The following is a 57,671-nucleotide window of genomic DNA, read 5'->3' as shown; positions in this document are numbered from 1 at the left end:
GAGATTGTTGTGGCACAGGAAGACGATGGGCAGGTCCCACAGCGACGCCAGGTTCATCGCCTCGTGCACCGCGCCGATGCTCGTCGCGCCGTCGCCGAACGAAGCGACTACGACGCGACCGTCGTCGGCGAGCTGCGCTGCGAGTGCCAGCCCGTTGCCGATGGGCGCGCCCGAGCCCACGATACCCGTCGTCGCCATGAGGCCGACGTCCGGCGCACTGATCCCCATCGCCCCGCCCCGGCCTCCCGAGGTTCCAATGGACCGACCGAGGAGCTCACCCGCGAGCTCGTCCATCCGGACACCCTTGGCGATCGCATCCGCCGCGCAGCGATACGTGATCACCATCTGATCCTCAGGCTCGAGCGCCGCAACGACCCCCGCCGAGATGCCCTCCTGCCCTTCGACCGGCCAGTAGCTGCAGAGGAACTCGCCCTTCGCGATACCGCCGCGCATTCTGTCGTCGAAACAGCGAATGCGTCGCACTGTCCGGTACAGCCCGCGCTCGAGTGATGTATCGCTCATGACTTCTCCCCGTCACCGAAGACAAATTCATCCGCGGCGACGTGTGCATTCAGGATGCCGGACTCCTGTTTCGGATTGAGGCGAAGGCCGCGAAACGCCCTCGAGTGCATTCCCGCGGTCACGTCCGGAAAGTTCTCAAAGTCCTGCGGCAAGAGGAGACCCCAATCGTCGTGATCCTGCCAATGCTCGAACCGCTCGTGCGAACAGGGCGGCGCAGCATCGTCCGGACACAGCTCCATCGACCACGCCTCGAAGACGCTCGAATTCGGGTCCTTGCCGTTTGGACGAACCCGGTAACCTAGCGCGCCGCCGGGCTCGACCAGGAGCACCATCGTAGGAAACAGGTGCCAGTTCCCCTGCCCGGCTACGAATTGCTCTGCGCTGATCGTCGGCCACGAAATCCCGTCGGCCTCAGCCTCTTCACGTCGCAGCCGCGCGAAGACCTCGAAGGCCGTCTGGCCCTCGGGGAGCTCCACGTCCTGCAACCGGCGAGCCGCACGCACGTCGCTCTCGCTGGCGAGGGCGCGCAGATGGGAGGCGTTGTACTCGGTCAAGAGAAGCACGCGCTTGCGATCGTTCGCGTCTACGGCGCGCGGCATCGGGCGATCATCCGAGGCGGGACGCGCCCCGTAGGTAAAGTGGGAGTGGCGGCCGACGGACTCGCTGGGCGTATAAGGCGACCCTGCCAGCTCCTCGACCGTGGCCGGCCCGTGGTCCATCCGAGCCGCCCGGATCATCTGCGGATGCCGGCCGCCCGTGTGGTACCCCTCGATGAACGCGTCGATCACGCTCTTCCAGTTCGCCGGCATCACCGCCGTCTTGTGCCAGCGAAAGCGCATGCGCTCGAGCGCGAACGGTCCGAGCGCATCCGGGAGCGGCGCGAGCCAGTCCGCAAGCGACTCGGCCTCCGGATCCATGTGCACGAACGCCCAACCACCCCACGTGTCGACGCGGCACTCGGCGAGGCCCACGGTCTCCAGCCGGAACTCCGGCCCAAAGTCGGCGACATCGTGTACGTAGGTACAACGACCGTCGAGATCGAAGCGCCACGCGTGAAACGGGCAAGTGAACTCCTCGAGCTGGCCCTCACCACGCGCCAGGCGTGTTCCCCGATGCGGGCACGAATTGAAGTACGCCTTCAGCTGCCCCGAGCCGCGATTCACGACGAGAATGGACTCGGCGCCAATCTCGTACTCGTAAAAGTCTCCGGCATTCGGAATCTCCTCGAGTCGGCACGCCATCTGCCAGACGCGAGGGAAGAGCCTCTCGTACTCAAGGGCAAGGAATTCCGGATCGATGTAGCGTCCCTTGGGGACGACTCCGTCCCGAATACGCCAACGCTCGGGGGCCCGCGCCGAGGTGTCTTTCATGACCGCGTCCTATGCCGTTTCTGCCATTTCGTCAAGTGTCTTGACTTGAATCGTCAAGACACTTGTCTTATTGACTTCAATCTGATAGCGCTGGAAGCGTGACCTCGGTGCCCGCAGACGACGCCATCTTTCGGCGGAGCGGAGGCCGCTTCGAACCGACGCTCCTGGCCCAGGGCCCTTGGAGTCCGGATCACGCGCACGGGGGTGCGGTCGCCGGGCTGATCGCCCATGTCGCCGGCGCAGAACCGTCCCCGGTACCCATGCGAGTCGCCCGGCTGACGCTCGACCTCCTCCACCCCGTTCCCCTGCGCCCCCTCTCCGTCACGACGCAGGTTCAGAGGGAAGGACGGCGCGTACAGTTGCTCCACGTGTCGCTCACCGACGGCGATCGTCAACTCGTACACGCTTCGGTGCAGCGGATACGCGTCGAGCCCGGCATCACGTCGGCGGTCGCGGCCGAGGCCGAGCCCACCGAGTCCCGTCCCGATCCGAGCCACGGCATCCCAGCGGAACGGATGAGCGAAGTGCCGGGCTTCATCCGCGCGATCGACTACGCTCGTGCGCCCCAGAGATCGAACAGCAGTCCTGTCCTGGTGTGGCTCCGCCTCCGCTGTTCGCTGGTCGAAGGCGAGGCCGTCACACCTCTCGTTCGGGCCGCGGTCGCGGGCGATTTCACGAGCGGCACCGCAAGTGGCCTCGACTGGCAGCACTGGCGCTACATCAACCCCGACCTGTCGGTGCATCTCGAGCGCGAGCCCATCGGTGAATGGGTCGCGGTCGAGGCAAGTGCTAGGCTGTCCAACGACGGCACGGGCCAATCGTATTCCCGAATCCTCGATTTCCAGGGCGTCGTCGGTCGCGGTCAGGCATCGATGTTCGTCGAACGGCAAGCCTGAGGACGAAATGGATCTGCGGCTCGACGCGACACACCTCGAACTTCGGGACTCCGTGCGCGCGTTCCTGCGGGAGCAGTGGCGAGAGGGGTCGAGTCCCGAGAAGACGACGGCGTTCCGGGCCGCCGCCGTCGACCGCGGCTACGTCTACCGCAGCATCCCCCGCGAGTTCGGTGGCGCCGGCCGCGAGCCGGATCCGGTCGCCGAGGACGTGATCCAAACCGAGTTCGCTGCCGCAGGCGCGCCCCTCGGCCTCGTCGGCGAAGGCCCCGACATGCTCGCGCCCACCCTGCTCCACCACGGCACCGACGAACAGCGCCGCGAATTCATCGCGGCCACGCTCTCCGGGGACATCACGTGGTGCCAGGGGTACAGCGAGCCCGGTGCCGGCAGCGATCTCGCGTCCCTCACCAGTCGCGCCGAACTCGACGGGGACGAATGGGTCATCACCGGACAGAAGATCTGGACGAGCAGCGCCCACATCGCCGACTGGATGTTCGCCCTGATCCGCACCGAGCCGGACCAGCCGCGGCACCGCGGCATTTCGTACCTGCTGATCCCGATGGACCAACCGGGCGTCGAGGTCCGCCCGCTGAAGCAGATCACCGGCGGCGACGAGTTCAATCAGGTCTTCCTCGACGAAGCGCGCACGCACGTGCGGTACACCGTGGGCGAACGGGGAGCAGGATGGGGCATCAGCCGCACGACGCTCGCGCACGAGCGGGCGCTGATCGGCAACCCCCGGAAGGCCCTGCAGCAGTTCCAAGACCTGCTGGAACTCGCGCGTCGCGTCGACCGCGGCGGACGACCGGCGATCGAGAGTGCCGACGTGCGGCAACGGCTCCTCGACATCGAGGGGTATCTCCTGTCGCAGAAGTACACGCGCTACCGGATCCTCTCCGCGGCCAACACGAACGACGAACAAAGCGTCGAAGTGCCGATGCTGGTGAGCAAGCTGCACACGACCGAGATCGGCAAGAAGATCGTTCGGCTCGCCTACGACCTGCTCGGAGCCGACGAGAGCCTCCGAACACCGGACCCCCAGTTCGCCCTGTTCGGCGGAGCCGACCGGCCCGGAGGATGGTCTGCGAAATACCTTTTCTCACACGGCTCCGCGCTCGGTGGCGGGGCACCCAACATTCAGAGAAACGTCATCGGCGAGCGTGCACTCGGCCTACCGCGCGACATTCGCGGCAGCCGCAAGCCCTGATCGCCACGGCGCCAAAGCCATCCACCCGAGCGATTCGAAGAATGAGGTTCACATGAAAACAGGAGACGACTACCGCGCCTCGATCCGCGACGACCGCCGGATCTTCTTCGACGGCGAGCGCGTCGACGACGTCACGACCCATCCGCGGATGAAGCGCTCCGTCGACATCATCGCCGCAGGCTACGACCAGCAACACGCACTCGGCCCGGATGCGACGGCCCCCGCGTACGAGCCGCCTCGGTCGAGCGACGACCTGCGGAACCGGCTGGAGCTGATGATCCAGTGGGACGTCTCACTGATCACCACGCTCGAGAGCTTCAACGCGCTGCGCACCGCGGCGAGTCGCATGCGCGAGAAGCATCCGCACTACGCCGAGCGCATCGAGCGATACGTCGAGTACTGCCAAGCCGAAGACATCCGGTGCGTCCAAACCATCTCCGATGCCAAGGGCCACCGCAATCTGCCCCCAGCGCAACAGGATGACCCCGACGTTTACTTGCGCGTCGTCGAGGAGCGTTCCGACGGCGTGGTGCTGAACGGCGCGAAACTCCACATCTCGGGTGCCGCGATCACACACGAGATGGTCGTGATGCCCACCAAGCGGATGAAGCCGGGCGAGGAGCCCTGGGCGATCGCCTGCGGAGTGCCAATCGATGCCAAGGGCATCACCATCATGAACACCACCGTGGCCTCATCGGGAGACCCCAGGTACCACCCCTACAGCCAGACTCGGGAGCAGCCAGAGGGCTTCGTCGTGTTCGATCACGTCTTCGTGCCCAACGAGCGCATCTTCCTCTGCGGAGAGGTCGAGTTCTCGGCCACGTTCGCGCACGCCCTCGGCCTCTGGCAGCGCGTCGGCGGGGCCGCGCACATGGCGAAGAACGCCGACCTCCTCGTCGGCCTTGCCAAGCTCCTCGCCGAAGCGAACGGCCTCGATCGCGTCGCGCACATTCGAGACAAGATCCAGGAGATGGTGATCTACGCCACGCTCGTACGCGCGGGACTCGAAGCGGCCATCACCAACGTCTCCACCACCCCCGAGGGCTGGGTCAGCCCGAGCGAACTCTACACGAACGCCGCGAAGTACCACGGTGCCGCCGAGTTCAGCAAAATGATCCGCCATATTCACGACATCGGCGGCGGATCGATCGTCACCGCGCCGATGCCCGGCGATCTCGACAATCCCGAGACGCGTCCCTACGTCGAGAAGTACATGCGCACGATGGACGGGATCGACGGCGAGTATCGCACCCGCCTCTTCCACGCCATCCGAGACATCACCGCCGACACGTTCGGAGGTTGGTGGCAGGTCACCACGATGCTGTCGGGCGGCGGGCTCTTCGCGCAGAAGATGGTCGCGACCAACCACTACCCGATGGAGAAGGCCAAGGCCCTGGCACGCAAGGCCGGCAACCTCGAAGTGCGGGAGCCCGTGAAGAAAAGGAAGAAGCAGCCGGAGGCCCCGCCGGTGCTCAAGCGTGGCTCGGGCGCCGGCTGAGATCGACGCGAGCGTGACCACGCAGTCCGCCACCATCGCCTCGCTGCTTCTAGACCGCCGCGAGGACGACCATACCGGTCTTCGGTTCGAAGACCGGGCCTGGACCTACCGTGAGGTGGTGCGCGAGTGCCTGGTGCGCGCGCGCCTGCTGCAGGACCTCCGCCCGGACGGACCGTTTCATGTCGGCGTCCTGCTGCAGAACGTGCCCGAGTACGTGTTCCTGCTGGGCGGTGCTGCGCTGGCGGGAGCCGTGGTCGTCGGCATCAATCCCACCCGGCGCGGCCCCGAGCTCGACCGCGACATTCGCCACACGGATTGCGGCATTCTCATCACCGACGCTGAGCAAGCCACCCTTCTCCGCGGGCTCGACATCAGCGTTCCACAAGAACGCTCGTTCGATATCGACTCGAAACGGTGGAAGGAGCGTCTGGCGAACACGGCCCCTGCCGACGTCGCGGCGAACGAGATCGACGGCACCGCGCCGTACCTGCTGATCTTCACGTCCGGCACGACCGGCGACCCCAAGGCCTCGATCTGTTCGCAGCGTCGGCTCTGCGGGAGCGCGGCGGGACTCGTATCACGGCGCAGCGTCACTGCGTCCGACGTCATCTATCAGACAATGCCCATGTTCCACTCGAACGCACAGAACGCATGGGTCGCATCCGTGACCGGCGGCGCGACCCTCGCGCTCCGCCAGCGGTTCTCCGCTTCGGGCTTTCTGCCGGACGTGCGCCGGTTCGGCGCGACGATCTTCAACTACGTCGGCAAACCGCTCAACTACATCCTCGCAACGCCCGAGCAGCCCGACGACACGGAGAACCCACTCCGCCTGGCCTACGGGAACGAGGGCACGCTCCACGACGTCCAGCGCTTCGCCCAGCGTTTCGGATGCCACGTCACGGACTCGTACGGCTCGACGGAGGGCGGCATCACGATCGTACGATCCCCCGACACTCCTGCGGGTGCCCTGGGTGCGGGCCAACCCGGAACCGTGGTCCTGAACCCGGGGACCGGGCGGGAGTGTGCGCCCGCCCGTTTCGACGGGAGAGGGAAACTGGCGAACCCCGAGGAGGCGATTGGGGAACTGGCCAACCGCCAGACCGCCGGGGGGTTCGAAGGCTATTGGAAGAACGACGAGGCGAACAGCGAACGCGTGCGCGACGGCATCTACTGGAGCGGCGATCTCGCCTACCGCGACGACGATGGGTTCCTGTACTTTGCGGGCCGCGGGTACGACTGGATGCGGGTGGACGGCGAGAACATCGCAGCGGCTCCGATCGAGCGCATTCTGACGCGCCACGGCTGCATCGAACTCGCCTCCGTCTACGCGGTCCCGGACGTGCACGCAGGCGACGCCGTCATGGCGGCCGTCGCGCTCTCCCCCGACACCTCGTTCGACGGAACCGAGTTCTGCTCGTTCCTGGCAGAGCAAGCCGACCTCGGCACGAAGTGGGCGCCGCAGTACGTGCGAGTCGCTGCTTCGCTCCCCACAACACAAACCCACAAGATCTTGAAGCGAGTTCTGCGCGACGAGCGATGGCACTGCGATGACCCGGTGTGGGTCCGCGACGGCGACACGTATCGACGCCTCGCCCAGACAGACATCGCGGCGATCGAGCACGCCGTGAGCCGCCAGGCCGACAGCCACGGAGGTCCCGCATGAACTTCGCCCCATCCGAAGAGCAGGCGCTCCTCCAAGAGACGGTCCGCAGCTACGCCGCTCGGGAGTGCAGCCCGGAGCAGGTCCGACGGATCTTCGACGACGACGTCGGCGCGGCCCCCGAGGTCTGGAACGCACTCGGTGGGTTGGGCCTGCACGGCCTGCTCGTGCCGGAGGAGTACGGCGGTCTGCAGCTCGAGCTCATCGATGCCGCGCTCGCCTTCGAAGCCCTAGCGGAGGGCGCCATCCCAGGGCCCTTTCTCGGCCACACTCTCGCCTGCCTCGCTCTCGCCATCGCGGGAACGCCGGAACAGAAGCACGCATGGCTCCCCCAGCTCGCGACAGGCGCAGCGACGGCGACGTTCGCCGCGGCAGAAGATGGCCTTCGGTGGCAGCCCGACGACTGGCAGATGCGGCTCGAGAGCGGACGGTTGACGGGTACCAAGATGCTGGTCCCCTCGCCTTCGAGCGCCGACGTCTGGATCATCGGGACGGCCGGCGGCGGCCTTGCCCTGGTCGAGGCGGGAGCAGCCGGCGCACGCACCGAGCCCTTCGACGGCGTCGACCGAACGCGTCGCCTCGAGAACATTTCACTGAAAGACACCCCCGCGCAGCCCCTGGCCATCGAGGCCGGAGGACGCGTCCGCGACGCCGCCCTCGTCCTCCTCGCCGCCGATGCCTTCGGCTGTGCGACCCGCCTGCTGCGCGAGACCGTCGAGTACGTGTCGACGCGCGAGCAGTTCGACACGCCGCTCGCGCAGTTCCAGGGGATCAAGCACCAACTCGCCGACCTGCTTACGGCGCTAGAGCCAGCACGGGCGCTCTACTGGTACGCGGCCCACGCCTTCGACCACCTGCCCGACGAATCCGAACGCGCGGCCGCGATCGGGAAGGCCCACGTCGTGGACCGGGCGACCGATGTCGCAAGAGAATCCATCGAGCTGCACGGCGGGATCGCGTTTACCTGGGAGTGCTTCGTGCACCTCTGGTACAAGCGAATCATGGCCGACCGCGCGCTCTTCGGCGGACCGGACGTACACCGGGAGCGGGCCGCCCGGCTCGCAGGCTGGTAGCCCAGCGACGATTCCCTGATGGCGCCACCAGAGAAAGCGGACCGCTACCCCAACTATGTCCTGGGCGTCCTGACGGCGGCCTACGTCTTCAACTACCTCGACCGCCAGATCTTGGCGGTGCTCCTCGAGCCAATCAAGAAGGACCTGGCGGTGTCGGACACGGCCATGGGCTTTCTCACGGGCACGGCGTTCGCGATCTTCTACGCCACCGCCGGAATTCCAGTGGCGCGGCTCGCGGACCGCTGGGTCCGGCGCAACGTATTGGCCATGGGGCTCACGGTCTGGAGCGCGATGACCGTCGCATGCGGGGCCGTTGGGGCGTATTGGCAGCTCGCCCTGTGCCGCATCGGGGTAGGCGTCGGCGAGGCCGGCGGGGTGCCACCATCCCACTCGATCTTGTCGGACTATTTCCCACCCGAGCGACGCGCGACCGTGTTCGGTTTGTACGCCGTCGCCCCTCTGATCGGCAGCGCCCTCGGAAACGGCATCGGCGGCTGGCTGGCTGGCGAAATCGGCTGGCGGGGCACCTTCGTCGCCGTCGGCGTACCGGGCATCGTTCTCGCTGCGCTGGTGATGCTCACCGTGCGCGAGCCCGAGCGGGGCCGGTTCGACCCCCCGAAACTCCGGGCCGAGCCCGATCCCGACACGCGCGAGGTCTTTCGGTTCCTGTGGTCGCGCCGCACGTTTCGCTTGATTGCACCCGCGCTCGGCTTCGCCACCTTTGCGGGCCTCGGCATGGGGATGTGGTCCCCCACCTTCCTGATGCGCGTGCACGGCATGTCGGTAGCCGAGACCGGGCTCTTTCTCGCCACCGTATCGGCACCCGCCGGAGCGATCGGAACGGTGGTCGGCGGCTGGGCGGCCGACCGACTCGGCCGCCGAGACGTGCGATGGTACGCGTGGCTCCCGGCCATCACGCTGCTGGCCGCCCTACCCTTTCAAGCCGCCCAACTCCTCATCGACGACCGATGGCTCGCACTCGCCGCGTTCGTACCCGCGGGGCTGATTGGCGGCGTGTTTGCGTCACCGAGCTACGCGGTCGTCCAGAACATCGCCCGGCCGCAGATGCGCGCGATGGCCTCGGCCATCCTGCTCCTCTTCCTGAACCTGATCGGACTCGGCGGCGGCCCGCAGGCGGTCGGGATCCTGAACGACGTGCTCCGGCCGTCGTTCGGAGACGAGTCGATCCGCTACTCACTCCTTCTGATCAAGGTCGCGACACTCCTTGCCGCGTTCCTCTTCTGGCGAGCGAGCAAGAGCATCACCGCGGACCTTGCAGACACACCTCAGTCCTCGTAGGTCCCGCGCGTCTGCTCGACGCCGAAACTATCGCTCGGCCGAAGCCGCGGCGTCACGTGCTTTCCGGACCTCGTGCGCCCCGCAGCGAGTCGAAGGGTAAGCCCTTCAACGCTTGGCCGCTCTGGGCCGCGCGGGCGCCAAGACGACGTGCGAGTTCCGACCCGCCGCCGAGAAAGGCGTCGAGCGTCATGATCCGACGGGCGTACCGGTGATGGAGGTGCTCTTCAGTGAAGCCGATCGCGCCGAAAGCCTGCAGGCAACGCTGCGCGATCGTTCGGCCCGCTCGACCACCACGGAGCTTCGCCAGCGCCGCCGCCTCGGGTTCAGGACCGTTCTCGGAGTCCGGCGCCAAGAGCGCGTGGCAAAGCTCTCGCAACGCGGCCAACTCCACGTGCGCCTCCGCGAGGAGGTGCTGCACGGCCTGAAAGTCGGCCAGCGGCTTCCCGAACTGGCGCCGCGTGCGCGTGTGCTCGGTGGCCGCATCGAGAAGGATAGTGCTTGCACCCAGAATCTCGAAACAGATGGCCGTACGCCCGAGCGCGAGACAGCGCTCCTCCAGTGCCTGGACATCCCCGCGAACATCGAGCGGGTCGATTGCTTCCGGATCGAGGCTCCCGACCTGCAGGGCGCCCTTGTCCAAAGCACTCGAGCTCCAACGAATCGCATCGGCCGACACCCGCCCCCAGCCACTCGGAAGCTTCACGACGAGGTCACGCGCAGGTCCGCCGGGCGCCAAGATGTCGAGCCGGGCGTTCGATTCCCCCACCACGACGGCATACGTGGAGTCGAGATTCGGCCTGCCGCCGCTCGCCTCCAAGATGGGAGCGCTGAGAACCGCGCCGAGAGCCGGTCCTACGGCGAGCTCGCGTCCAAGCACCTCGAATAGGGCGCCGAAGCCGATGCGACCATCGCCATCGGCGCACGCTCCGGAAACGTCCCACCAGCCCAGTCCGTCCAGGGCATCGCGCACGGTCGGGCTCTCTCGGACGGCCTGCGTGATCGAATCGACCCAGTCCGACCAACCCGGCTCCGTCTCGGAGCCGGCGCCGTGCCCGATCAGGTGGCGCGCCACCACAGTGAGCTGGATCTGTCGCGAGCCGCCGTAAATCGACGTCGCTCGGGAGAAGAGGAAGTCCTCCTGCCAGCGCCACGCCTCCGGCACGAGGCCGGTCTGGATCCCGTGGCCGAGGATCTCGCTCGCTGCGTCGTACAGCGTCTGCTCGGTCTCGGTGATGAGAATCTTGTTTACCGCGGCCTCGGGGCCCGGAACCTCGCCGCGCGCGAGTGCACACTGCGTCGACCACGCGCGCGTGCGCACGGCAAACAGATCGCTGTAGGCGTGCCCGAGCCGTTCGTGATCCGCGTCACGCTGCGCATTGCTGGAGAGCGTCGCGAGACGCGCCCGCAGGAACTCGTGCCGCTGCCAGGGATAGCTCCCACGCTCGCACGACAGGAGATACATCGCGATGGCCCAGCCACCATCGACCTCGCCGACCACCTGGCTGGCGGCGACCGGCACATCGTCGAAGAACACTTCCGCGAGCTCCGGCGTACCGTTGGACTGGACGATCGGCCGCACCGTCAGTCCGGGCGTATCGATGTCCACGACCATCATGGTGAGCGCACGGTGGCGGTCGTCCTGCGCCCCGGTCCGAGCCAGGACCATGCAGCGGCGCGCCCACTTCGCCCAGCTCGTCCAGATCTTGTGCCCTCGTAAAACGAAGCCGTCTCCGTCGCGATCGGCGCGCGTGCGCAGCGCAGCTAGGTCCGAGCCGGCCTCGGGTTCCGAGAAGCCCTGACACCAGAGCTCGTCCCCACGCATCATGCGCGGAACGAGGTCGACCGCGAGCTCCGGCGCGAACCGCGCCAGTGTCGGGATGATGATGTCCAGATGCTCAAAGACCGAACGCGGAGGATAGCCCGCGTCCGCCAGTGCTTCGTAAACCGCAGCACGATGCAGCTCGTTGCCGCCCAGGCCGGCCAACTCCGTAGGCCACCCGTAACGTACCCAGCCGGCGTCGAAGAGCTCGCGTTGCAGCTTCTTCAGCTGGTCGACCCGAGCGTCAAAGCTCTCGAGGGGCAGCCGATACGGCGCAAGCGCTTCGTCGTGCTCGTCCAGCCAGGCGCTCACACGAACAGAGAGATCCGCGGGGGACGGAACGGGCTCGCTCACGCGGCCTTCTCGCTCGGCCTCAGGATCTTGATCTTTCGCGTTCGGAAGCGCCAGCCCTCCGGCGTCCGACCCAGCTCGTCGATGTACAGCCCCAGGCTCCCGACCTGCTTGTCGTGGGTCACGAAGACGAAGTTGACCGTGCACTCCGCTCGATCACCGTCGAGAGAAATCCGCGGCAGGCCGCAGAGATGAATGCCTTCGGGCGCCGCCGAGATGAAGGACACCAACTCGTCAAAGCCCTTCCAGACGCGCCGAAAGGCATGCATCTCACCATCCGTGCCGAACAAGCGCGCGAAGTCGTCGAAGCGACACTCGTCACAGGCGAGGCAATACTCGGCGAGAAGGTTGTTGATCTCGAGGATGTCACGATCGGTCTGCTGCATCAGGTTTTCTCCCAGTCAGAGCCCGAGCCGCCTTCGCTTCCGGCTCGTGACGCGCACGATCCGTGCTGGAGGGGGCTCGGGAGGAATGAAATGTCGACGTCATTCGGCGGCGGGCGCCGCCGGATCGCTGTAGAACCGGCGACACCACTGCCGGTACTTTCCGATCGGCCCGTCGCCGTCGCACAAGAGGGGACGCTCTTGGTAGACCTTGTTCTCCCAGATCGGAACGTCCTCGCCGAGCTGCTTTACGACGTTGCGGATGAACGCACCGGGCGCCCGGGACGGCTTCTCCCCCTCCGTCGGACGCGGCTGCCGAAACGACTTTCGGTGCACGACGGTACGCTCATCGATGGGCGTCGTGGAGAGCACTTGAACCGTCTCGAAGATCCCGCTGTAGCGAACGATCGACAGCCCGATCCCGAACGAGCGCGCCTCGATCGTGCCGTCCACCTCCCCACGCGGCGTATTCATGCGGATGTGATTCACCGCGTGGCGGAAATCACCATCGAACTCCACCTCGCCCTCCGGCACAGTCACGGTTCCGTGCACGAATCGGAAGTGCGCCGTATCGACTCCGTTCTCGGCGATCTCCTGCACTTGGGTCTGGATCGTCCAGTCGTAGCGATCCGGATCGGTCCAGGCGGGATTCGTCGCCTCCTCGACCTCGGGCACCTCCCAGCTTGGCGCCGCGCCGCCACCGTGATGCCAGACGAGTACCAGTCCGTTGCGCTCGCGCGTCTCCCAGGACCGCATGCGCGCCTTGGCCGGGATCTTCTTGGCGTACGGAATCGCCACGCACTCGCCCGTCTCGCCGTCCCACTCCCAGGCATGAAACGGGCAACGCACCGAGCGTCCGCAGACCGTCCCGCCGTGGCCGAGGTGCGCACCCATGTGCCGACAGTGGGCGTCCAACACTCGCGCCTGCCCGTCTGCGTCTCGAAAAACGACCAGGTGGCGCCCGAACCAGCGCATCGGCTTCACCTCCCCCGCCGAGAGCTCGTCACCGTACGCCACGGCGAACCATCCATCGGGGACCGGCATAGGAAAATTCTCGGCCACGCTCTTCTATTCTCCGTTCTCACCTCAGATCACAGGCGAGCCGAAACGTCAATCTACTTGATCAATTTAGTCAAAGAGCTTGCCTAGATCCCCCCTTTCGGGCTAGGCAGGTTCATGGCGTTTCCGAAGGACATCGGCGTGATCGATCTTCTGCTCGGGGTTCCTTCGGGTCCGGAAGCGTACTCCGGCGCCGGCCCCCGACGCGCCACCGAACGATGGCGTCGCCTCCTGCGGGACGAGGAGAGCCTTGCCAAGCTCGACATGCCCGCGGGGTACATGTTCAAGGATCTCCCGCGCGCCGGGGAACAAACCGACTACATCGCGTGGACCATCTCGGAGATGGACCGGTTCGGAGTCGAGCGGGCGATGATCCGCATCGACGACGACGACGAGCTCGCCAAGGAGGCGAGCCGCCGCTTCCCGAATCGCTTCTTCCACTGGTACGAGGCCGACGCCCACCGCGGCATGGACGAGGTCCGCAAGATCGTCCGCCTGCACGAAGAGTACGACCTGCGAGCGATCGGAGGCCTGCCGGCCGCGCACGACCCGCAGCTGCCGATCAACGACGCGCGCTGGTATCCGATCTACGCGAAGTGCGTGGAGCTCGATCTGCCGTTCTGCTGCAACGTGGGCATCCCGGGACCACGGGTGCCGTTCGCAAGCCAAAAGGTCGAGCTCGTCGACGAAGTCTGTTGGTTCTTCCCCGAACTGCGCTTCGTCATGCGCCACGGCGCCGAGCCGTGGACAGCGCTCGCCGTGAAGCTAATGCTGAAGTGGCCAAACCTGTTTTACATGACCAGCGCGTTCGCCCCGAAGCACTACCCAAAGGACATCGTCGACTACGCCAACACGCGGGGCAGCGACAAGATCATGTACGCAGGCTATTTCCCCTTCGGGCTGACACTCGATCGAATCTTCGAAGAGCTGCCCAAGGTTCCCTTCCGCGACCATGTGTGGCCCAAGTTTCTGCGCGAGAACGCCCTCAGGGTCTTTCAACTGCCCAACTGAAACAAGGAGACGGCGCCCATGGAATACCGGAAGCTTGGAAGCTCCGGACTCGAAGTGTCGGCGATCGGCATCGGCGGGACGAACTTCGGCAAACGTTGCGACGAGGCGGAGACGGCGCGGATCCTCCACGCGTCTCTGGACCGGGGTGTGAACCTCGTCGACACGGCCAATTTCTACAGCGGCGGCAAGTCCGAGGAGTTCATCGGTAAGGCTCTCCAAGGGAAGCGCGACCAAGTCGTGCTGACGTCGAAGTTCGGCCAGCCCCTCGGACACGGCCCGATGGAAGGCGGAGGCTCACGACGGCACGTCATGGAGGCGGTGGAAGCGAGCCTCTCCCGCCTCCGGACCGACGTGATCGACCTCTACCAGATGCACATCCCCGACCCGACGGTTCCGATCGAGGAGACCCTGCGGGCGCTCGACGACCTCGTACGCCAAGGGAAAGTCCGGTACCTCGGTTGCTCAAACTTCGACGGGTTTCAACTCGCCGAGGCGCACTGGACGGCGCGTACCTGCGGTCTGGAACGATTCGTCTCCGCGCAGGCGCACTACAGCCTTCTCACGCGCGACGTAGAGCACGCGCTGGTGCCGGCGTGTCTGCAGTACGGGGTGGGCCTGCTTCCCTTCTTCGCGCTCGAATCCGGTGTCCTGACCGGGAAATACCGTGCGGGGAAGCCGCCGCCGGAAGGTTCGCGCGCAGCCAAGTACCCGCAGTTCTTCTTCGGCGACCTCGGAGAACAAGCCATCGCGGCCGTCGAGGGGTTGCTCGCGTTCGCAGAGGAGCGCAACCACACGCTCACCGAGCTCGCGCTGGCCGCGCTGCTCGCCCAGCCGTCGGTGAGCTCGATCGTGGTCGGCGCGATGTCGCCCGAACAGCTCGACGGAAGCCTCGCGGCCCTTACGTGGAATCTCTCGGCCGAAGACCTCGCGGAGGTGAATCGCCTCGCGCCGTCGTCGCCTCCGCCCTGGCTCCGCTTCCTGCACGAAGCGCCGTCGACGATCCCGACCCCACAGAGCTGAGCGTGCTGGACGCCGATACCATCCCGAAGCTCTTGCTGCGCGCGGCCGAGCGCTTCGGCGAGCAGACCGCGCTGGAGAATGGCGACCAACACTGGAACTTCACCGAGCTCGCCGACGCGGGACTCGAAGCCGCGGCAGCGTTCATCGCCGCCGGCATCGAGCCGGGCGACCGGGTCGCCATCTGGGCGCCGAACAGTGCGCGCTGGATGCTCGCCGCCCTCGGCCTGCAAGCGGCAGGAGGGGTCCTCGTCCCCCTGAACACACGATTCAAAGGCTCGGAGGCCGGCTACATCCTGCGAAAGAGCCGTGCGCGCATGCTGCTGTGCGTCTCCGAGTTCCTGGGCAATCGCTATCTCGACATGCTCGAGACCGAGGACCTGCCCGACTTGGCCGATCGCGTGCTCCTGGACGGCACCGACCCGCGCGCCCGAACCTGGGACGAGCTCTCCGAGTCCGGACGGTCGGTGTCGCCACAGGAAGCACGACGTCGTGCGGAGACGGTGGGCCCCGGCGATCTCGCCGACATCCTCTTCACCTCGGGCACGACGGGCCACCCCAAGGGCGTCATGATGGCTCACGGCCAGAACATCATCGGGTATGAGGCGTGGACGGAGGCCGTGGGGCTGCGCGCGGGTGACCGATACCTCATCGTGAATCCGTTCTTCCACGCGTTCGGCTACAAGGCGGGATGGATGTCTTGCATAATGCGTGGCGTGACGATCCTGCCGCACCCACAGCTCGACGTCCCCGAAGTCCTCGCACGGGTCCCGCGCGACCGCGTGACCGTGCTGCCCGGGCCCCCCGCGCTCTACCAAACGATTCTCATGCACCCCGACCGCACCCGGCACGACCTCTCGTCACTGCGGCTCGCCATGACGGGTGCGGCCGTGATTCCCCCGGAGCTCATCCGTCGGATGAAATCCGAGATCGGATTCGAGACGGTCGTCACCGGATACGGCCTCACCGAGACCGCCGGGCTCGCGACGCAAAACCGTGCCGGCGAGGACCCGGAGACGATCGCGCTCACCGCGGGACCGCCCCTGCCCTTCGGCGAGATCCGCTGTGTGTCCCCGGACGGCACCGATGTCCCCATCGGCGAGGACGGTGAGGTGCTCCTCCGCGGCGCGACGGTCACCCGCGGCTACTTCGACGACGAGGACGCGACCCGCAGCACAATCGACGCGGACGGCTGGCTGCACACCGGCGACGTGGGGCGGCTCGACGAGCGTGGCTACATCCGCATCACCGATCGTCTGAAGGACATGTACATCATGGGGGGCTTCAACTGTTACCCCGCCGAGATCGAGAAACTCCTCTTCGAGATGCCCGGGATCGGCGAGGTGGCCGTGATCGGCGTGCCGGACGAGCGCATGGGGGAGGTCGGCCGCGCCTTCGTCGTCGCCGAGCCGAATGCCGCGATCACCCCCGACGACGTGGTCGCCTGGAGCCGCGCGAACATGGCCAACTACAAGGTGCCGCGAGCGGTGGAGATCGTCGCCGAGCTCCCGAAGACAGCGTCGGGCAAAGTACAGAAGTTCCGTCTTCGGGGATCGGCGTGAAGCTCGGCCTGAGTCCGCAGCAAGAGCTGCTGCGCGACACCTTCGCCGAGATGCTCTCGGTCGAGTCGAGCCCCGCGCGCGTCCGCGCGGCCGAGCCCGACGGCTTCGACCCCGCGCTCTGGACGACATTGGCGCAGATGGGCGCCGTCGGCACGCGCGTCCCGACGGACAACGGGGGTACCGGCGCCAGCCTCCTCGACGCGATCGTGATCGCGGAGCAGCTCGGACGATGGCTCGCATCCGCTCCGCTCATCGAGGCCATGGTCACGGCCCGTGCGCTCGCTGCCGTTGGCACGCCGGCGGCACAGAGCGCGCTCGATCGCCTCCTCGGAGGTGAGGACGTCGGCGTCCTCGCCTTGCGCCCCACGTCGGGAAAGGAAGCGCAGTGGGTGCCTGGCGGAGCGGCCGCGCAGCAAATCGTCGGCCTCCACGAGGACGCGCTCGTACTCGTCGAGCACGACACGCGAACCGCGCTGCCGAATCTCGGCGCGACACCGCTCGCGAAATGCCGTCTCGATGTGTCACGCACGGTTCTCGCGCAGGACGATCGCGCGAAACAGGCGCATGGGGCGGCCGTCGAGGAGTGGAAGCTGCTTACGGCCGCAGCCTTGCTCGGGCTGGCTCGCCGCGCCCTCGAGATCGGCGCCGCCTACGCGACCGAGCGAGTCCAGTTCGACCGGCCCATCGCGACCTTCCAGGGTGTTGCGCACCCGCTCGCCGACGCGGTGACGGCGGTCGAGGGGGGACGCCTGCTCGTGCAGTACGCGGCGTGGGCCCTGAGTCGACGGCGCGAAGACGCCGCCGCCTTGATCTCGATGGCGTACACCTGGAGTACCGAGGCCGCGACGAATGTCGTCGCTCGAGCATTACACGTCCACGGCGGCTACGGCCTTTCCCTCGAGTACGACATCCAGCTCTACCATCGCCGGGCCAAGGCGTGGGGCCTCGTTGCCGGCGATCCGGAGGAGGAACTCGTCCGCGCCTTCGTGCGCCGCGAGGGAAAGGCCGCATGCGGCCTACCGGAGCCCGGCGAAATGACAGTGGACTTCTCGCTGGGGCAGGAAGCCGAGGCGTTTCGCACACGTGCTCGCGCCGCCCTCGAACCCCTGTTCACTGCCGAGCTCCGAAGCCGGAGCCGCATGGGTTGGGAGGCGTGCGACTTCGACTTTCAGAGCGCCCTCGCCCGCACAGGGTTCCTCTTCCCGAACTGGCCCGCGGAGTACGGCGGCCAGGGCTGTTCGCCCCTGGAGGCCCGCGCGCTGGCCGAAGAAATGGAGCGCCTCGGCTGGCCATTGCAGGCGTCTGCGACGACACGCATCGTCGGAGAGACGTTGATGCACTTCGGCAGCGACGATCTGAAAGATGAAGTGCTCCCACGCATCGCGCAGGGCAAGGCGATCTGCTGCTTGGGCTACACCGAGCCAAGCTCCGGATCGGACGTGGCCGCCGCGGCCACGCGAGCGATCCGCGACGGCGACGAGTGGGTGATCAGCGGCCAGAAGACGTTCACGAGCGGCGCGAATCTGGGCCAGTACATCCTTCTCCTGACGCGCACCGACCCGGACGCGGCCAAACATCGCGGCCTCACGATGTTCCTCCTGCCGATCAACACGCCCGGGATCGACATCCAACCCATCCATACCCTCTCGGACGAGCGAACCAACGCCACGTACTACGATGGTGTTCGAATCCCCGACCGATACCGCATCGGCAACGTGAACGAGGGCTGGCAAGTCATGGGCTACGCCCTGAATCTGGAGCACGGCGGCGGTGGCTCGACCGGGTTCCTGCACGTGCACGAGAAACTGCTCCACGCAGCCCTCGACTGGGCCAGAACCGAACGCAACGGAAGGCGCCCCGCCGACGACCCGCGGGTGCAGGCACGCCTCGCCCGCTCCGCAATGCACATCGAGGTTCTCCGCACGCTGGGCCTCGCCAGCCTGTGGGCCGGCATGGGACACGGCAGCATGCCGGGTATCGGCCCGATGGTGAAGTTGTTCGGGGCCGAAACGTTCATCGCGGATGCTTCCGCCTTGCTCGACCTGGCCGCCCCCGAGTCCCTAATGTCCGGTCATGCCGCGGGGGCGATGAGCGGCGGCGAGATCGAGTACGCCTACCGGCTCTCGACCGCCACCTCGATCTACGGCGGCACGAGTGAGATCATGCGAAGCATCATCGCCCAGACGGCTCTCGGGATGCCGCGCAGCCGAAGCTAGCCAACTCAACCCTACGAAGGGAGACCGCAAGATGTCCGAAGAGCGCTTCATCCAATACGAGACCGAGGGCCGCGTTGCCGTGGTAAGCCTCGACCGACCGGAGGCGCGCAACGCGCAGCACCCTCCCCTGCTTCGCCAGCTCGACGAGGCGTATGAGCGTGCCGTCCGAGACGACGAGATTCGCGTGATCGTCCTGCGCGCGAATGGCCCGCACTTCTCCGCTGGGCACGACATCAGTCCTAAGTCACTGCCACTCTTCCGAGCCGAGTACACGCCCGCGCCGGGCGTGGCCGCCCACTACGGTCTCGAGCAAGAGATGTACTTCGGCCGTTCACGGCGCTGGCGCGACATTCCGAAGCCCACGATCGCAGCGGTACAAGGAAAGTGCATCGGCGGCGGCCTGATGCTGTGTTGGCCCTGCGACCTGATGGTCGCGGCCGAAGACGCGCAGTTCAGCGACCCCGTGCTGCGGATGGGCGTCGGCGGTGTGGAGTACCACGGTCATACCTGGGAGCTGGGCGCACGCAAGGCCAAGGAGATGCTCTTTACCGGCGAGTTCATCGACGCGCAGGAAGCCTGGCGACTCGGGATGGTGAACCACGTCGTGCCGAACGAGAAGCTCGACGAGTTCACCCTCGACCTCGCCGCCCGAATCTCCCAGATGGATCCCTTCGCGCTGAAGATGGCCAAGCAGGCGGTGAACCGCACGCTCGACACGATGGGCCAATGGACGGCGATGCAGGCCGTGTTCGAAATGCACCACCTCTGCCATGCCCATTCGAAGCTCACGCACCAAGGCGACTCGATCGCCGGCCAGAATCTCGGAACCATGAAGGCCTCCCTCGACACGGACGAGAAGGCCTAAACGGGGGAGACATGGGATCGCAGGCATTCCAACAGAAGTACGGGCCGTGGGCCGTCGTCACGGGCGGCGCTCTCGGCCTCGGAAAGGCGTGGTGTGCGGAGCTGGCGAGCCGTGGCCTCAACATCGTCTCGGTCGACCGTTTGCCGGAAGCCCTGCAGCAGCAGTCGACGGACCTGAAGAGCCAGTATGGCGTCGAGGTCCGGACGATCCACGCGGATCTCACCGACGAGAACATCCTGGCCACCGTCGAGAGCGCGACGAGCGACCTCGAAGTCGGATTCCTGGTCTGCAGTGCCGCCATGGAGACGGATCCCGAGATCGTTCATCCGCACCTGTTCCATGAGGGAAGCCTCGAGTTCCACCGAGACCTGATCAACATCAACGTGAAGGCCGCGTGCGAGCTCACGTACCACTTCGGCAAGCCCATGATGGAACGAAAGAGAGGCGGGATCGTCCTGATCTCGTCGGGCGCGGACGGGCAAGGCGCGCCCTTCGTCGCACACTACGGCGCGTCGAAAGCCTATCTGACGGTCCTCGGCGAAGGTCTCTGGTTCGAGCTCCAACCCCACGGGGTCGATGCGATCTCGGCGCCCTTGGGCATGACCCGAACGACCGCGCTCGAAGATTTCCCCGAGGTCGAGGCAATGGACCCCGGTGACGTCGTTCGAGAGATCCTGTCCGAGTTGGGCAAGAGCCCGCAGCTGATCCCCGGACGGAAGAACCGATTCGGTCAGACGGTAATGAAGAAGCTCATCACCAAGAAGCGAGCAATCCGAATGTTCGCCGACATCCATCTCAACAACTTCCTGAAGGGCCGCTCGGAGTACGACGTGTACCGAAAGTAGATCTGTTCGCGAATCAGGGCGTGCACGCCAGCGCCGTAGCCGCCAAGACCCCACCACGGAGGTCGCCGCCGGCGAGTCCGCCCTCCATCCGGTTCATCGCGTAGGCGACCGATGTCCGGAGGTCGAGATCGACCACCGCCATCGAGCCGCCCCAGCCCGCCCAGAAGAAGGCGCGCTCGTTCGGGCTGATCGGGGTCAAGGGATCGCTCAGGCCGAAGCCCATGCCGAACACGAGCGGGACTCCCGTGACCAGGTCGACACCGCGCGTCTGTTCCTCGAGGATTCTCTCGACGCCTGCTTCCGACAGGAGCCGGACGCCGTCGACACTCCCGCCGCAGGCCAACGCGGAGAGAACACGTGCAACCGACCGAGCGTTCCCGTGCCCACCGCCAGCGGGGATCTCCGCCCGTCGCCACGCCGCGGTGCGGGGTTCGGTGCCGTCGAGCTTGAGGCTCGCAAGCGTCCGTGACGCGACCGAGTCGGAGTCGGCCGAGTCCGTTCCGAGTGGCTCCTTGGGCGGCACGAGCTCGGCCACGCGTGCGTCGTGGCGCTCGTCGAGGCCAATGTGGAAGTCGGCGCCCAGGGGCTCGGCGACTTCTTCGCGAAAGAAGTTGCCAAGAGTGCGCCCACTGATGCGCCGCACGATCTCCCCTTGGAGAAACCCCTGTGTGAACGCGTGGTATCCCGACGCCGTGCCCGGTTCCCACCACGGCGCCTGGCGAGCAAGCGCATCGCAGATCGCCTCCCCGTCGTAGAGCTGCTCCACAGAGCGAAGTGGCGGATCGAAACCGGAGAGACCAGCGCTGTGGCTCATCACGTGCCGCACCAACACGCCGTCCTTGCCGTTCTGCGCGAACTCGGGCCAGTAGCGAGCGACCGGCGCATCGAGATCAATCTCGCCGCGATCGGCGAGCATGAGAACGGTCGTCGCGGCCATCGTCTTCGTCGTGGAGTAGACATTGACGATCGTGTCCTGCGACCACGGTGTGCCGTCCGGCCGTGCAGCGCCCGCCCAGAGGTCGACGACGGACGCGCCGTCGCGCGTTACCGCGACGCTCGCCCCAACCTCGAGCCCCTGCTCGAAGTGGCTGAGGAAGACATCGCGAACCGGCTCGTAACCGGGCGCGCAGGATCCATGGATCTCGACGGTTGCCATCACCATTGCGTGTCCTTACGTGACGGCGCCCGCCGCCTTCAGCTCGAGGATCTCGGGCCAATCGAGGCCGAGCTCCAGGAGGACCTCGTCCGTGTGCTCGGCGAAGGCCGGTGCCCGCTCCACCGCCGGCGGCTGTTCATCGAACTGGACGGGGCTCGCGACGAGCTCGTACGTACCGCCGTCGTCGGCATCGACGGGCACGATGTAGCCGTTCTCGCGCGCTTGGCCGTCGGCAGCGAGCTCCACCGTGTCTTGGACGGGCGCCCACTGCCCTTCCCCCTCGGCGAGAATTCTCTTCCAGTCGGACAAGGGCCTCGCCCCGATGATCTCGGCAACGATCTCCGACGCCGCGCCGGCATTCCGGAAGAGCGCCTCCGCCGAATCGAACCGCGGGTCCATCTCAAGCTCCGTCCGTCCCGCCAGACGGCAGAAGTCGGGCCAGTACTTGTGAGCCTGAAGCATCGCCAAACTCAGAGTCCTTCCGTCACTCGTCCGGTAGAGACCGACGAGTGGATTGGAAGCCGAGCCATGATGGCGGATCGGCGCCGCCTTCCAGCGTTCCCCGGTGGAAAGCGTCAGATCGACCGCCAAACCCATCGCCCACATACCCGTCGAGAGCAGGGAGACGTCGACGACACTCGTCTCGCCGGTCCGTTCGCGAGCGAACAGCGCTCCGGCAATCCCGCCCGCGATCGTCATGCCGCCGATTGAATCGCCGTAGGCCGGGCCCGGCTGACCGACGATGCCGTCCGTGCCATCGGGAGTCGCCCCCGCGGCGCTCCCGCCTCGGCACCAAAAGGCGGTCATGTCGTAGCCGCCGGTGTCCCGCTCGGGACCGGCGTTGCCATACGCGGATCCGCGAACGTAGATGATCTCCGGGTTGGCCGCGCGGATGTCTTCGAGGTCGATTCGCAGCTTCGTTCGAGCGGACGGCAGGAAGTTCGTGAGAAAGACGTCCGACCGCTCGGCGAGGCGGTACAGCGTCTCCCGCGCGCCCGGTTGGGAAAGGTCGAGACCGATCGAGCGCTTCCCCCGGTTCGCGTGCTCCATCAGCGGATTCCGGTCTGCGTCGATCTCGACACTCCCGAGCTGTCGGAGGCCTCGCTGCGCGTCACCCGTCTCGGCGTGCTCGACTTTGATGACATCGGCGCCCCAATCCGCAAGTACGGCGCCGGCAGCCGGGACGAACGTGTACTGGGCAACCTCCAGAACGCGAACACCCTTCATCACACTACGCATTGGCATCCCTCCTCAGCGGGCCGCTCAGACGCGCAGGGGCAGCTTCGAGAATCCACGCTGGACGTTGCCGCCGTGGATGCGCTCCGCCCGCTCGATCTCGATCTCGTACTCCGGCCACTGGCTGAGTATCGCCTCGAGCGCAACGCGCAGCTCCAAGCGCGCGAGGGACTTGCCGAGACAAAGATGATGTCCCCATCCAAACGAGAGGTGCGTCGACAGATCCCGTCGCACGTCCAACCGATCCGGGTCGTCGAACCGCCTCTCGTCTCGATTCGCCGCTCCCGTGACAAGTAGAACGCGCGAACCTTCGGGAATGCGCACGCCGTGCAGCTCCACGTCTCGCGTCGCGACACGGCCCTGGTACTGCGAGGGCGTGTCGTAGCGAAGCATCTCCTCGATCGCCGGCGCGATCATCGCCGGCTCGTCGGCCAGGATCTGTCGCTGTTCGGGATAGCGCCACAGCCAGTAGAGCGCGGTCGACAGCAGCTTGGCGGTCGTCTCGTTGCCGGCAAAGTTCAGGAGCTGCACGAAGCCGAAGAGTTCCTCCGGAGTCAGGCGGTCCGCCTGACCGTCCTCGCGCTCGACCTCGGCGGCCAAGAGAGCGGAGATCAGGTCGTCTTGCGGCTCGCGTCGCCGCGCCTCGATGAGAGGCGGAATCTCGGCTGCGAACTCCCGACTCGCTTCGCGCGCGGACGTGGGCGGCGTCGGGTTGCCGGGCTCCCGGAACGACATCCGGTTTCCAAGGTCTCGCAGTCGCTCCCGCTGTCCTTCGGGGACGCCCAGCATCGTGCTGATCGCATCCATCGGCAAGCGGTTGGCGATCGCCTCGACGGCGTCGAACTCGGCCGCCTTTCCAACCGCGTCCGCGTACTGATGCATCAGCTCCCGAATCGCGGGCTCCATGTCCGCGATCCGCTTCGGCGTGAAGGCTCGACTCACGAGACCTCGCAGCCGCGCGTGATCGGGCGGGTCCATGAGGATCATCATCGGAATGCGGCTCTTGCCGTGTTCGATGGTGACGCCCTGGGCCGAGCTGAACGTCTCCCAGTCGCGTGTCGCGGTCCAGACGTCGTCCCACCGCGAGAGAGTGAAGAAGCCCAGCTCGGGATTGTGATAGACGGGCGCCTCGTCGCGCAGGCGCCGATACGTCGGGTACGGATCGTCGTGGATGTCGTACGAGAACGGATTGTACTCGAGCACCCTCTCAGCCGATTGGCCCATACTTCTCCTCGTAGGCTGCAGCGTACTCACGACGGGAGCGAGTCCGGAGATCTACATCAGCGCCCGCGGCTCGGAGCGCACCCACCGTTGCAGATTCGCGAGGCAGACGCGCGAACGGATCGAAGCGCAACCACCGGGCCGCGTTCCTGTAGGTGATCTTGTCGATCTCCTCGTCCGAGCACTGGGCATCCTCCAAACACTCCCACAGCTCTTCGGGGGAGCCGGGGAACGTACAGTCCGAATGGGGATAGTCGACCTCGTACGCGATGTTGTCGATCCCGATGCGATCACGCAGCAGCAGCCCCGAAGGGTCGCTGATGAAGCATGAGAGGAAGTTCCGGCGGAAGACCTCGGTCGGAGTGAGCCCCCCGAGGTCGGCACGCGTCCACTTCTGCCTCGCAAAGTGGCGCTCCATTCGGTCGAGAAAACCGGGAATCCAGGACGTACCGCCCTCCGAAAGCGCAATGCGCAGATCCGGGAACTTCTGGAGGGAACGGCACCACAAGAAGTTCGCGAGACACGGCAGCGAGTTCCAGCACGGAAGGGTCACGGTGACGTCGACGGGCGTCGTAGGTCGACCCAGCGGGCCCGTCGCCGACGAGGCGATGTGAATCGCGATCGTCACGCCGTGATCGACACATGCCTCGAAGAAGGGATCCCAGTCTCCAGTGTGAATGCTCGGGAAGCCCATGGCCTCCGGATCCTCGGCGAACGTGATCGCGGTCGCCCCTTTGCGGGCTACGCGCCGGACCTCCTCCGCCGCGAGCATTGGATCCCAAAGGGGCGAGATGGGCAGCGGGATGAATCTTCCCGGCGCAGCTCGACACCATTCGTCGATGTGCCAGTCGTTGTAGGCGCGCAGACAGACCGTGGCGAGCGCCCGGTCTTTCGCCGAAGCGAAGAACCAACCGCCCATGCCGGCGAACGACGGGAAGCACATCGATGCCAAGACGCCGTTCGCGTTCATGTCGCGCACGCGCTCGTGGACGTCCCAGCAGGCGGGGCGCATCTCGGCGAGGGTTCCCGGATCGAACCCCCACTCTTCTTCCGGCAGCGTCACCACGGCGTTGATGAAGGGAGTCTGGGTGCTCCCCTCCTCCCACGTCCAGCGCTGAACCTTGTCTGCGGCGTCGTAGACGAGCTTCGGGGCGCGCGATGCCCACTTCTGAGGCATGTGATTCTGAAAGACCGTGGGGGGTTCGATGATGTGGTCGTCGACGCTGACCAAGACCATGTCTTCGAGATTCATCGCTCCGTCGCTCCCTATCGGCCCAAAACGTCCTACGCCGGGCCAGAACATCCTTCGCGTGGTGTCTTCTACGCCATGCGACTCTCATTAGTCAAGTCACTTGACCGACTCAATCAACCCGCTTGACGATTTTCGTCAATCATCTTGACTTTATTGATCGGAGAGCCCATTCCAGAAGTTCCACCAGACTCGAGGGGGCTCGAATGTTCTTGAAACGAATTGTGATGGCCTTGGCCGTGACCTGCGCAACCGCGGACCTTGCGCCCGGTCAGGACCGCGGCGCCCCAGGGTACCTGGAGACCATCGAAGCCGGTGCCGGAGCAGGCGGGATCGATCAAGAGATCGACGCCACCGAGGCACAGGCCGAAGGGACCTCGCCCTCCGACCTCGACACGCCCCTTTCCGGCCGCGCCAGAAACCGCGTAGAGGAGATCGTGGTCCGCGCAAGAAAGCGCGACGAATTCCTCGAAGACACGCCGATCTCGATCACCGCCGTCAGCGCCGAGACTCTCATCGAGGCACAGATCACGCGCTTCGACGAGATTCAGAACCTGGTCCCCAACCTCCGCATCGATACCTTCCGCGGAGACAACCTCGCCAACATCTCGATCCGCGGCGTCGGAGCGACGGAGGCGGGAAACCCCGGAGTCGGGGTGTACGTCGACGGCGTCTTTCTCCCGCGCGCGCTCGCGTCCGTCCTGAGTGCGGCCGACATCCAGCAGGTCGAGGTGCTCCGAGGGCCGCAAGGAACTCTGTTCGGGAAGAACACGCTCGGCGGCGCCATCAACATCACGACCGTCCGCCCCAAGGACGAGCTCGAAGGTTCGGTGTGGGTTCGCGCGGGAAACTTCTCGACGGTGGAGACGCGGTCGAGTCTCAATCTGCCCATCCGCATCGGCGCGCTGGAAGACCGGGTGTTCACGCGGCTCTCGGTCTCGTCGGCCAACTCCAGCGGCTACGCGACGAACGCCTATACCGGCGAGAACCACAGTGACCGGAACGCCCTCTGGTTCCTCGGCAGCGTCCGGGTGCTCGCAACGGACGACATCGAGATCAACGTCTCGGGTAACTACTTCCAGGATCACAGCAAAGGGAAAGGCCCGAACTGCGTCGTGGTCCCCGAAGCAGGAGCCTCCCTTCAAGGGCTGATCACGGCTGGCTTCCCGACGTTTCTCGATGAGTGTGCCGAATCGAAGCCGCGCGAGTTCCGAAGCAACCTCCACTCGATCTTCGACTCAAAGGACTACGGGGTCTGGGGCAACGCCGCCTGGACCCCGGAGCAGACGGGCTTCCTCGACGACCTTACGCTGAAACTCCTCGGCTCTTGGCGACAGCAGAAGGTCCGCAACCGGGAGGACATCGATGGCACGATCACGCCGCTCACGACCGTGACGAACATCGAGTACGACGGCATCGAGGGAGAGCCTAACGAAGGTGAACAGTACCTGGTCGAGGGCCAGGCCGCCGGGGCCGCCTTGGACGGCGATCTGAACTTCGTTGCCGGCGTCTTCGCCGAGTGGGAAACCCGTGACGAAGCCCTCTTGGTGCGCTCTATCCCCGGCGTCATCGATACGGCCGGCGGCACGACCGTTGGTCCCGTCAGCCAGGACGACTGGGACTGGGCCCTCTTCGGGCAAGCGAGCTACGACGTCGCCCGGTGGCTCAACCTGACGGCGGGTCTTCGCTACACGACCGAAAAGCGCGGGGTTTCGCGCGACACGATCTTCCCCTTGGGCGATGGCACAACGACCGACCCGGTCCTCACCGCCTCGGAGGCCGACAGCAAGGTCTTCACCTCCTGGACCCCGATGGGCAGCGTGGCTCTCATCGCGCCCGAAGGGCTCATCGAGGACACTCCGGTGGACCACGCGATGGGCTACTTCACCTACTCCCGCGGTTTCTCGAGTGGTGGCTTCAACGCCGTCGTCGGCACCGGGACCGCCGGCGGCCTGGTCGCGTTCGACCCCGCAACGGTCGACAACTTCGAGATCGGTTTCAAGACGATCGGCTTCGACCAGCGCCTGACCTTCAACCTCGCCCTCTTCCATATGGACTACGACGGCCGACAGGTGACCCAGAGCGTAACCATCGAAGTACCCGGGCAGGAACTGCCCGAGACAGCGCGGCTGATCGTGAATGCCGATTCCGCCACACTGGAAGGGCTCGAGGCCGAGATCGTGACGCGGCCGATCGACGGCCTGATGCTCATGGCGAACTTCGGCGTCCTAGACTCGGAGAACGGGAATTTCCCCGACGTCAGCGCCCTCGACTCGATGACACCCATCAACCGTCAGGGCGAGACCTTCATCGATACGCCGAAGTTCACGAGCTACATCGCGCTGCAGTATTCGTTCAGCGTGGCCGCTCTCGGGCCGGACTGGCTCGATGGATGGCTGACGCCGCGTCTCGATTGGTACTACCAGAGTGCGATTCACACGACGCAGCCCGAGGACCCTTCGGGACAGCTCTCCGGCTACAACCTGCTGAACGCGCGACTGTCGTACGACTTCCTCGACGACCGGGCGCAGGTCGCGCTCTGGGGCCGCAACATCACCGACACGGACTATTTCGGTGGCCTGGGCGGAACGACAGGATTCTTCGGCTACTCGACCCGCTACTACGCACCCGGAGCGACGTGGGGCGGCGAGCTCAGCTACCGATTCAACTGAGGGGGTCGACCGAGACGACACCGGTCGACAAGTCCTGATCCCTGCTGCTCGTGCCGATATGGAGGTCATAGGGCACGGCTTCGAGCCTCCACGCGCCGTCGGCTTCATCGTACCAACGCATCGTGTTTCGATCGACGCTCAACTCGACGCGAATCGACTCCCCAGGCTGCAGCGAAACTCGCTCGAAGTCGCGCAGCACTTTCTTGGGGCGATCAACGCTAGACTGACTGCAACCTACGTAGAGCTGAACGACTTCATCGCCGGCACACTCACCTGAATTCCGCACGGTGACGCCTGCGCGGAACTGATCGCCGTCGGCAGAGAACGCCGGGGCGGAGAGCTCGAATCGAGTATACGAGCCACCCCACCCGAACGCATAGGCCGGTTCGACCGCCTCGCGATCGAGCAGCGTGTACCCATGATAGTAGCCGTACTCGATCGATTCGGCTTCCTTGTCGAAGAACGGCAGGTGCGCCGAGTCCGTTGGAATCGTGAATGGCAGCTTGCCGCCGGGATTCACGTCCCCGAAGAGCGTGGCCGCCAACGCGTTTCCGCCCTCCATCCCGGGATAGTACGCGAACAAGATCGCGGCCACGTCCTGCTCCCACTCCGAGGTCGTGATCGCGCTGCCCCCGATCAACACCACGACCGTGTTGGGGTTTCCGCGAGCGGCTGCCTTGATCTGCTCGACGTCGCTCTCTCGCAACGACAGCTCGTCGCGATCGCCGCCGGGCGACCGCTTCGAGTTCATGATGTACTCGCCTTCGTCGCTGTGGCGGTTCCCCACGACGAGAACGACCGCGTCGGCCGACTGGCTGGCCGCGGTGACAGCGGCGAGATCCGTGCCCGGGCAATAGTCGATCTCGACATCGCTCCCGAGATGAGTCCGGAGTCCATCGAGCGGCGTAATTGCGTAGGGCGGAACGACTTTGCTGGAGCCGTGATCCCCAACATTGGCCGTGTCCGCCAGCTCGCCGATGACCGCGACTCGCTTCAGGTCACGGCGCCGTAGCGGCAGCACGCCGTTGTCGTTCTTGAGCAACGTCATCGACTTCTCGGCGACCGTCCGAGCGAGCTGCCGGTGCTCCTCGCACGCGACGACGGACGGATCGACGGCGTTCTCTTGCAAGACCTCGTCGAAGCGCAGGATCGTGCTCACGATTCGCAACGCGGCCTCATCCACATGCTTCTCAGCGACCCGACCCGATTTCACCGCCTTCAGGAGCTTGCGGCCAAAATGGGTCGGCCAGGGCATCTCGACATCCATGCCATTCTGAGCCCCCTGGGCCGTATCGTGGATTCCCCAAACGAAATCACTAATGACGAACCCTTCGAATCCCCACTCCCCTTTCAAGACGCCCCGGATCAGCATTTCGTTCTGACCACAGTACTCGCCGTGCACCTTGTTGTACGCCGTCATCACACTGGCGGCCCCCGCATCCACACATTCCTTGAAGTGCGGCAGGTAGACCTCCCGCAGTGTTCGCTCCGAGCAGGTGACATCCACCTTGAATCGGGCGTTCTCCATGCTGTTCAGGGCAAAGTGTTTCACGCAGGCCATGACGCCCAGTGACTGTACGCCCTCCGTGACCGCGACACCCATGCGTCCAAGAAGGTGAGGATCCTCACCGTAGGTTTCCTGGGCTCGTCCCCATGCCGGATGACGAAGCAGGTTGATGCAGACGCCGCCGAAGAAGTTCCCGCCAGCGGCAATGATCTCCTTCGCGATTGCCTTGCCGACCCGTTCCTCCAGCGCCGTATCGAACGTTGCGCCCCGTGCCATCGCGACGGGAAAGCAAGTCGAGTTCTGACTGACGACACCGCGCGGCCCATCGCAGAATCGCATCGACGGCACGTCGAGCCGCTTGACGGAGGAGTTGTGGTACGGGCTGCGGTTGTACTGCTTCATCACGCCATGGTGGAACGGCAAGAGAAGCATGTTGAAGAGCCGCCCGGACATGAGTCCGACCTTCTCCTTGAGGGTCATGGCCGCGACCTTCTCGAAGGCCTGCTCCCGATCCGGATCGTCGTTCGCTTCTTCAGCCGACATCACGCACGTCATACCGGCGAGGTCAGTACCTCGGGTTCGAAGCCGAAGAGTCGCGCCGTCGTTGCGTGGCCAATGTCGGCCGCCTGTTCTGGAGTAAGACCTCCGAAGAGATCGGCCACAGTCTTGCGCGAGTTCGGGTAGGTTCCCTCCATGTGGGGATAGTCCGAGCCCCACAAGAGCGGCTCGACGCCCGTACGCGGGACGTTCGCGATCGCGACGCTGTCGACTTGGAACGTGCCGTGGATCTGGCGGCGCAAATAGGCGCTCGGGGGCTCTGGGAGAACCGGCTTCACCCAGCCTTCGTATCCCTGGAAGGCGACAGAGTAGTGATCGAGCGTTTCCATCGCCCAGGACAGCCAGCTCGCATTGCACTCGACGAACACGAAGTGCAGACCCGGATGGTCCTGGAGCACACCCGAGGTGGCGAGGAGCCCCGCCGTGCGCGGCGCCATGGACTGCGTCGCCAACAAGTTCGCCACGCTCGCACCGCGCCCACGGTAGAACAACATATCGTGACCGGTCCCCTGGTGCATGACGATGGGAAACCCGATCTCCTCGATCGTCGAGAGAAGCGGCTCCCATTGCCGGTGATTCCAATCCGGCGTACCGACGAGCGGCAACAGCGCTGCGCCGAGGCCGAGATCCGCGATACGTTTCACCTCGGAAACGGCGTCCTCGACATTCCAGGTGGGGATGAGCCCCGCGCAACGAAAACGTGGCGATTTCGACTCCAGGCGGTCATGAATCCAGTCGTTGTAAATTCGGCAGCAGGCCGCACCCACCTCCGCATCCTCGGCGGCCCAGACCTGGAGGCCGGAGGTCGGGTAGATCACCTCACCGGCAACTCCGTCTTCCCGCAGGATCTTGAACCGCCACTCTGGATCGGACGTTCGCAGGCGGACCTCCGCGTCGTCGAGCCCCCCGGTCTTGTCCACGTTCATGCTTCGGGCCTCGTGCTTGAACGACACACCTGCCCCAATGCGACGACCAAAATCCTCGGCGGAGCTCTCCTCGGGAACGAGAACGCGCGGCGCGCGCGCGCGCATCGCCGCGGGGAGCCCGTCGTGCCAGAGAAGATGCGGTTCTTCGACATGACTGTCGGCCGACAACAGCGGAAGCTCGTCCACGTTCATCTTCGTTTCCTCTTGCGCCCGCCCCAAGCCCACAGCCGGAAACGGCGCTCCTTCTCCATCTTGCGAGAGCCGGGATCTACGCCGAATCCGCATATAAGTCAAGTTCGTTGACTAATTAGTCTACTTACTTGACTTTCAGTCCCTCCACTCGATAGGAATCGCTGAAATGTCCAATCTCGAGAAGCTCTTCTCCATCCGCGGCCGCACGGCCCTCGTCACGGGCGGCACCGCCGGGATCGGCGAGATGATTGCCCGGGCCTATGTCGAAGCGGGAGCCCGAGTTCTCATCGCGTCGCGAAAAGCGGACCAATGCGAAGCCGTAGCTGCGGAACTGTCGAAGATCGGCAGCTGCACCGGACTCCCAGCCGATCTCGCCACCGAGGAAGGGTGCCGCGATCTCGCCGCGCGCGTCACGGAGCTTGCTCCGAAGCTCGACATCCTGGTGAACAACGCGGGCGCGACATGGGGCGCACCGATCGAGGAGTTCCCGGCAAAGGGATGGGACCGGGCGCTCGACCTGAACCTGAAAGCCCCATTCTATCTCGTGCAGTCGCTCCTACCAGCGCTTTCCGCAGCAGGGAGCAAGGACGCGCCTGCTCGGGTGATCAACGTAGGCTCGGGGGACGGCCTCGTCGTTCCCGTCACCGAGACCTACAGTTACGCGGCGAGCAAGGCCGGACTACACCACCTGACGCGCGTGCTCGCAAAGAACCTGGCCGCTCGTCACATCACGGTGAACGCCCTCGTCCCCGGGCCGTTCCCGAGCCGCATGATGAAACAGATGCTGGAGACGCGCGGCGACGAGATCGCGGCGATGTCACCGCTCGGCCGCGTCGGGCGACCGGACGACATGGCCGCCGCTGCGATCTACCTGGCCTCTCCCGGTGCCGCATGGACGACGGGTGTGCTGCTCCCCGTCGACGGCGGCATCAACGGAGCCCTCTCGCCCTCCTGAGCCGAACGACGGGTCTCCCGGCCCGCGAACCACCCGCCGACGATGCTGATTCTACGGCGTCTTCGCTTTGAAGATCTCTTCGGAGTTCTTCTTCACCGACTCGGGTGGGAAATCCGCGCCCCAGCAATTGCTGGTCGTGCTGTTGCTGAGGCGCACGGCGATCGGCCCTCCGGCACCGAGCAGTGGATTGCCCGCCACGAAGGGAAGCCCGGCGTCTTTTCCCGTCACCAAGATCTTGGTCTTGGGATTCGCGGGATCGCCCTTCATGAGGATGCTGAAGATGCCGTCCTGACCGGTGGCCTTGTCCTTGAACTTGTAGCCCTTGGTGCCGATCGCCTTCCAGCACGGCTTGCCGTTGCAGCTACCAGCCCCCGCGACTTCGGCTTCGATTGCCAGCCCGAAGTCGTCGTACACGCAGAGGGTGTAGTCGGTATCGAAGTCCGGTTCGCCAAAGGCCGCCTGCGTCTCGGCGGGGCCCTTCAAGTACTTCCAGAGGAGCTTGTCCTTGGGGCCGGGGCCATCGGCCTCTTTGTCTGCGAGCATCAGGAACGACTTGCTGGGCATCCTGCAGCCGGCCAGCGGGACAGCCGGGCACGCCGCGGAACCCGGGCTCGGACTTGGCGACGGCGTGGGCACTGGAGTCGGGGTCGGCGTTGTCGTCGCCGTCGTCAGGTCGAGCGCCGGTTCGGCGAGCGACGGGTGCTCCTTCGTGGCAAACCCGGCCGGCGCGAACGACCGATCGATCCGCACGAAGATCAGCGTAACGAGATCGTTCGTGTCGGCTTGCAGAAAGCCCGCGAGCGCAGCCGTGCTGAACGTGAAGGTGTCTCCGATCGCATGCACACCTGACGTGAGGTCGAACGTCCCGAGAAACGTCGCCTCACCCGGGAGCAGTCCGTTCGGGCTCGCCTGGTCGTTGGCCGGAGCATCGGCCCACAGCACGCCATACTGGGTCTCTACCCAGGCCTCGTCGGCGTGGCCGTCGTTCAACCCGTAGACCTCTAGCGTATCCACGCCGACGGTCTCGCCAGGCGCGGCATCGACCTCCGGGGCTATGTCTAACGTCAGGTTCAGACTCGCGGCCGAGATCGGCCCGGAGACAGAGGACAGGTCGAATCGGGCGTAGCCCTTGTTGTGAAGGCCGCCGGAGCCTCGGTCGGACTTGACCTTGATGTGTTCGTCGTTTTCGAACGGTGTTGGGAAGAGGCTACCCGCGTAGCCGTCGGCACCGTTTCCATCGGCAGTCGTGATGACGATCGCGCCCGCAACCAGCGGGAAGCAAAGGCCCAGTGCGACAGCGGCCATCGTTGCCGTGCCTCCGAAACGCCCGAATGAACAGTTCCGCCTCATCGCTCCCATGGATTGCCTCCCTTGGCTCCAACACAGATCGTCAAGGGCCCTTACGACTAATTGGAATAGGAAGTCAAGACAATTGACTACTGGCAACGTTGGTAGACTGCTTGGCTAGGCCCCGCGGGTGCTCAATCGTAAATTCACTTGACGAAATCTCTGAATGGTCTATGGACAGCTATCTTGACTACCTGCCAGCAAGATTCCGAAACAGAGGAGCCATGACGATGAACATCCCCTACGTGCTTCCCCGGCCGCTCCTGTGCGTCGGCATGGCGCTGTCCTTGAGTCTTGCTGGTCTCGCGCCAGCCGCGGCAATCGTCATCACGACCTCCGACGGAAATGGCGCCGACGGCTACGCAAGCAGCCTCTTCCCAACACCGTTCGAAAACGAGTTCCACATCAAGGTGAAGTCCGATCGGGGCAGCGGCGGCCTGCACAGCAAGGGATACATCCGGTTCGACCTGTCCTCGGTGTCCGGGCCGGTCTCGGCCGCGAGCCTCAACCTGACGGTGGACGTGGCCCCTGAGGCCGACGCCGCTCCTGGCGAGACAGTCGGCGTAGATACGTTCCAGGTCTACGGGTTGAACGACGGTCACGCCGGCGAGAACTGGGTGGAGACCCAGTACGGTGTGCTCTGGGCCGATGCTCCGGCGAACGACCAGTCGAGCGCGAACGGACTGCTAGCCGGCCAGGCAACGTTTCTCGGAACGTTCAGCCTTACGTCAGGCGTGCATGCGATCGGCGACACCTTCACGTTCAGCACGGCCGCGCTCGTGAGCTTTCTGCAAGCCGACACGAACGATCTCGTTACGCTGATCTTCGTGCGCATCGATCGGTCGTTCGCGCCGGGGGCGTTTGCCACGAAGGAGAACCCGTCGCTTGCCGCGCCGGCTCTCGACGTGACGACGGCCGTGGCAACGCCGACGCCCGGCCCGTCGGCCACGGCGTCGCCCGCGCCGACTCCGGATCCCACAGCCACCCCCGATCCTGGCAGCAGCCCCGGTCCCGATCCCACACAGACGCCAGACGGCGGCCCGGGACCGGCGCCAACAGAGACCCCGGTTGGGGGACCTGGGCCCGCGCCAACAGAGACTCCAGATGGCGGCCCCAACCCGACCGCCACGCCCGATCCGTCCGCGACGGCCACCCCGGCGCCAGGCGGTAGTGCGACACCGGGGCCCACCATGCCCCCACAGCCAACGAACGGGCCGGGCCCGATGCCGACCTCTGGCGTACGCGCCGCGTGCGGCGACGAGGGGTCCTACACCCAGCCGGCTGCCGAGCTCCTCATGCCGTTCGACGTGAGCGAGGGCCGCGTGAGCTTCCTGCAGGCGTCGAACATCGGGGACGTGGACGTCTCGACGCACTGGATCTTCTGGAGCGAAGACTGCAATGAGCTCGTCGACTTCAGCATCTGCCTGACGCAGAACGACACCGTGGTCGTCGATCCTCAGAACATGGGCGCACTCGACGCCGCCAACGTGCAGATTGGGCCGCGCATCGACCTCTCCGGCTCTACGGGCATCGTCACGGTGACCGCATACGAAACCGACGGAGAGTGCCGGGGCTTCCGCAGCACCGGCGCGACACTACGCGACGGGGCGATCGTCGGGTCGTTCACTGTCGCCGACACGGAGGCTCAGTATGCCTTCGGCAACGATGCGCTGGGCCTCGGTACGGATCAGCCTGCGAACCCCACGCGCGTCGTACTGCCGGCCGCGACAGATCGATACGATCTCCAGATCCTCAACCCGGCCTCCCTCGACGTCAGCCTCGTGTTCCTCGCAACGCTCGAGAGAACGGCGATCGGCGCGGTTCGACCCGCGCGAACCGACCGCCGATTCTCGACCACGTTCTACGACAACATGGAGGTGCCGACGTCTCTACCCGACACGACGATCGGATGTGTTCTGACATCCAGCATCCGACCGGGCCTGATTCCCGATCGGGTGGAACTGAACAGCTCTGGCCTTCTGCGTCTGTCGCCGGTGGGAGGAGTCGAGCCCGACCGTTATGTCTGGGGCATAAAGGGTGAGGCGATTGGGGAGTTCGGCGTGAGCTCGAGCCTCCGAAGCCACTGCCAACCCGCGGGAGGATGAGTCATGAGTGAATCCGGCGTTCTCGATGTCCGAAAGGACGGCAAAATTGCGCACGTCCGGCTGAACCGTCCGGAGGCGCTGAACGCAGCGAATCCCGAGCTGCACCATCGCCTGGCGGAGGTTTGGACCGAGCTTGCGGTCGACGCCTCGCTCCACGCGGTGGTCCTCTCGGGCGCGGGCAAGTCGTTCTGCGCGGGGGGCGACCTCGGGTTGATCGAGAGCATGGCCAACGATCCGGCGATACGAGCCTCGACCCTGCAAGAAGCGGAGCGGTTGGTGAAAGAACTCATGGGGTTCCCGCTCCCGATCATTGCGTCGATCCACGGCGCCGCGGTGGGCTTGGGCTGCAGTCTCGCGTCTCTTTCGGACGTCGTGGTGATGGAGGAGAGCTCGTTCCTCGCGGATCCGCACGTCTCGGTTGGGCTCGTGGCGGGCGACGGAGGCGCGGTCGTATGGCCGCTCCTCATGAGCCTCCAGCGGGCGAAGTACTACTTGTTCTCCGGCGAGAGGATTCCTGCGTCGACGGCGAAGGAGATCGGGTTGGCGAACGAGGTCGTGCCGGATGGCACGGCTGGGACCCGCGCGATCGAGATCGCAACGGCGTTCGCACGCCAGCCGCGCCAGGCGCTCATGGACACGAAGCGAGCGGTGAATCTGCACCTGCAGCGTGCCGCCCAGGGGGTGCTCGAATTCTCCTTGGCGGCGGAGGCCGTCTCGAGCGGCTCAGAGGAGCACCGCAAGATCGTCCAAAAGATGCGCGAGAAGGCGAACCGAAAGAGCTGAGCCCGCCGGGTTTCAGACTTCGCGAAACCCTTCAGTCGTCGCGTGCTTGGTCGAGACGGGCGAGGATCTCGTCCAATCCCTCGCGAACCGCCTCGAGTCGTTCCTCGCCGAGGATCTCCGCGTACTGCGACCACGTCTCGGCCACGACCTCGCGGGCATCTTGGACGAGGCCCAGACCCTTCTCCGTGAACCGCACGATCTTGGCGCGCGCGTCACTGGGGTCGCGAAGCCGCTCGACGTAGCCGAGCCGCTCCATGTCCGTGACCAGGGGGCCGATCGCCTGCTTCGTCACTCGCGCGGTGCGGGCGAGGTCAGTCACGCGGGCCCCTCCTAACGGAAGGTGCGTCAGGACGACCGAATGGGCCTTGGTGAGCCCCGTGTATCCGCGCCGGTAGAACTCGGGCCCACTCCGGCGGAAGAAATCGTTCCCAAGACACATCAGGAGCCAACCCAGATTGTGCCTTCGGAAATCGTCTGAATCATCGACGACGGAGCCGCTCATAGCTCTCGCCAGAGTAGCCGCCGGCACCTCAAACTCAACCCGTTCAGCCAATGCCGCCGCGCTCCTTCCCCGTCGCCCTGCGCGCCACGACTACACAGCCGGGCGCAGTCGTCGGCAGGCGCCGGCGACCCCCCGGACACCCAAGGCGTCCGGGGGTTCTGCAAGCAGTTCGCCTCTTCAGGGTGCCGGAATCTCCAGGCCCATCACCGCGAGAGCCGGGTTCGCGCCGTGGCACGGATTGGCTCCGGGAAGGGCGAAGCCTATGGCCAACGAAGCTTCACAGCCGGGGATGTCGCCCGCGTCGATCTCGTAGACCGCGGCACCCCGGATCTGGATGCTCGCCGGCAAAGAAGGAATCAGACCGAACGTGCCGGAGATGTCCTCCTTCACCTTGGCGGTACCGTTCTTGACTTCCGCCGGGAACGCCGTCTCCACGAGGATCGCGCCGCCGCCCGGATCGAAGGTTATGCTGACGACCATGATCAGCTCGTCGCCGCTCAGCGTCGGAGCGATCTTATCCGCGAACGACCCGTCACCGTTGATCTTGGTGTCGAGCTTGATCGTCGCCTTGATCTTGCCCTTGTCGTCCATCTGCACCTTGCTCTTCGAGACGACGGCCGCGCCAGCTGGCAAGTTGATGCCGGTGACCTCGGGCGTGGGAGCAAGGTTTCCTTGTACCTTGGTGCCAGCCGCGGCAACGTCGGCAACCACGAGCAGCGCGGCACCGGCAACGAGAAATCGAGTGGTGGTCGAGTTCATGAGTCCCTCCAGAATGGTTTCCGCCGGAATTGGCGAACACGGGGAGGCTGGACGGTCCCAGAATTAAAGTCAACCTTCTTTTCTATTTATGTGCATTTCCTCCTTCATCATGAGAGTATTCCTCGAGGCTGACCCATATTCGTCAAGGAGACTGATCAGTGAGCCATCACCCATCGCGCGATTCCTCGTTCGACTCGCACCGTTCTGACGCGTCGCGGCACTGCAGTTGCTCACGTCCGGCCCAAGGCTCGACCGAGCGGGGCACACCGTGAGCACGACAGGTTCCAGCGGAGGGGACTTCGCGTTCGTCGTTCGCATCAGCATCGTCGCCACGATCGGCGGCTTCCTCTTTGGATTCGACAGTGGCGTGATCAACGGGACGGTCGACGGTCTGAAGACCGCCTTCGCGTCCGATAGCGTCGGCACCGGGTTCAACGTCGCGTCCATGCTGCTCGGGTGCGCGGTCGGAGCGTTCTTCGCCGGACGACTCGCCGACGGCTTGGGCCGGCGGGCCCTGCTGCTCCTATCCGCTGCGTTCTTCACGGTGAGCGCCCTCGGCTCGGGGATCGCCACGACGTCGTCGGAGTTCGTCCTCTACCGGATCCTCGGCGGGCTCGCGGTCGGCGCGGCGAGCGTCATGGCACCCGCATACATCAGCGAGGTTGCGCCGGCCGAGGTGCGCGGACGCCTGGCCACGATCCAGCAGATCGCGATCATCACCGGCCTCTTCCTCGCCTTCGTGAGCAACTACCTGCTGGCGGGCTTTGCGGGATCGGCGATCGGTCCGCTGTGGCTCGGCTACGAAGCGTGGCGATGGATGTTCTGGATCGAAGCGGCTCCAGCCGTCGTATTCCTGATCGCCCTGCTCACGATCCCAGAGAGCCCCCGCTTTCTCGTGATGAAAGGGCGCCTGGAAGACGCGCGCGCCGTGCTCGCGCGACTGTACGGCGAGTCGGCCGGGTCCGCGAAGGTGGCCGAGATCGATGCGTCCCTCGCCAGCGACCATCACCGGCCGTCGCTTTCCGACCTCTTCGATCGAGAGAGCGGACGGGTCCGTCGAATCGTTTGGCTCGGGGTCGGCCTGGCCTCACTCCAGCAACTCGTGGGCATCAACGTCGTGTTCTACTACGGCGCGGTTCTCTGGCAGTCCGTCGGCTTCTCCGAAGCCAATGCGCTCTTGATCAATGTGATCACCGGCGCGGTGAGCATCGCCGCGTGCGTCATCACGATGGCCCTCATCGATCGGATCGGCCGAAAGCCCTTCTTGTGGCTCGGGTCGATCGGGATGAGCGCGACTCTCGGAACCATGACACTCGCCTTCGCGGGCGCTGATGTAGACGCGTCAGGCGGGCTGCTCTTGAGCGATGCTGCGGGTACGACCGCCCTGGTGGCGGCCAACGCCTACGTCTTCTTTTTCAACATGTCCTGGGGGCCCGTCATGTGGGTGATGCTCGGCGAGATGTTCCCAAACCAGATCCGCGGGTCAGGCCTCGCGGTTGCGGGGTTGGTTCAGTGGACCTCGAACTTCGCCATCACCATGACCTTCCCGATCATGCTCACGTCGATCGGGCTGGCCGGCGCCTATGGCTTCTACACGGTGTGCGCCGTCGTGTCCGTGTTCTTCGTCATCGCGATGGTACACGAAACGAAAGGACAGGAACTGGAGAGCATGCAGGGCTGACCGCCTACGGGCGGGCTCGCGTAGCGTGGGATCGACGGTCAGGCGCCTCGGCGCTCGCGCGCGGGCCGGCTCGGGGTGCCGCTCGACTCTTGACCGCTTTTCATCGCGCGGGCGGTATCGATCTGCTCGAGCAACTCATCCAGACCTTTGCGGATGGACCGAAGTTGGCGCTCGCCCACCATGCCGGCGTAGCGTTTCCAAGCTCCCTCAACGGCCTCCTGCGCGTCGCGCAACATACCGAGGCCGGCCTCGCTCAACCGAACGATCTTCGCACGTCCGTCGGAAGGATCCGGTGCCCGTTCCAGGTACCCGAACTTCTCGAGATCTCCCACGGTCAGGGCCATTGCCTGTTTTGTGATTCCCGCCGCACGGGCAAGGTCTGTGATTCGAGCCCCTTCTAGCGGAAGTAGAGTCAGCACAGTCGCGTGCTGCGTCCGCATGAGGGTGTGGCCCCGGGCTGCCAACTGCGGGCCGACGAAACGAAAGAAATCGTCGCTGATCTGAAGCAGGAGCCAGCCCAGGTTGTGCTTCCTGAACTGATCCAGGTCGGGCGCTCCATTCCGGGACCTCTTGGTGGCCACACGGTCTTTGTAACATCTCGGGGGAGTTAGGCAATCAAACTGACGATCCTTGGCGCCCTGCCCCTGCCCGGCCGCGGCGGAATGTACAGAGCGAGGCCGAACTCCTTAGTCAACTTACTTGTCCTTCTTGGCGGAGCGTGATACCTGCCTCCCCCACATGAAGAAGCTGCTCCTCTATTCCAGCGCATTCGTGCTCGGAACCCTCCTGATCCTACTGGGGGCCGGCTGGATTCTCTTCCGGGGAACGTTCGGCCAGCCGCCAATGAAGAATTCGATCGAGGGAGCGCGACTCCCCGACGACGTGACGACCGAACGTCGCCAGGAGCAAGCCGAGGCCGCCGCACGTATCGGCGCCCCGGGCGACTCCAGCCAGATTCTCTTCGGGGACCTTCATGTTCACACGACCTTTTCGATCGACGCGTTCGCGTTCAGCCTGCCGGTATTCCAAGGGGAAGGTGCGCACCCTCCTGCGGATGCTTGTGACTTCGCCCGCTACTGTGCCGGACTAGATTTCTGGAGCATCAACGATCACGCCGAGGCGTTAGCCCCGCGCCTCTGGAGCGAGATCAAAGACTCGATCCGCCAGTGCAACGCGGTAGCCGGGAGCCCGGAGAACCCAGACGTCGTTGCGTTTCTCGGGTGGGAGTGGACGCAGGCTTCCCCGACCCCGGAGGGCCACTTCGGCCACAAGAACGTGATCCTTCTCGGGACGGCGGAAGACGAGGTTCCAACCCGACCCATCGCTGCGACCGACGGCGGGATCGACAGCTTGCGGGCCATGCGCTTTGCCAGCGTGGCGGACCCGCTTCGCGCCGCCGACTACCAAGACTTCAACCGATACGTACGGGAGAGCTACGAGATCGAACGGTGTCCGGTGGGCCGGCCGGTGCGAGAGCTACCGACAGACTGCTACGAGGAGGCGGCCACCCCAGGGGTCTTGTTTGAAAAGCTCGACGAGTGGGGCTTCCCCGCCTTGGTCATTCCGCACGGGACGACCTGGGGGATCCACGCACCCCCGACCGCTTCGCTCGGGCACCAACTCTCGACGCGGCAGCACGACCCACAGCGCCAGCGACTGTTCGAGGTGTATTCCGGGCACGGCGCCTCCGAAACCTATCGAGACCTGCGGCACGTGATCCCCGATGGCGACGGCGGCTACTCCTGCCCAGAGCCGAGCGACGACTTCGAGCCCTGCTGCTGGCGAGCCGGCGAGATCCTCCGCGATCGCTGCGGCGCCTTGCCGAGCGAGGACTGCGAGGAACGAGTCGCTCGAGCGCGGCAGAACTTCGTCGATGCGGCGGTCGCGGGCGGGGCGCAGGCCGTATTCCGACACGAGGTCGTGCCCGGCTCCACGCCCGAGGACTGGCTCAATTGCGGCCAGATCCAGAACGAGTTCCTGCCGGCCTTCACCTACCGTCCCGGAATGAGCGCACAGTCGGGACTCGCGCTCGGAGACTTCTCCGCAGACGGCCCGCCGGCGCGCTTTCGGTACGGACTGATCGGCTCGAGCGACACCCACGCCGCACGACCCGGGACGGGCTATAAGGAAGTCCACCGGACCGGGATGAGCGATGCCCGCGGGATGGACCTCGGCTTCTCGTCGAGCGCCAAGGCTCGCCCCCCTCGGTCGATCCCCCCCGAGGAGATCTCGGCCATCAATTCTTCGATGGACGAACGCAGCGCCTCGTTTTTCTATACCGGGGGACTCGCAGCGGTGCACTCAGCCGGACGGAGTCGCGAAGCCATCTTCGACGCACTCGAGCGGCGCGAGGTGTACGGCACCTCCGGGGACCGGATTCTTCTGTGGTTCGATCTCCTCGCGGCCGAGGGCCGGCGACCGATGGGATCCGAGATCAGCCTCGGAGAGATCCCCCGATTCGAAGTGCGCGCCGTCGGAGCCTTCGAGCAGCTGCCCGGCTGCCCCGAACACGTCCGGGAGGGTCTCACACCCGAGCGACTCCACCGCCTCTGTCTAGACGAGTGCTACTCGCCCTCCGACCAGCGCAAGCGCATCTCACAAATCGAAGTCGTCCGCATCCACCCGCAGCGGACGCCGGACGAACCCTTGGCACAGCTCATCGAGGATCCGTGGCTCACCCTCCCCTGCCCGGAAAGCCGGGAGGGGTGCATCGCGCAGTTCGAGGATGCGGACTTCGTCGGGTCGGGTCGCGAGACCGTCTACTATGTCCGCGCGATTCAAGCGCCCAGTCTCGCGGTGAACGGCGACACGCTTCGCTGCGAGCGAGACGCGGACGGGAACTGCACGTCCATGGCTCCCTGCTTCCCCACCGGACCAGACTCCGACCCCACCGACGATTGCCTCGCGCCTGTGCAGGAACGAGCGTGGTCCTCGCCCATCTTCGTTCAGCCCGTCGAACGACCGACAGCCCGCTCCACCTCCACCTCCACCTCCACCTCCACCGACGAGCGAGCGGATCCGAGAGAGAGAGACCACGACTCCGATGCGTAGATTGAAGTGGATCTGGATGGGCCTACTCTGCCTCGTTGGGTTCCTCGTCGTCGTCGCACTGATCGCCTGGGCCAGCTTCGAGATTCAGGACTACCGCGCGCGAGCCGCTCTCGGCCCTGCCGCTCCGAAGGTCAGCGCCGCCGGACGGTCCGTCCGCGATCTGAACAGGAATGGCCGCGTCGACCCATACGAAGACCCGACGCAGCCGCTCGAACGCAGAGTCGAGGATCTCCTCGGCCAGATGAACATCGCGGAGAAGGTCGGCCTCATGTTCCAGCCGCCGATCTTCCTCGGATCGGACGGGCATCTCGTCGGGAATCCCTTCCAGCAGGGCTTCTCAACCGTCGATGCGGTTGCGTTGCGTCAGTTCCGAGCCTTCAACATCGTCAATGCCGGGTCGCCGCGCGAGATGGCGGCGTGGAACAACCGACTTCAAGAGATGGCCGAACGCTCACGCCTCGGCATCCCGGTGACCATCAGCTCGGATCCCCGCCACGGGCTCCGCGACGAAGGCATTGCGACGAGCGTCCGAACGGAGGGCTTCTCGCTGTGGCCAGAGCCGATCGGGTTGGCCGCGACGGGCGACGCCGCTCTCGTCCGACAGTTCGGCGAGATCGCGAACCTCGAATACCGAGCCGTGGGCATCCGCCTAGCGCTGCACCCAATGGCCGACCTCGCAACGGAGCCGCGCTGGGCCCGGATCGTCGGTAGCTTTGGCGAAGATGCCGAGCTCTCGGCGAAGATGACCCACGCCTACGTGCTCGGGTTTCAAGGCGAGAGCCTCGGGGAGGAGAGCGTGGCATGCATGACCAAGCACTTCCCGGGCGGTGGACCGCAGGCAGACGGTTGGGACGCGCACTTCAGCTACGGCGGCGACCAGGCGTACCCCGGCGACAACTTCGACTACCACCTGATCCCCTTCGAGGCCGCGCTCGACGCAGGAACCGCTCAAATGATGCCGTACTACGGCGTGCCCGTAGGCCAGACGAGTGAGGATGTCGCGATGGGCTTCAATCGCGAGATCCTCACCGATCTACTGCGTGAGAAGTACGGCTTCGACGGTGTCGTCTGCGCGGACTGGGGCATCGTCGCCCCGCTCGGCTTCGGCCCGATCGAAATGGTCCACGCAAAGGCACATGGAGTGTGGGATCTGACCATCCCGGAGCGTTACGTGAAGGCGCTCGACGCCGGAATCGATCAGTTCGGAGGGCAGATCTACCCAGAGCCGCTGATCGAACTCGTCGAGAGCGGGAAGGTGCCGGAATCACGCATCGACGTTTCGGTACGCCGGCTGCTCCGGGACAAGTTCCGCCTTGGCCTGTTCGACGACCCGTACGTCGACGTGGAGCGTGCCGGGGCAATCTGCGGGAACCCCGAGTTCATGGCCGCCGGAGAGATCGCCCAGCGCAAGTCCATCATCTTGCTCCAGAACGAGGTGCGCCCTACGGCGAGCAGGGCGACTCTCCCCCTCGCGCGGGACGTGCGGGTGTATGTGGAAGGCTTCGACCCTTCGATCGTCGCGGGCTACGCAACCGTCGCCGAATCTCTCGAAGACGCCGACTTCGCACTCGTGCGGACACATACGCCGTACGAGCCGGCACCTGCGGGGAATGGAATCGGCGACCGGATCTTCGGAGCGATCTTCAACCAGGGCGCTCTCGACTATCGAGGGGACGAGCTCGAACGCCTCCAGAAGATCGCCGCGACCCGGCCCACAGTTCTGGCCATCTACCTCGAACGACCTGCCGTACTCACCAACGTCGCAGAGAAGACATCGGCGATCCTGGCGCACTTCGGGGCGACGGATGAGGCGTTGCTCGATGTCGCGTTCGGCCGGTTCGCGCCGACTGCCAAGCTCCCGTTCGAACTCCCGTCGTCCATGCAAGCCGTCGAGGCGCAGAGCGAAGACGTACCGTACGACTCGGACCGCCCACTCTTCCCGTTCGGGTTCGGTCTCTCCTACGACGCAAATCCCGAGGCTCACTGACTTATACTTGGTCAATTAACTTGACAACTTTGCCACCGACGCGATACGTGGCAACCAGCTACCAGCCTAGTACGGAGACGCACCAGATGACGACGACCGAGCATGGCCCTTACGTGACTTTCGAGAAAGACGGGGCGGTCGCCCGCATCATCCTAAACGACCCGAAGCGAGCGAACGCGCAAACCTCCGAGATGGTCTGGGGCGTCGACGACGCGCTGACGCAGGCCCGGCGCGACCACGAGGTGAAGGTGGTCATCTTGAAGGCGAACGGGAAAGGCTTCTCTTCCGGCCATATACCTACGGGGGACTACCCCGAGTTCCAAGCGAATCGGGAAGCCAAAGGCACTGTCTGGGAGGGGCAGACCGAGCTGTTCCTCACGCCCATGCTCACACTGTGGGAGTTCCCGAAGCCTACGATCGCCCAAGTCCACGGCTACGCGCTCGGAGGGGGGTCGTACTGGGCACTGCTTCCCGATCTCACCATCGCCTCGGAAGACGCCTACTTTCAGATGCCGCTCGTACAGGGGATGGGGCTTCCTGGCGGTGAAACGATGATCGAGCCGTGGCTCTTCATGAACTGGAAGAAGACCGCGGAGTATCTCCTCACGTCACAGACCTTGAGCGCGGCAGACGCACTCGCAGCAGGGATCATCAATCGCGTCGTGCCACGGGACGACCTCGAGCGAACCACCGAGGAGTTGGCACATCGCATTGCCAAGGCTCCAGGCTCGACCCTCGTGGCCACCAAAGTCATGATCCGGCGCGCCTGGGAGCTCATGGGAATGCGCATGCACCAGCAGATGTCGAACGATCTTGTGGCCGTGGTGAGCTCCCACCGCGATTTCCGGGACAAGCTCGAGAGCCTCATGGAATCGCAGCGCAAACCGCGACAAGCTACTGAGAGAAGCGAGTAGCGACGAGCCTGGAGGATCTATTGCGTTGGGTCGGGATACTGTTGGGGCTGGTCGCGGTCCTGTGTGTCGCATTCGTTCTCCATCTGCGGACGCTGGCCGCTAGCCCGGATCCCGTGTTCGTGATCGAGCACGAAATCGAGATCGCCGCCCCTCCGGAAGATGTCTGGCGCGTATTGACCGACTTCGCCGCCTATCCCGAGTGGAACCCCTACGTCTTGCGCTTGGGCGGCACCCTCGAACCCGGCGGCGCGATCGCGGTCACGATCGCCCAGAGCAATTGGCCGAAGCCGCTCACGGTACACCCGACGATCGTGACGCTCGACGCACCGCGCGAGCTCCGATGGCACGGCAGCGCCCTGACGACGGGCTTTCTCGAGACGGACCACTACTTTCGGCTCGAGCCCCTCGCGGGGAACCGAACGCGACTGCGTCACGCAGAGGAGTTCCGCGGCTGGCGTGCGCTGCGCATCGACAACGAGGAGCATCACCAGCATACGCGCGCCGCGTTCCAGGCCATGAATCGAGCGCTCGCGGCGCGGGTGGGAGACGAACAGTGAGCACTCTAAGGCGGGCTTTCTCGGTGACGGTTTTCCCGGTCCTCTTCGGGGGGCTGATGATCTACGCCTATCGCGAGATCCCCGAACGCGGCAGCGCCGTCATCGGCATCCTGGCCGCCGTATCGTACACCGTAGTCTCGTTGCTCGAACGCGTCTTCCCTCACTCCAAGAGCTGGAAGCACTACTTTCGCCATGACCTGCTCCCCGATGGACTGTTCCTCGCCACCAACAACCTCCTCAGCGGCTTTCGAGATGCTGCCGTTCAAACCACGGGCTTGTTCGTTGCCGCGCAGTTCGCCGGGACAGTGGGCTTTCACCTCTGGCCGACGTCATGGCCGCTTTGGGGACAATGGGCTCTGGCTCTGGTCGTGTACGAGTTCGGTCACTATTGGGCCCACCGCGCGGCTCACGAAGTCCCGTTACTGTGGCGACTCCACTCGTTGCACCACAGCCCTTCGCGGCTCTACTTCCTGAACGCGGCCCGCTTTCATCCCTTCGACACGATCTGGCTGGGCTTCGTCAGCAGCGTGCCCCTGCTCGCGATGGGCGCACCGCGGACCGTGCTCCTCCTGGTCGCATCGGTTGGCGTCGTGCATGGCGTTTTGCAGCACGCGAACGTCGAACTTCGTCTCGGCCCACTCAACTGGGTCTTCAGCACCGCCGAGCTTCACCGCTGGCACCACTCCAAGACGCCGGAAGAGGCGAACACGAACTACGGGACCAACTTGATCGTGTGGGACACAGTCTTCGGCACACGTTTCCTGCCCGACCGCAGCCCTCCGGAGGACATCGGGATCACCGAGCCCGCCGCCTATCCCAAGGGATTCTTTGGGCCGCTGCTTGCCCCGTTCCGTTGGCGCCGGCTGAACGACAGAGGGTCGTCAGGGCCATTGACCTCATTTAGTCAATTTCCTTGACAAAATGTGCGACAAGCGCATAGGTTGCCGGCGGAAGGAGGAGACCCGGTTCATGGATGACTGCCGACAAGGAAATGCGCCAACGACCGCCATCGTTGCCCTTCTCGCACTCGTGGTGTTCTCGCCACCACCGTCCGCCACCGCGCAGACCGACCCCGCCGGGGCCCCCAGCAGCTATCTCGAGAACATCGAGACCCCGGGCGACGTCGGAGGCACGGAGGCCGAGGTCGACGCCGGCCCGGCAGAGGCGCAGCGTGGCGAGACCGGCGCACCAGTGCCCGGTGTGTCGCCACGCCAACTCGCGCGCGTTGAAGAAATCGTCGTCCAAGCCCGCAAGCGGTCGGAGTTTCTCGAAGACACTCCGATCTCCGTGACGGCCCTCAGCGCCGCCAGCCTACGCGAGTCGAACATCCAGAGGACGGACCAACTCGCCGAGCTGGTACCAAATCTGGTCTTCACGGAAGCCCGCACGACAAACGCGGCCCGAGCCCGAATCCGCGGTGTCGGCACCACGACGGGGGAAGTCGCCTTCGACCCAGGCGTCGGCACGTACGTCGACGGCGTCTATCTGCCGCGCGGCGGCAAGATCATCGACGTGCTCGACATCGAGCAAGTCGAGGTGCTGCGCGGTCCGCAGGGGACCCTCTTCGGCAAGAACACCGTCGGCGGCGCCATCAGCCTGACGACCGTGAAGCCGCACGAGGAGCTCGAGGGATTCGTCTTCGTTCGCCCCGGGAGCCGCGGTCAGCTCCGATCGCGCTGGATGATGAACGTGCCGATCGCGCTCGGCTGGCTGAAGGACAAGCTCTTCAGCCGCGTTGCCGTTGCGACCGCCAACAATCGGGGATGGGTCTTCAACGAGGCTCAGGACAACTACGAGAGCAACCTGAACTCCGTCACCTTCCTCGGCTCGCTCCGGTTCCTGCCGATCGACGACCTGACCATCGACGTGAGCGGCTCATGGGACCGCTCGATGTCGCACCGGCGGGGACGCCGCTGCCAATACCAACAGCCCGGCGCCCTCACCCCGCTGTTCCCCGATCTGCAGGCCGCCTGCGAAGCGTCGGAACCGTTCCGCGTCAGCACGAACTTCCCCAACAGCGATCACCAATTGAGCTACGGCGCCTGGGGTACCATCAACTACGACATCGGCGACGTCGGTCCTCTCGACAGCTTCTCCGTCAAGTCGATTACATCCTGGCGCGAGCAGAAAACCAACAAGTACACGTCCGAGGACATCGACACGACCGAGATCTTCGTAACACAGCTGTCGACTCTGCCAGGACAACCCGGCTTCCAACAGTTCCAGCAAGAGCTCCAGCTGAACGGCACGGCCTGGGACGACCGCATCGCCTTCATCGGAGGCTTCTTCGGCTTCTGGGACAAGGGCGGTGACGTGGGCGGCGCGGGCGGCGGCGGTGTTACGGAAACCGGGACCGGCTTCCGCAGCATCGGCCAAACCAGCATCGACAACTTCACATGGGCTCTCTTCACCCAAGCGACCGCCAAACTCACCGACTTCATGAGTCTCACAGGCGGCGTGCGCTACACCGAAGACACGAAGCGAAACTCGATCGCCAACCAGGCACTCACGGAAGAGCAACTCGCCCTGATCCGCGCCAACCCCGCTTTGGTTCCGGACCTCTTCGCCCAGGAGGGAACATCGATCGAGTCGGGCGAGGAGACCTTCACGCGATGGACACCGATGGGCAGCATCTCCTTCTTCGCACCGGAGAACTGGCTCGACGCCGCCGCCCTCGACCATCTCATGACGTACTTCTCATACTCGCAAGGATTCCGAGGCGGCGGGTTCAATACAGTCATCGATCCGCTGCAGGAGGACCTGCTCTCCTTCGAGCCCGAAACGATCGAGAACTTCGAGGTCGGCATCAAGACGATCGGCTGGGACCAACGCGTGACGTTCAACCTTTCGCTGTTCTACATGAACTTCGACGACATCCAGGTGCTCCAGAACGTCGCGTTCGACAACCCCGACGATCCGGACACCCCGATCATCCGGCGCATCACGACCAACGCCGCAAAGGCACGCAGCAAGGGCCTCGAGGCCGAGCTCCAAACGGTCCCGATCGATGGCCTCCAGATCACCGGGAACATCGGCGTACTCGATGCAAAGTTCACGGAGTTCGTCGACGCCAGCGGAAACGATCGATCCGGCAACCGGTTCGGAGAACCAAAGTTCACGAGCTTCCTGGCGGTTCAGTACTCGCTCCCCGTGACGGTGGGCAGCACCTGGCTCGACGGCTGGCTCACGCCACGTCTTCAGTGGTCCTACACCGGCCAGCGATTCTTCGGCGCTCTCAGCAACCCTTCTGCCTTCCAGCGGGGCTACAACAAGCTCGATGCGCGACTGTCCTATGACTTCCTCGACAACAGCGCACAGGTCGCCCTCTGGGGGATCAATCTCACGAACGAGGAGTACCTGGCCTCCGCGGAAGACTTGGTCGGCGTGTTCGGATTCTCCTCACAGAACTACGCGTCGCCGATCACGTTTGGCGGAGAGATGAGCTATCGATTCTGAGGAACACGACGGCGACGTCCGGGCCGCCCCTTCCGACTACGCCTGTACTCTCCCCGCCCTGCTGAGATGGGCTGCCGATCGGTTCGCCGATGGCGAGTTCCTCGTCGACGGCGAAGAGCGACTCCGCTACCGCGAGGTCGACCGCCAGGCCGCGCTCTGGGCGCGAGGACTCCTCGCTTCCGGGGTGGGCAAGGGGACGCGCGTCGGAATCCTCATGCCCAACGGCGCGGACTTCGTCGTCGCCTTCCTTGCCACGACGCGCATCGGCGCAATCGCTGTTCCACTCAGCACGCTTTACCAATCCCGGGAGCTGCTCGAGGTACTGCGACACGCCGACATCCACACCCTCTTGACCGTGGCGGCGTATCGGTCGCACGACTACCTGGCCAAGCTCGAGCAAGCCGTGCCCCCTCTCCTGGATGCGACGGGTCCCGCGCTGTTCGTCCCGGCACTCCCCTCTCTCCGAACGGTTCGCGTTTGGGGCAGCTGCGATCGCGGATGGGCTGTGCCCGGGCCGGAGGGACTAGCGGCCGCGGCCGCCGCAACGAAGGCCGTCGACGACCCATTTCTGCGAGCCATCGAAGCGGAAGTGACGCCGGCCGACACGGCCGTCATGATCTACACCTCGGGCAGTAGCGGGACGCCGAAGGGCGTCGTCCATACCCACGGCACGGTCATCCGTCATACCTACGCCGCAGGGCTGCGCTTTCACAGCGACCTCCACGCTGGCGACCGGCTGTACACGACACAGCCGTTCTTCTGGATCGGCGGACTGGCGTTGTGTGTTCTTGGGTGCCTGCAACGCGGCGCCGTTCTACACTGCGATACGGGGCTGGACGAGGACGGCATCCTCGACCTCGTTCTGCGCGAGCGGATCACCCACGTTCTCGGGATGGGCCACACGACGGCGGCTCTGATGGCGCACCCACGGATGAAGAGTGACGATTTCGGCTTCGTCCGCTTCGGGCTCATCCGGACGCGCGATGCGGAGGGCCAGCTACCCCCCGCAGCCCGGATCCCCAACCGTCTAGGAATGACCGAGAGCTTTGGACAGCATAGCCTGGAGTCGAGCGGCTCCATTTTGCCTGCGGAGAACGCTGGATCGTTCGGGCGCGGACTTGCGAGCATCGAGCGACGCATCATGGATCTAGACACCCGAGAGCCGGCGGCGCCGGGGGTGCTGGGCGAGTTGTGGATCCGCGGAAGCGCTCTCATGCAGGGGATCTACAAGTGCGAGCGAGAAGACGTTTTCGAGCGCGACGGGTTCTACCGCACAGGGGACCTCTGTCGCATCGACGAGGAGGGCTACCTCTACTTCGAGGGCCGCTTCGACGAGCTCGTAAAGGTACGTGGGGCCGGCGTCTCGCTTCGAGAGATCGAGGTCGTACTCGAATCGCTTCCTGAAGTTCACCGCGCCGGGGTCGTCGCGGTCGACTGTAGCGAGGGCAAAGCCCTGGTCGCCGCCGTTGTGCTCACACAGGGGGCCAGCGCCACGGGAGAGACCCTCCGGACGCGCCTTCGCAGCGAGCTTTCGAGTTTCAAGGTCCCCAGGGTCGTCGTTCTCTTAGAAGAAGGGGAACTCCCACTGACGGCGAGCGGCAAGATACGCAAGGCACACCTGCAGAAACTGCTGAAGGCCAGGCTCCCCGGACGGGGCGAGCCACGAGGCCCTCAAACAAGACAAGCAGATTGACGACTAGCGGGAAAGTGTGCAGAGTCGTGCGGAAGTGCCGGGGCCGCACGACGCCGCCTGGCGGCTCGCCGAGCACACCACCGATGAGCCTGCGCACCCGAAAGGAACCCTCAGGATGACGTCTCCGAAGCTGCCCCGACGAATTCGCGACGGCCGTCGCGCCCGCACGAAGAAGAGGCGTTGAGCGATGGCGCAGGGCGCACGCGGTAAGGAGTACGTCCTCGCACCTGAGGAGGTTCTGGCGTTCGAGCGGGATGGCTATCTCGTTCTGCGGGAGTTCCTGCGCGAGGAGGAGATCGTGCCGATCGAAGAGGTCTACCAACGCTTCTTGCACGGGCAGTACGAGAACATGGGAAGGGACCTGTGCGACATGAGCGGTCCGTACTCACGCCCGTTCGCGGAGTTCAACATCGTGAACGCGATGCTCCCCCGAAAGTACGAGCCGTCCCTTCAAGGGAACCTCTTCGAGCGCCGAGCCGAGAGCGTCGCCCGTCAACTGGTCGGCGAGGACGCGACACTCGACTACGACCAGTTCCTCAGCAAGAGGCCGCGGCGTGACGCGGCCGCCTTCGCGTGGCATCAGGATCTCGGCTACTGGCCCACGGGGACCCCCGATACCCGAACGACCACGTGCTCACTCGCGTTGGATGACGCGACGCTTGGGAACGGATGCTTGCAGGTCGTCCCCGGCTCACACGTCGAACCGGATCTGCGCCGGCACCGCCCCATCTTGCGCACAGACTCAGGCGTGCGGGATGAGTCACACGCGCTCTCCGTGGACCTCGGACAAGACGACCGACTCGTGCCTCTGATCGTCAAACGCGGTGACGTGACCGTTCACAACGAGCGCATCGTGCACGGCTCCGGCGGCAACCCTAGCGCAGGCTGGCGCCGTACGTACGTGATCGCGCACCGGTCGCGCGAAACGGTCGCCTTTGAGCGGTCGATCGGGTTCACACATTCCCACAACGACGACGTTCAATGGACGACGCACCTCGGCGCCCTCGAAGAATGAGAAAAGTCCTCGCGGCCTTGGGCGGCACTGCGGCCGTGCTTCTTCTCTGCGGACTCGCGGCCGCGATCTGGCCAATGAGCGTTGGAATGGCCCTCTTTGACACCGTGGGCCCGTGGGTGTGGCCCATGATCGAACCGCATCTGAAGACCTTCCCGCCGTCACCGAATCGCGAGGCGAGCATCGCGGGCTCCCATCCCGTCGCGGTGTGCCAGCGCAGCCACGTGGACTTTGGAGAAACGGTCCGGGGCAATCAGAGCCTCGACGGGGTCTGGGAGATCGGTGAGGGGGCTCTTTCGGACACACCACCGCCGCAGTTCGACCACACCGTTCCGGTCCCCGGCCTCGTGACCGAGGCGTCGCCGCGCTTCGATTCCGTGGGGATCGAGAGCGACGACCGGGAAGCGTTCTGGTACCGCACCCGCTTCGTCGCACCCGAGTCCGGCCCAGGAAGAACGCAGGCCTTCCTCTGTCTGCACAAGGCGAAGTACGGGGTGAAGACGTGGCTCAACGGGGTGGCGCTCGGCGAGCATCATGGCGCCTTCACCGTGTCCGAGTATGACCTCACCGGCTCGGTTCATTGGGGCGCCGAGAACGAGCTGCTCGTCCGCGTCGGCGCGGACCGCAGTCGCATCCCCGATTTCGTGCCCGTCGGCTCCGACCAGGAGAAGGGTCGCTGGTTTCCCGGTCTCTGGGACTCGGTCACGGTCGTCTACACGGGAGAACACTCGATCGTGCGGATCAAGGTCGAGCCGGACGTGGAACGAGGCGTCGCCCGAATCCGAACCCTCGTACGGAATGGCACGGAAGAAGCCGCACGGCTCGATGTCGAGCACGAGGTCGTCGGCTGGACGTCGCCGCCCGCGCCGGCCGCATCCGTGGATGGCGGGATCGACATCCCCGCCGGAGAAACCCGAGAGATCGTGCGAGACGTTTCGCTACCAGATGCGCGACTCTGGACCCCCGAAGAGCCCGCGCTACAGCGCCTTCACACGACAGTCCATCATCAAGGAGCGGCCACAGACGATCGCGTCGTCCGATTCGGCATGCGCGAAGTGGAGTGGCGTGGAGGTGAGGACGGCGGCTTCTTCCTGAACGGCCGTCGCTATCCGCTCCGAGGAACGAACATCGCATTCCACCGGTTCCTCGAGGACCAAGATCGGGGGACCCTCCCGTGGGAGCGTCCGTGGGTCGAGCGACTTCTCGGGGAGCTGCCGAAAGAGATCGGCTGGAACTCGGTGCGCTTCCACGTCGGACGCGCGCCAAACCTCTGGTACGACGTGGCGGACGAAGTGGGGCTGATCGTGACGGACGAGTTTCACGTGTTCGCGCCGTTCGCCCCCGGATCCGAAGTCGCGCAGTGGTCTTTGGTGGAGATGCAAAAGGAGTACACGGGCTGGGTTCAGGAGAGTTGGAACCATCCGTCGATCGGCTGGTGGGACGCATCGAATGAGACCAACAGTCCGCTGCCGTACGAACTCGTGCCGAGACTGCGTGCTCTCGACGAGACCCGCGCCTGGGAGTCGGGGAGCTACGGCGCACCCGACCGTGTCGACGATCCCCTGGAGGAACATCCCTACATCCTGAACGGCACCTCCTTCATGAACCCCAACGCACGCGACTACAACCTGGACGACCTCGACCATCACCCGGGTCGACCGCCACTGAAGGCCGGGACGGGGGTGTTCTCCACCTGGGAAGACCCAAACGCCGGCAATCATCCCTACATCAACAACGAGTACGGCTGGCTCTGGCATACGAGGGACGGGCGCAAGCCGACCCCACTCACGAAGAAGGCATTCGAGAGACTCTCCGGCGGAGCAGAGCTTTCGCCAGAGGAACGACGCGAGATGTACGCCTACGTCATCTCCGAACTCACGGGACTGTGGCGAACACGGCGCGGCTACGCGGGCGTGCAACACTTCCTGTACCTCGGCAAGTGCACCGACCCGGAGACCGTCCGCGACGACTGGGAGCCAAAGGACGCTAGCCACACCTGCGACAACTTCGTAGACGTCCCGAACCTAGTGCTCGAACCTCGCTGGCGGCGCTATGCACGCGATGCGTTCGCTCCCGTCGCGATCTATCTGGAGCGCTGGTCGGATGCGTTCTACGAACGCGGCGAGCGAGTCGAAGTCCCCGTGACGGTGATCAACGACGAACACGAGCCGGTGCGTGGCCGCATTCGAGTCATCGCCGCGTCGTCCGATGGCCGGCAACTCGCGGCTTCCGCGGAGCAGGAGGTCATCGTGCCCGCGATCGGTCGTGAGGAGGCCGTCCTCATCATCGACATTCCCGACGAGACGGGCTTCGTGTTGTACGCGGAGATCACGGCCCCGGGGCGGCCCACTGCGACGAGCCGGCGCAAGATCGGGCTCCGCCACCCTGGCGTCTTGATCGCGCCCCGGCCCGCGTCAGCACCCACGACCCGGTAGTCCGCGAAAACCCGCAACGCCCCACCTGGATGGCGAGGTGTCGGAGACGACGTCGGGCGCGGCCCAGTGCACGAAGTGGCCGGCGGGCCAATGGGGCCGTTGATGTCTGCTACCGCCAGCCTCAGCCCAGTGCCGGTTCGCTGTCGCTTAGGGCGAAGTCTCGCCCCTTGAACAGGAGCGGCTCTCCCGACGCCCGCGAGGGCTCGACGAACTCCTGGATCCCCTCGAACATGAACTTCTACTCCGAGATCGCCGTCTCTGCGCCGGGCCGAAAACGCGGGGCAGGTCATCTGCTTGCAAGCCGAAACGCTGCTCAGAGGCATGCTCGAGCCGTTGGTACACCTGCACCTCGTCTGCTCGGACCCGGATTACGTGAAGCAGTTCGGAGAAGGCGAGCTCTTTCACACCAAGACGATCTTGACCATCGGTTCGGAAGGCAGGTACCCCTGGGCGAAGAAGGCGGACCGAGAATGGGCCAAAAGCCGCCTCGATGAGATCCGAAAGCAGATTGCGGACACGGAGGTGTCAACCCCCGAAGACAAGCACGAGCTCTTCAGGCGTGCCGGTTTCCTCCCCGCGGGATCAGCGACAATTACTTCTGCCGGTCGTCGCGCAGCAGCCGACGGCGACGAAAGGGGCGATGTCGTGCGAAGCCCCATCCCCACGCCAACCCCAAGGAGCCGCGGCGATCGTCAATCCTTCGTGTCGGGCCGTCGTCGAGATCTGCTCCCGTTCCGAACCAGGTGCTCCCGAAGAGCTCGCGCTACCAGGACTGTCAGTGTGACCTCCTCGGCCTTCGCGGCCTTTCTCGCGGCGTCTCGGAGCTCTGGGTCGATCGCGACCGTTAACAGCACCTTCCCTTTGGGGACTCGCGTCGGCACGGGCACGGGTTAGCACGCGAGCGCTGCACGGGTACAGCGTTCGGCAGCCAGATCCCAAGCAGAATTCACCCATTGACCCCTACTGTACCCATGGGCATAGTAGGGGTCAAATGAGGTCAGACTCAGATGTGAGGGTGCCCGGAACGCCGCCTGCCTCTCCGCCAGCGGACATGCGCCCTGTCCTGGACCATCTCGCGCGCCTCCTCGCTGAGGAGTACAGCGCACGGCGGCGGCACGCGCTCTCGCTCGACAGCCAGGATTCCGAGAGCGCATGAGAGCGGCGATCTACGCACGCTACTCCTCCGACAACCAGCGCCCTGAGAGCATCGACGACCAGGTCCGCTCGTGTCGAGGTCTGGCATCTCAACACGACCTCACTGTCGATCCGAGCCACATCTTCACCGACGAAGCCAAGTCGGGCGCGCTTCGTGCCAGGGCCGGCTTGGACCGCCTACGGGCGGCAGCCGCGGACGGGGCTTTCGAAACCCTCCTCATCGACGACCTCTCACGTCTCTCTAGGGACAACCACTACCTCCTCACCCTCTACGCCGAGTTCCGCTTCCACGGCGTCCGGATCCTCTCGCGCGCCGACAGCCTAGACAGTGAAGACGATCGCTCCAAGCTCGGCTTCCAGATGCGCGGCATCGTGAACGAGCTCTTCCTCGACGATCTGCGCGAGAAGACGCTCCGGGGACAGAAGGGGCAGAAGGCTCGTGGATTCTCCGTCGGCGAAGCGACGTTCGGGTATCGCTCCGAGCCTGTCGGGGAGATGCGCGTCGACCGGCGGGGCCGGCCTCGCCCGGAGGGTTACCGGATGCGGCCCTACCCGCCTGAGGTCGACGTCGTTCGACAGATCTTCCGAGACTTTGCGGGCGGCATCTCAATCAAGGCCATCGTCGCGAATCTGAACGCGCGCGGCGTGCCCGGGCGCACCGGCCTCCGGAAGCGCTGGTCGCCGTCTACGGTGAGCCGGATCCTAAAAAACGAGAAGTACATTGGCCGGTGGGTGTGGAATCGGACCGAAACGCGCCGCGATCCTCTCACCGGCCGCAAGCGCCGAATTCCCAAACCGGAATCCGAGTGGGACATCCGTGAAGACGAGGCGCTTCGGATCGTCACCGCCGACTGCTGGGAACAGGTGACGCGCCGTTGGCAGGAGGTCGACCGAGTCTGGCCCGCTCGTCGTGACAAGAAGGGCTCCCGAAGTCGCCAGCGGAGCTACGTCGAGACGAACCCCCCGCATCTCCTTTCCGGACTCCTTCGGTGCGCCGAATGCGGCAAGTCGATGGGCCAGGTGAGCGGCAAGAGCGGCGGCTACTACGGGTGTCTCGGCGCACCGAAAGCCACTTGCGACAACAAGCTCCTGGTTCGTCGCACGATCGCCGAGAAGTGCGTTCTTGCGGCCGTCCGGGAGCGTGTCTCGGACGCGGCCTCGATCCGCTACGTGCTCGAGCGCGTCGAGATCGAGGTGAAACGACTCCACGCCGACGTGCCCGAAGCGCTGAAGCTCACGCGAGGCAAGTTCGACGTCGAGGAGCGTCGGGTGGCGAACTTCATCGAGTTCATCGCCGAGGGGAAGGGCACCAAGGCCCTCGGGCAGGCACTCGAGGAGGCCGAGCGTGAGGTCGATCGCCTACGGGTCGAGATCGGGACCCTCGAGGCGACGGCGGAAGCAGTCTTCGAGGCGCCTCCGATCGAGTGGATCGCGGAGCGCCTGCGGCCGATCGGCGAGCTACTGAGGCGCCAGACCACGCGCTCGGCGCTCGTTCTGCGCCGCGTCTTGGGGCCAGTTCGGCTCCGCCCGGTGCGGCCCGAGGTCGGAAAGCCCTACTACCAAGCCGAAACTGCCCTCGAGGTCCTCGACCTGCTCGCGCAGGCCGAGTCCTCGGAAGGCGGTTCGAATTGGTCCCAACAGTGGAGGCGGGGGGAATCGAAAATCCCCTGGCGAGTAGGTCTCAGCACTTCTCAGCACTTTTTCTCGACGTGGGCACTCGAAAAGTCCTCCAGAACGCCAGCGGCTGCCCGCCTGCTGCCCGCCACGGGCAGGCACATGAAGGAGTCAGCAGTCAGCCAAAGGGGATTCACCCCCTTGGTCATCCTGGCGTGCGTCGCTGCTTGCGCCGACGGTTTCGGTGGTACTCGGCGACTGCTCCACGCGTAGCCAACTGCTTCTCGGCGTACCG

At 65.3% G+C, this 57,671-nt stretch carries 42 protein-coding genes (1 of these 42 running past the window's edge); 27 read left to right on the top strand and 15 right to left on the bottom strand.

Annotated elements, in window-relative coordinates; all coding sequences use genetic code 11:
* Window positions 1–522: the 5' portion of a dehydrogenase E1 component subunit alpha/beta gene (locus P8R42_07255; protein MDG2304442.1), read on the bottom strand. 1,482 nt of this gene lie to the left of the window's left edge; the window shows 522 of its 2,004 coding nt (coding positions 1–522); the start codon lies at window positions 520–522; its stop codon lies beyond the left edge, outside the window.
* Window positions 519–1,892, bottom strand: coding sequence for an aromatic ring-hydroxylating dioxygenase subunit alpha (locus P8R42_07250; GenBank protein ID MDG2304441.1), 1,374 nt, complete (start codon window positions 1,890–1,892; stop codon window positions 519–521). The genes P8R42_07255 and P8R42_07250 overlap by 4 nt, the downstream gene beginning before the upstream one ends.
* A gap of 107 nt (window positions 1,893–1,999) precedes the next feature.
* On the opposite strand from P8R42_07250, the gene P8R42_07245 reads away from it, so the two are divergent.
* Genes P8R42_07245 through P8R42_07220 form a run of 6 tightly spaced genes read left to right on the top strand, consistent with a single transcriptional unit; the run spans window position 2,000 to window position 9,525 of the window.
* A complete protein-coding gene (locus P8R42_07245; GenBank protein ID MDG2304440.1) occupies window positions 2,000–2,788 on the top strand; it encodes a thioesterase family protein in 789 nt (262 codons plus the stop codon).
* A 7-nt stretch (window positions 2,789–2,795) separates the two neighbouring features.
* Window positions 2,796–3,995: an acyl-CoA dehydrogenase family protein gene (locus P8R42_07240; protein ID MDG2304439.1), complete on the top strand. Its 1,200-nt coding sequence runs from the start codon at window positions 2,796–2,798 to the stop codon at window positions 3,993–3,995.
* Between the two features lie 52 nt (window positions 3,996–4,047).
* Window positions 4,048–5,493 (top strand): 4-hydroxyphenylacetate 3-hydroxylase N-terminal domain-containing protein, encoded by a 1,446-nt coding sequence (locus tag P8R42_07235; GenBank protein MDG2304438.1) that lies wholly within the window; start codon window positions 4,048–4,050, stop codon window positions 5,491–5,493.
* Window positions 5,494–5,506: 13 nt separating this feature from the next.
* Window positions 5,507–7,156, top strand: coding sequence for an AMP-binding protein (locus P8R42_07230; GenBank protein MDG2304437.1), 1,650 nt, complete (start codon window positions 5,507–5,509; stop codon window positions 7,154–7,156).
* Complete coding sequence (locus tag P8R42_07225; GenBank protein MDG2304436.1) at window positions 7,153–8,226, top strand: acyl-CoA/acyl-ACP dehydrogenase; 1,074 nt, start codon at window positions 7,153–7,155, stop codon at window positions 8,224–8,226. The genes P8R42_07230 and P8R42_07225 overlap by 4 nt, the downstream gene beginning before the upstream one ends.
* An 18-nt stretch (window positions 8,227–8,244) precedes the next feature.
* Window positions 8,245–9,525: an MFS transporter gene (locus tag P8R42_07220; GenBank protein MDG2304435.1), complete on the top strand. Its 1,281-nt coding sequence runs from the start codon at window positions 8,245–8,247 to the stop codon at window positions 9,523–9,525.
* A 52-nt stretch (window positions 9,526–9,577) separates the two neighbouring features.
* Here the strand turns inward: P8R42_07220 and P8R42_07215 are convergent, their stop codons facing one another.
* The 3 genes from P8R42_07215 to P8R42_07205 form a co-directional block, all read right to left on the bottom strand.
* Complete coding sequence (locus tag P8R42_07215) at window positions 9,578–11,698, bottom strand: acyl-CoA dehydrogenase family protein (GenBank protein MDG2304434.1); 2,121 nt, start codon at window positions 11,696–11,698, stop codon at window positions 9,578–9,580.
* Window positions 11,695–12,081 (bottom strand): nuclear transport factor 2 family protein, encoded by a 387-nt coding sequence (locus tag P8R42_07210; GenBank protein ID MDG2304433.1) that lies wholly within the window; start codon window positions 12,079–12,081, stop codon window positions 11,695–11,697. Before P8R42_07210 ends, P8R42_07215 begins: the two co-directional genes overlap by 4 nt.
* Window positions 12,082–12,180: 99 nt before the next feature.
* Complete coding sequence (locus P8R42_07205; protein ID MDG2304432.1) at window positions 12,181–13,140, bottom strand: Rieske 2Fe-2S domain-containing protein; 960 nt, start codon at window positions 13,138–13,140, stop codon at window positions 12,181–12,183.
* A 114-nt stretch (window positions 13,141–13,254) separates the two neighbouring features.
* On the opposite strand from P8R42_07205, the gene P8R42_07200 reads away from it, so the two are divergent.
* From P8R42_07200 to P8R42_07175, 6 genes are read left to right on the top strand one after another with little or no spacing between them, the layout of a single operon-like run.
* Window positions 13,255–14,148: an amidohydrolase family protein gene (locus P8R42_07200; GenBank protein MDG2304431.1), complete on the top strand. Its 894-nt coding sequence runs from the start codon at window positions 13,255–13,257 to the stop codon at window positions 14,146–14,148.
* An 18-nt stretch (window positions 14,149–14,166) separates the two neighbouring features.
* A complete protein-coding gene (locus P8R42_07195; GenBank protein ID MDG2304430.1) occupies window positions 14,167–15,168 on the top strand; it encodes an aldo/keto reductase in 1,002 nt (333 codons plus the stop codon).
* 2 nt (window positions 15,169–15,170) lie between these two features.
* A complete protein-coding gene (locus P8R42_07190; GenBank protein MDG2304429.1) occupies window positions 15,171–16,727 on the top strand; it encodes a FadD3 family acyl-CoA ligase in 1,557 nt (518 codons plus the stop codon).
* A complete protein-coding gene (locus tag P8R42_07185) occupies window positions 16,724–18,943 on the top strand; it encodes an acyl-CoA dehydrogenase (protein ID MDG2304428.1) in 2,220 nt (739 codons plus the stop codon). The genes P8R42_07190 and P8R42_07185 overlap by 4 nt, the downstream gene beginning before the upstream one ends.
* Window positions 18,944–18,974: 31 nt before the next feature.
* Complete coding sequence (locus P8R42_07180; protein MDG2304427.1) at window positions 18,975–19,808, top strand: enoyl-CoA hydratase; 834 nt, start codon at window positions 18,975–18,977, stop codon at window positions 19,806–19,808.
* An 11-nt stretch (window positions 19,809–19,819) separates the two neighbouring features.
* Entirely contained in the window at window positions 19,820–20,653 is an 834-nt protein-coding gene (locus tag P8R42_07175; GenBank protein MDG2304426.1) for an SDR family NAD(P)-dependent oxidoreductase, read from the top strand.
* A 13-nt stretch (window positions 20,654–20,666) separates the two neighbouring features.
* On the opposite strand, the gene P8R42_07170 is transcribed toward P8R42_07175, so the two are convergent.
* Genes P8R42_07170 through P8R42_07155 form a run of 4 tightly spaced genes read right to left on the bottom strand, consistent with a single transcriptional unit; the run spans window position 20,667 to window position 25,518 of the window.
* Window positions 20,667–21,815, bottom strand: a complete 1,149-nt coding sequence (locus P8R42_07170; protein MDG2304425.1) for a serine hydrolase — start codon at window positions 21,813–21,815, stop codon at window positions 20,667–20,669.
* 9 nt (window positions 21,816–21,824) lie between these two features.
* Entirely contained in the window at window positions 21,825–23,048 is a 1,224-nt protein-coding gene (locus tag P8R42_07165) for a CoA transferase (GenBank protein MDG2304424.1), read from the bottom strand.
* A 24-nt stretch (window positions 23,049–23,072) separates the two neighbouring features.
* Window positions 23,073–24,269 (bottom strand): cytochrome P450, encoded by a 1,197-nt coding sequence (locus P8R42_07160; GenBank protein MDG2304423.1) that lies wholly within the window; start codon window positions 24,267–24,269, stop codon window positions 23,073–23,075.
* Window positions 24,253–25,518, bottom strand: coding sequence for an amidohydrolase family protein (locus P8R42_07155; GenBank protein ID MDG2304422.1), 1,266 nt, complete (start codon window positions 25,516–25,518; stop codon window positions 24,253–24,255). Before P8R42_07155 ends, P8R42_07160 begins: the two co-directional genes overlap by 17 nt.
* Window positions 25,519–25,721: 203 nt before the next feature.
* Between P8R42_07155 and P8R42_07150 the strand changes: the two genes are divergently transcribed.
* The gene (locus P8R42_07150; protein ID MDG2304421.1) at window positions 25,722–28,187 is read left to right on the top strand and encodes a TonB-dependent receptor; all 2,466 of its coding nucleotides are present in this window, start codon (window positions 25,722–25,724) and stop codon (window positions 28,185–28,187) included.
* On the opposite strand, the gene P8R42_07145 is transcribed toward P8R42_07150, so the two are convergent.
* On the bottom strand, window positions 28,180–30,237 hold the full coding sequence (locus P8R42_07145) for a glycoside hydrolase family 3 C-terminal domain-containing protein (protein ID MDG2304420.1): 2,058 nt from the start codon (window positions 30,235–30,237) through the stop codon (window positions 28,180–28,182). The genes P8R42_07150 and P8R42_07145 overlap by 8 nt on opposite strands.
* Window positions 30,238–30,245: 8 nt before the next feature.
* A complete protein-coding gene (locus P8R42_07140; GenBank protein ID MDG2304419.1) occupies window positions 30,246–31,370 on the bottom strand; it encodes an amidohydrolase family protein in 1,125 nt (374 codons plus the stop codon).
* 166 nt (window positions 31,371–31,536) lie between these two features.
* Here P8R42_07140 and P8R42_07135 point away from each other — a divergent pair, with 166 nt between their 5' ends.
* On the top strand, window positions 31,537–32,325 hold the full coding sequence (locus tag P8R42_07135; GenBank protein ID MDG2304418.1) for an SDR family oxidoreductase: 789 nt from the start codon (window positions 31,537–31,539) through the stop codon (window positions 32,323–32,325).
* Window positions 32,326–32,376: 51 nt separating this feature from the next.
* Here the strand turns inward: P8R42_07135 and P8R42_07130 are convergent, their stop codons facing one another.
* Window positions 32,377–33,630, bottom strand: a complete 1,254-nt coding sequence (locus P8R42_07130; GenBank protein ID MDG2304417.1) for a hypothetical protein — start codon at window positions 33,628–33,630, stop codon at window positions 32,377–32,379.
* A gap of 272 nt (window positions 33,631–33,902) precedes the next feature.
* Between P8R42_07130 and P8R42_07125 the strand changes: the two genes are divergently transcribed.
* Together P8R42_07125 and P8R42_07120 are read left to right on the top strand one after the other, a co-directional pair.
* On the top strand, window positions 33,903–35,777 hold the full coding sequence (locus tag P8R42_07125) for a hypothetical protein (protein MDG2304416.1): 1,875 nt from the start codon (window positions 33,903–33,905) through the stop codon (window positions 35,775–35,777).
* 3 nt (window positions 35,778–35,780) lie between these two features.
* Complete coding sequence (locus tag P8R42_07120; GenBank protein ID MDG2304415.1) at window positions 35,781–36,560, top strand: enoyl-CoA hydratase/isomerase family protein; 780 nt, start codon at window positions 35,781–35,783, stop codon at window positions 36,558–36,560.
* A 31-nt stretch (window positions 36,561–36,591) separates the two neighbouring features.
* Here the strand turns inward: P8R42_07120 and P8R42_07115 are convergent, their stop codons facing one another.
* Together P8R42_07115 and P8R42_07110 are read right to left on the bottom strand one after the other, a co-directional pair.
* Window positions 36,592–36,999, bottom strand: coding sequence for a MarR family winged helix-turn-helix transcriptional regulator (locus tag P8R42_07115; protein MDG2304414.1), 408 nt, complete (start codon window positions 36,997–36,999; stop codon window positions 36,592–36,594).
* Window positions 37,000–37,239: 240 nt separating this feature from the next.
* Window positions 37,240–37,821 carry a hypothetical protein gene (locus tag P8R42_07110; protein ID MDG2304413.1) on the bottom strand — a complete coding sequence of 194 codons (582 nt, stop codon included), beginning with the start codon at window positions 37,819–37,821 and terminating at the stop codon, window positions 37,240–37,242.
* 268 nt (window positions 37,822–38,089) lie between these two features.
* Between P8R42_07110 and P8R42_07105 the strand changes: the two genes are divergently transcribed.
* Entirely contained in the window at window positions 38,090–39,502 is a 1,413-nt protein-coding gene (locus tag P8R42_07105; protein MDG2304412.1) for a sugar porter family MFS transporter, read from the top strand.
* Window positions 39,503–39,540: 38 nt separating this feature from the next.
* On the opposite strand, the gene P8R42_07100 is transcribed toward P8R42_07105, so the two are convergent.
* Window positions 39,541–40,083 carry a winged helix DNA-binding protein gene (locus P8R42_07100; protein ID MDG2304411.1) on the bottom strand — a complete coding sequence of 181 codons (543 nt, stop codon included), beginning with the start codon at window positions 40,081–40,083 and terminating at the stop codon, window positions 39,541–39,543.
* Window positions 40,084–40,240: 157 nt separating this feature from the next.
* On the opposite strand from P8R42_07100, the gene P8R42_07095 reads away from it, so the two are divergent.
* From P8R42_07095 to P8R42_07050, 10 genes are all read left to right on the top strand, one after another.
* On the top strand, window positions 40,241–42,553 hold the full coding sequence (locus tag P8R42_07095) for a DUF3604 domain-containing protein (protein ID MDG2304410.1): 2,313 nt from the start codon (window positions 40,241–40,243) through the stop codon (window positions 42,551–42,553).
* Window positions 42,546–44,540 carry a glycoside hydrolase family 3 N-terminal domain-containing protein gene (locus tag P8R42_07090; GenBank protein MDG2304409.1) on the top strand — a complete coding sequence of 665 codons (1,995 nt, stop codon included), beginning with the start codon at window positions 42,546–42,548 and terminating at the stop codon, window positions 44,538–44,540. Before P8R42_07095 ends, P8R42_07090 begins: the two co-directional genes overlap by 8 nt.
* An 86-nt stretch (window positions 44,541–44,626) precedes the next feature.
* Complete coding sequence (locus P8R42_07085; GenBank protein MDG2304408.1) at window positions 44,627–45,454, top strand: enoyl-CoA hydratase-related protein; 828 nt, start codon at window positions 44,627–44,629, stop codon at window positions 45,452–45,454.
* Window positions 45,455–45,495: 41 nt separating this feature from the next.
* The gene (locus P8R42_07080) at window positions 45,496–46,011 is read left to right on the top strand and encodes an SRPBCC domain-containing protein (protein ID MDG2304407.1); all 516 of its coding nucleotides are present in this window, start codon (window positions 45,496–45,498) and stop codon (window positions 46,009–46,011) included.
* Window positions 46,008–46,928 carry a sterol desaturase family protein gene (locus P8R42_07075; protein MDG2304406.1) on the top strand — a complete coding sequence of 307 codons (921 nt, stop codon included), beginning with the start codon at window positions 46,008–46,010 and terminating at the stop codon, window positions 46,926–46,928. The genes P8R42_07080 and P8R42_07075 overlap by 4 nt, the downstream gene beginning before the upstream one ends.
* Before the next feature lie 52 nt (window positions 46,929–46,980).
* Window positions 46,981–49,467: a TonB-dependent receptor gene (locus P8R42_07070; GenBank protein MDG2304405.1), complete on the top strand. Its 2,487-nt coding sequence runs from the start codon at window positions 46,981–46,983 to the stop codon at window positions 49,465–49,467.
* A gap of 61 nt (window positions 49,468–49,528) precedes the next feature.
* On the top strand, window positions 49,529–51,160 hold the full coding sequence (locus tag P8R42_07065; GenBank protein MDG2304404.1) for a class I adenylate-forming enzyme family protein: 1,632 nt from the start codon (window positions 49,529–49,531) through the stop codon (window positions 51,158–51,160).
* A gap of 187 nt (window positions 51,161–51,347) precedes the next feature.
* Window positions 51,348–52,175 (top strand): phytanoyl-CoA dioxygenase family protein, encoded by an 828-nt coding sequence (locus P8R42_07060; GenBank protein ID MDG2304403.1) that lies wholly within the window; start codon window positions 51,348–51,350, stop codon window positions 52,173–52,175.
* Window positions 52,172–54,607 (top strand): glycoside hydrolase family 2 TIM barrel-domain containing protein, encoded by a 2,436-nt coding sequence (locus P8R42_07055; protein MDG2304402.1) that lies wholly within the window; start codon window positions 52,172–52,174, stop codon window positions 54,605–54,607. The genes P8R42_07060 and P8R42_07055 overlap by 4 nt, the downstream gene beginning before the upstream one ends.
* Before the next feature lie 1,152 nt (window positions 54,608–55,759).
* Window positions 55,760–57,649 (top strand): recombinase family protein, encoded by a 1,890-nt coding sequence (locus P8R42_07050; GenBank protein ID MDG2304401.1) that lies wholly within the window; start codon window positions 55,760–55,762, stop codon window positions 57,647–57,649.
* The last annotated feature ends 22 nt before the right edge of the window (window positions 57,650–57,671 follow it).

Source organism: Candidatus Binatia bacterium (assembly GCA_029243485.1).
Lineage (GTDB): Bacteria > Desulfobacterota > Binatia > UBA12015 > UBA12015 > VGTG01.
This window is presented reverse-complemented; position numbering and strand designations above follow the sequence as displayed.

What these genes read in the sequence shown, in the direction of transcription:
- P8R42_07165 (MDG2304424.1), bottom strand. Translation starts at nt 23,048, where the DNA reads ATGCGTAGTGTGATGAAGGGTGTTCGCGTTCTGGAGGTTGCCCAGTAC.
- P8R42_07050 (MDG2304401.1), top strand. Translation starts at nt 55,760, where the DNA reads ATGAGAGCGGCGATCTACGCACGCTACTCCTCCGACAACCAGCGCCCT.
- P8R42_07110 (MDG2304413.1), bottom strand. Translation starts at nt 37,821, where the DNA reads ATGAACTCGACCACCACTCGATTTCTCGTTGCCGGTGCCGCGCTGCTC.
- P8R42_07175 (MDG2304426.1), top strand. Translation starts at nt 19,820, where the DNA reads ATGGGATCGCAGGCATTCCAACAGAAGTACGGGCCGTGGGCCGTCGTC.
- P8R42_07115 (MDG2304414.1), bottom strand. Translation starts at nt 36,999, where the DNA reads ATGTGTCTTGGGAACGATTTCTTCCGCCGGAGTGGGCCCGAGTTCTAC.
- P8R42_07135 (MDG2304418.1), top strand. Translation starts at nt 31,537, where the DNA reads ATGTCCAATCTCGAGAAGCTCTTCTCCATCCGCGGCCGCACGGCCCTC.
- P8R42_07210 (MDG2304433.1), bottom strand. Translation starts at nt 12,081, where the DNA reads ATGCAGCAGACCGATCGTGACATCCTCGAGATCAACAACCTTCTCGCC.
- P8R42_07095 (MDG2304410.1), top strand. Translation starts at nt 40,241, where the DNA reads ATGAAGAAGCTGCTCCTCTATTCCAGCGCATTCGTGCTCGGAACCCTC.
- P8R42_07070 (MDG2304405.1), top strand. Translation starts at nt 46,981, where the DNA reads ATGGATGACTGCCGACAAGGAAATGCGCCAACGACCGCCATCGTTGCC.
- P8R42_07085 (MDG2304408.1), top strand. Translation starts at nt 44,627, where the DNA reads ATGACGACGACCGAGCATGGCCCTTACGTGACTTTCGAGAAAGACGGG.
- P8R42_07160 (MDG2304423.1), bottom strand. Translation starts at nt 24,269, where the DNA reads ATGGGCCAATCGGCTGAGAGGGTGCTCGAGTACAATCCGTTCTCGTAC.
- P8R42_07180 (MDG2304427.1), top strand. Translation starts at nt 18,975, where the DNA reads ATGTCCGAAGAGCGCTTCATCCAATACGAGACCGAGGGCCGCGTTGCC.
- P8R42_07170 (MDG2304425.1), bottom strand. Translation starts at nt 21,815, where the DNA reads ATGGTGATGGCAACCGTCGAGATCCATGGATCCTGCGCGCCCGGTTAC.
- P8R42_07060 (MDG2304403.1), top strand. Translation starts at nt 51,348, where the DNA reads ATGGCGCAGGGCGCACGCGGTAAGGAGTACGTCCTCGCACCTGAGGAG.
- P8R42_07150 (MDG2304421.1), top strand. Translation starts at nt 25,722, where the DNA reads ATGTTCTTGAAACGAATTGTGATGGCCTTGGCCGTGACCTGCGCAACC.
- P8R42_07225 (MDG2304436.1), top strand. Translation starts at nt 7,153, where the DNA reads ATGAACTTCGCCCCATCCGAAGAGCAGGCGCTCCTCCAAGAGACGGTC.
- P8R42_07250 (MDG2304441.1), bottom strand. Translation starts at nt 1,892, where the DNA reads ATGAAAGACACCTCGGCGCGGGCCCCCGAGCGTTGGCGTATTCGGGAC.
- P8R42_07200 (MDG2304431.1), top strand. Translation starts at nt 13,255, where the DNA reads ATGGCGTTTCCGAAGGACATCGGCGTGATCGATCTTCTGCTCGGGGTT.
- P8R42_07090 (MDG2304409.1), top strand. Translation starts at nt 42,546, where the DNA reads ATGCGTAGATTGAAGTGGATCTGGATGGGCCTACTCTGCCTCGTTGGG.
- P8R42_07235 (MDG2304438.1), top strand. Translation starts at nt 4,048, where the DNA reads ATGAAAACAGGAGACGACTACCGCGCCTCGATCCGCGACGACCGCCGG.
- P8R42_07130 (MDG2304417.1), bottom strand. Translation starts at nt 33,630, where the DNA reads ATGGCCGCTGTCGCACTGGGCCTTTGCTTCCCGCTGGTTGCGGGCGCG.
- P8R42_07125 (MDG2304416.1), top strand. Translation starts at nt 33,903, where the DNA reads ATGAACATCCCCTACGTGCTTCCCCGGCCGCTCCTGTGCGTCGGCATG.
- P8R42_07055 (MDG2304402.1), top strand. Translation starts at nt 52,172, where the DNA reads ATGAGAAAAGTCCTCGCGGCCTTGGGCGGCACTGCGGCCGTGCTTCTT.
- P8R42_07240 (MDG2304439.1), top strand. Translation starts at nt 2,796, where the DNA reads ATGGATCTGCGGCTCGACGCGACACACCTCGAACTTCGGGACTCCGTG.
- P8R42_07195 (MDG2304430.1), top strand. Translation starts at nt 14,167, where the DNA reads ATGGAATACCGGAAGCTTGGAAGCTCCGGACTCGAAGTGTCGGCGATC.
- P8R42_07140 (MDG2304419.1), bottom strand. Translation starts at nt 31,370, where the DNA reads ATGAACGTGGACGAGCTTCCGCTGTTGTCGGCCGACAGTCATGTCGAA.
- P8R42_07145 (MDG2304420.1), bottom strand. Translation starts at nt 30,237, where the DNA reads ATGTCGGCTGAAGAAGCGAACGACGATCCGGATCGGGAGCAGGCCTTC.
- P8R42_07220 (MDG2304435.1), top strand. Translation starts at nt 8,245, where the DNA reads ATGGCGCCACCAGAGAAAGCGGACCGCTACCCCAACTATGTCCTGGGC.
- P8R42_07120 (MDG2304415.1), top strand. Translation starts at nt 35,781, where the DNA reads ATGAGTGAATCCGGCGTTCTCGATGTCCGAAAGGACGGCAAAATTGCG.
- P8R42_07155 (MDG2304422.1), bottom strand. Translation starts at nt 25,518, where the DNA reads ATGAATCTCGAAGACATGGTCTTGGTCAGCGTCGACGACCACATCATC.